A 57,671-nucleotide genomic window follows, 5' to 3' on the forward strand; every position below is an offset into this window, starting at 1 on the left:
TCTTTCGGACTCTCTTCGGCTCAAATAGCCAGTTCACTCTGTCGTTATGTACGCATAACTTCTTCGTTCAATAGCAAGTTGCTCTCGAAGATAGTCTTGAAATAAGACAAAGCTAATTAATAGAACCAACCTTTAATACGCTTTCTTTTTATAACTTTTGTTTTGTGTTCTCGTTTTTTTACTCTAACTTTGCGTTTACTAATAATACTTAGAAAGAATATACAAGAATAGACGATGAAACAGGAAGACGATATCAAGAAAGCCATCGAGGTGATGAGACAAGGTGGTGTTATCCTTTACCCAACCGATACTGTTTGGGGTATAGGTTGTGATGCTACCAATGCGGAGGCAGTGGCAAAGGTTTATGCTTTGAAACGTAGAGACGATTCAAAGGCACTTATCTGCTTGGTCGATTCTGATAATCGCCTTCAACGTTATGTGCGTAACGTGCCTGATGTTGCTTGGCAGCTGATAGAGGCTGTTGAGAAACCTACAACGTTGATTCTTGATGGTGCTGTAAATCTTGCACCAAATCTGATAGCTGAGGATGGCTCTATTGGTATTCGTGTTACGAAGGAGGCATTTTCTCGCGAGTTATGCTATCGATTCCAGAAAGCAATTGTCAGTACATCGGCAAATGTTAGTGGTGAACCTGCTGCACAAAATTACTGTGACATCTCACAAGAGATTCTTGATGGCGTTGATTATGTCTGTCAGTCAAGACGTCAGGAGCACAAACCACACACACCATCCAGTATTATCAAGTTGGCTACTGATGGCGAAGTAACAATCATAAGAAAATAGTTAAGAGGATAGATGAAAGTATCAGATAGTCTGGGACTTATATCTCGGCTTGATAATTGGCGAAAGAATCATGTTTCTAATCGCGAACTGGTCTTAGTATTAGCGTTTGCGATTGGCTTTCTTGCTTCTTTGGCTGCCTATATTCTTCATGTAATTATCAAGGTGATAGAGGAGTTGGTGACCTCTGGGTTTCATGTTACAACCATAAACTGGCTCTATCTTATCTATCCTGTCGTGGGTATTTGGCTAACGAGTTTGTTTGTTAAATATGTTGTACGTGATAATATCTCACATGGTATAACACGTGTCCTCTATGCTATTTCTACGAACCAATCTCGCTTGAAAGCTCATAACACCTGGTCGTCTATCGTTGCTTCTGCCATAACGATTGGCTTTGGTGGTTCGGTAGGAGCAGAGGCACCTATCGTTTTGACAGGTTCGGCAATAGGAAGTAATTTAGGGCGTATATTTAAGTTAGACAATCGCACGCTAATGCTCCTCGTCGGTTGTGGTGCAACGGCAGCTGTATCAGGTATCTTCAAAGCTCCAATAGCTGGTTTGGTCTTCACACTTGAGGTGTTGATGGTAGATTTAACGATGGCTTCTCTTTTGCCTATCTTGATAGCCTCGGTAACAGCAACGTGTTTCTCCTATTTCTTCACAGGAGGTTCGGCAATGTATCATTTTCAGATGGACTACCTCTGGGGACTTGACCGTGTTCCACCAACAATCCTTTTGGGTATTGCTTGCGGATTTGTTTCTCTTTATTTCATGCGATTGATGTCGTGGTGTGAGAATGGTTACGGGAAACTCTCTTCACGACCTTATATGAAACTTCTTGTGGGTGGTTTAGTACTTTCTCCGCTTATCTTTCTCTTTCCTTCTCTCTATGGTGAAGGCTATAATAGTCTGAGATTGTTTATTGAAGGTAAGACAGAAGCTGACTGGATGCAGGTGATGAGCGGTTCAATGTTTGCTGGAGAGACGAAATTCCTTCTGCTGTATGTGGGCTTTGTTACGATGACGAAGGTCTTTGCAACCAGTGCAACGAATGGGGCAGGTGGTTGTGGTGGAACCTTTGCTCCTTCTTTGTTTATTGGTGGCTTTGCTGGTTTCTTCTTTTCCCGATTTTGGAATATGCAGCAGCTTGGTGTATATATTCCTGAGAAGAATTTTACCCTTTATGGTATGGCAGCCGTTATGTCAGCAGTCATGCATGCGCCATTAACAGGTATTTTCCTTATTGCAGAGTTGACAGGTGGCTATCAACTTTTCATTCCGTTAATTATTGTGACGGTTTGTTCTTATCTTACCATTAATATTTTCGAACATCATAGTATTTATGCTGTTCGTTTGGCGAAGCAGGGAAAACTTCTTACGCACCATACAGACAAGTCTATCCTCACTTTGATGAGTATGGATAAGATTATCGACCATGAATTTACATCGGTTGATCCTGATATGGAAATGGGAAAACTTGTTCACGCAATTAGTGCAAGTCGTAATGACTATATTCCTGTACTCAACGAGTCTGGTAAACTCTTGGGTGAGATAGATATTAATAAACTTCGTCATATAATCTTCCGTACAGAGCTTTATCATCGTTTTCATGTTAGTCAGCTTATGACGCCACCAGCTGCAACGCTTGGTGTCAATGATCCAATGGAAGATGTGATGAAGACTTTTGAACGTACGGGTGCACAATACTTACCTGTTGTGAACATTGAAGGACAGCTGGTTGGCTACATATCACGTGCTCACCTTTATAGTATGTATCGTCAGTTTGTAGCAGATTTTAGTGCTGAGTAGGGCTTGTGTCAACTACTCTTCACTTTATAATCTTCCACTTATTAAAACCTCAAAGGCAATGAAAAAAGAAAATATACGCATTGTTTTCATGGGAACCCCAGAGTTTGCTGTGGAATCATTGAAGGCATTAGTTGAGAATGGTTATAATGTTGTAGCTGTTGTTACCCAACCCGATAAACCTGTGGGTCGACATCAAGAGACGCTGCAGCCTTCACCAGTGAAACAGTATGCACTTGCACATAATCTGCCTGTCCTTCAGCCTGTCAAGATGAAGGATGCTGACTTTATAGATGAGTTGCGTTCATATAAAGCTGACTTGCAGGTGGTAGTAGCTTTCCGTATGTTACCTGAGATTGTCTGGGGAATGCCTCGGTTAGGTACATTTAATGTTCATGCAGCCTTACTTCCGCAGTATCGTGGTGCTGCTCCTATCAATTGGGCGGTCATCAATGGTGAGACGGAAACGGGGGTGACAACCTTCTTCCTTGATAAGGATATTGATACCGGTCGTATTATTCTTCAAAAACCGTTTGCCATTCATGATACAGCAGATGTTGAGCATGTCTATGATGGGTTGATGTATTTAGGAGCAAAGATTGCCATGGAAACAATCGACCAGATAGCGTCAAAGTTGCCAGATGATTTGGATAATGTTGATTTCCCTGCTGTTCTTGATAGCATCAGTGCCCCTCAAACCTGTGAGAATGTGGAGCTTCCTACTGCACCAAAGATTTTTAAGGAGACTTGTGAAATCAATTGGAACCAATCTGCTAAGAAGGTTTACAACTTTGTACGTGGTCTCAGTCCTTATCCCGGAACATGGTGTACACTCTGTCCTATTGTCGACAAGGGTGAGAAGCCTTTGGTAATGAAGGTTTACAAGACAGCAAAGTCAGACCTTCCTTCTACCGGAGTGCCTGGTACGCTTGTTATAGAGAAGAACCATCTGTATGTTAACACCTCTGATAATCGCTTAGAACTTCTCGATATTCAGCTTTCTGGTAAAAAACGAATGGATGTCCGCTCGTTTTTGAATGGTTTTAAGGATATAGAGAAGTACCGCTTCCAGACAGAATGACGATAGTTTAGACAGAATGACATAAAGACATATTCTTCAATGACATATTTAATATGGGATTTGTGGGTTGTGGATTAAGATAGCTTATGTATTTCTGTCTGATATATACTCCACATTTTTAAACCAAGCAACAAAATGTGTCACTAAGGAAATATGTCTTTATGTCATTCTGTCTAAACTATCGTCATTCTGTCTTGCTCTATAGCTTCACTGGCATTGTTACTTGTAGTTCTGTGAAGTCTGCCTTCGTTGCATGTGCATTGACGCTAAAACCTAATGTTAGGTTCTTTAGTTTTGGAAAACTATAAAATACACCTACTTGTTCATGATAAGGTTTCTCCAAACCATGATGTGCTTTGTAACCCATGTGTCGATAGAGGTAATAGCCTAAACTGACACGAACAGACATATTTCCGTAGAATACTTCATGGCGAGCTTCAATGCTTGCAGACCATGGGCTATGTTTCTCTCCTGTGTAGCCATTTTCCTTGTCATAGCGTGCCACTCTACTGGCATAATCTCCATAGAATAAGCCAATGCCAACGCCAGATGCCCATCGGCGAGCATAACGATAGAGTAGGTGCGTGTGGAAAGAGTAAGCTCCGTAGAAAGTAAAATGCTCTTTACGATAATTAGGATCTCCCTGTGGAGTGTTAAATTGCGTTTGGTGCCAATCCTCAAGCAATGTTTTACCACCTATTCCAAAGGTAAATTCTGTAAACCAATACTTTTGGAAGGGTTCTTCAAGGTGCGTGTTTCTCTTTGCTACCTTTGTTATTTGTTTCTCTGGTTCATATACAATCCCAAGGAAAGGACCTAAGTAGTTAGCTCCTTTATTAGGGCGCGCCATAGCTCCATTGCTATGATGTGCAAAGTCTAATCCCGCTTTTACACTCCATTCCTTAGCCACTTTATATTGTCCGTACAGTCCTGCTGTAAAGAAAATATTGAAATGAGAACCTATATATTCATTGTCTATATTATTCTTTTTGTTGTATTTAAGTGCCGTATAGCCGATACCCGTACCTAAGTAATAGCCCCATTGCCAGTGACTGCTGCGATAAAGTGGGCGGTTAAAAGTTCCGTAGAGGGTAAGAACGTTACCTAATTTACTGATATAATCTACTGGCTGTGCTTGTCCCCATGGAGTATCTTTATGCATCGTCGTTCCATGGTTAAAGTTATAGCGCAAACCAACAGAAAAGATGGGATAGTTGTAATCACGTGCAAAGGCATTCGCTGTTGGTGTGATGTTTACTTGTGCTGCTATGGCATATGTTTCCTTGGTCTTTGTCCAAATACGTGGCTCTTGGTCTAAACATAAAGTTTGTGCAGATATATAACGCACTTCTACACCTGTCTGTGGTATAGAAAGAGAGTCACACTCTTCTGCAGAAGCAACTGCAGAGAGTATGATGAATAGTGTTAAAATGGTTTTCCTCACTTGATTCAGGCGGAATTAAAGCACCTGTATTCTGTAACCAAGTGTTACTTCAAACATGCTGTTGCGGGCGTTCTTTAATAAATCCTTTGCTTCAGCGTCTCTTGCTAATTTTCTGAAGAACACATTGTAGCGAGCTTCTATCTGCCACTGTTTCCATTCGTAGCTGACGCCAAGTGGGAGAGCTACGTCACCTTTATATATATGATCCTTAAGGTTGAAATCTTCACCATTTTTCTTTTTAGCATGTGCACTAATAACATATCCTGTATGTATTCCTGTGGTGAAACTCCATGGTAAATCAGCCCAAGGGTACCAACGTACTATATAGTTCGTGTTGATATAGTGTAGATTAATATTGTATGGACCATGTTTCTGTGTAATCGGATTGCCATAGTCGTCTGTTGCACTGATATTGCGATAGATGCCCGAAGTACCTTGTTGGCTGTACTGCATTTCCACGTCTAAAGCAAAGTTCTTTGTCAAGAACACTTCAATATAGGCTCCAGCAATAAGTCCAGGTTTTATGTTATTATCAACGCCTAATAGGTTGGATAAGTTAAAACCAACTTTGGGTACAGCATAAATATCCCAGACGGTGTGTTCACCAGACGGTTTGGTATCTTGCACAATAGCCTCCTTAACGTCTTGGTAGCCTTCTTTAACCGCATCTCCAATACGCTTAGCATATTTCTTGTTTATTACCTGAGCTTGTCCATTTGTCAATGCCCCTACAAGGATGGCAGCAATCAATATAATCTTTTTCATTTTTTAGGATAACTGATTCTGATGCAAAGATAGTGATTTTTCTTCAAACCATTGATATCTTGTGGCTTTTTCATACAGATTAAAGATACAGAATACTAAACAGAATGACATAAGGGTATAGATAATGTTAAGCCAGAATGACATAAAGACATATTCTTTAATGACATATTCGATATAGGCTGTGTGGATAAATATGTTAAGCCATAATGACATAAAGACATTTTTTATGATATATTCAATACAAGAAAAGTGGTTGGAGCATTAATTATATCTCTATGTCATTCTGTCTTAGCTTTGTCATCATATGTGTGGGGTATCTCGGTGATTACTCCCCTCCCTTTGGGGGAGGGGTTTGGGGGAGGGGCCAGTTGGTAAGTCTGGCTTTGTTGCTCATTCTTTCTCGTTTTTATATCGTGTGCTTGCAATTATTCTATGAATATTCTTTCTTTTCTCATTTTTTATTTAATTTTGTACCCAAAATAAAAGAAAATAAAAACTATTAACAGAAAGAGTCTGCGAGCGAATCCCAACTACTGAATTGACCAACACAGTTTTTTGTTGTTTAAACTAACGATTGTAACTGTACCAAGTCTAATTGTTTTTGCGTTTCGTTCTAATGTGGAGGAACCGTAATAGTAGCAGTCTGTGAGCTTTTATCATAGCTTGTAGGGAGGAGAGATTGTATGCATACTCGTTCATAGTCTGATGATTATATAATGTTTTTCTTATTTGAATTTTTCTGTAGAATTTTGTTTTCGATGAATTATTTTCAGTAGTATGGATGTAAAACTATATGATTATGTCATTGTTGGCGCAGGTCTTTTCGGTGCCACCTTTGCTCATTTTGCAACTAAGCAAGGAAAGAAGTGTTTGGTGATAGATAGACGGTCACAGCTGGGTGGAAACCTTTATTGTGAGAATGTTGAAGGGGTCAATGTGCACAAATATGGTGCACATATTTTCCATACATCAAGCAAACGCGTGTGGGACTTTGTGAATTCTCTTGTTGAGTTCAATCGTTTTACTAATGCTCCTGTTGCTAATTATAAAGGTAAATTCTATAACCTCCCTTTCAATATGAATACATTCTATCAGATGTGGGGTGTAACTACACCTGAAGAAGCGCAGGCAAAACTTGATGAACAGCGGGCAGAAGCTGTTGCCAGAATGAAGGCAGAAGGTGTTGAGGAACCTCGTAACCTTGAAGAGCAAGCTTTAGCATTAATCGGTAAAGATGTTTATGAAAAGCTAATTAAAGGATATACGGAGAAACAATGGGGGAGAAAATGCACAGAACTTCCATCTTTTATTATAAAACGACTTCCTGTTCGTTTAGTTTATGACAATAACTATTTTAACGATAAATATCAGGGTATTCCTATAGATGGTTATAACAAGCTGATAGAAGCTTTGCTTGATGGAGCAGAAACAATAATGGACATAGACTTTTTTGATTGTCAGCATACTTATGATACAGAGGCTGGTGTTCATAAAGTTCAAAGTTCAAGTTTTAATGTTCAATGTAAAAAAATTGTTTTTACAGGTAAGATTGATGAGTATTTCGGATATTGTTTAGGTAAGTTGGATTATCGTACCGTTCGATTTGAACATGAAGTCCTTAATGTTGCCAACTATCAGGGCAATGCAGTTGTCAATTATACAGAGGCACAAGTGCCTTATACACGTATAATAGAGCACAAACATTTTGAATCATTTGGTCAGGAGGTTTATGCTAACCCAAAGACTGTCATTTCACGTGAATATTCTACGGAATGGCAAGAAGGTATGGAGCCTTATTATCCCGTCAACGATGAAAAGAACAACCTGCTCGCAAAGCGGTATCGTCTCTTGGCAGCAGAGGAATCTGGGGTAATTTTCGGCGGACGACTTGCTGAGTACAAGTATTATGATATGGCACCGATTGTAGAACAAGTAATGAGATTGTTTCCATAAAGTATAAATACCTATTGGGGGAATTAAAATTAAGGTAGTTTCAATAAATAACTTTTGATAGTTTTTTACTAAAGTAGTCATAAAGTGAATGTTGCTGTAGGATTTTTAGGAGTTTCTCAATATCTATATTACAAAGTCAATGAAGTTGTATAGTTGTTTTTTATTAAGTTACTATGAGAATGCTTTAATATAATATACCTATGGATTCAATGAAATCATTGAACTTGGACTTTTTCCCTAAAAGTTATGAAGTCTGCTTTCTTGAAAGTTGTACTGTAAAAGAAAACTGTCTTCACCATTTGTATTTTAAGTTACAACCATCAAGTAATACATGGGGAGAAGCAATTTATCCTTCAGCTCTTATGGCAGAAAATCTTGTGAATGGTTGTTGTAAGAAATTTCAAGAGAAGAAACTTGTCACTTGTCATGCAGGCTTTGCTCATTTCTTCGATGAGGTGCGTCGTAAGGATTTACCAGATCTTCGCAATGAAATCTACAGATATTTTCGTGGACGTAGCAACTTTTATCGTTACAGCAAAGCTGAGAAGGGTTATCTTTTCACTCAGCTGATGGCAGATGATGTAAAAGTTCTATTCAAGAAATATGGATATGACGAGCCCGAATATGAAAGAACTTTTGAATCAGTATCTTTTTAAGAATAAATATTGAGTCAGTTTTACAATAACAGTATTTTAATTCAATCTAATAAACTATCATTTATTGTTGTCCGGCAGTCTCGCACACTCTGTCCGAAGCATTCGTACAATGTGTCCGAAAGCGTCGGAAACATTATTAAGGTTGTTTTAGGAAGGAAGGATAAATGTGTTTTAGATAGCATTTATGTAGTATGACAAAAAAGACAGAAAGAAATTCTAATATAGAATTATATCGTATCATTGTGATGTTATTGATTGTAATGCATCACTATGTTGTAAATTCAGGTTTATTTGATGAAATGTTCAAAACTCCGACAGCACCAGCGAGTATTTTTTATATATGTTTGGAATGTGGGGGAAGACCGGTATAGATTGTTTTGTATTGATTACGGGCTATTTCATGTGTAAATCTAAAATATCGCTGTATAAATTTGTTAAGCTGTTATTGCAAGTTGAATTGTATAATATATTGTTTGGTTGTATATTTTTATATACGGGATACATACCTTTGTCATTCAGTAGTTTACTTCAGATAGTAAATCCAATTTCAAGTGTGGGTACATCTTTCACAAGTTGTTTCCTCCTCTTCTATTTGTTTATACCATTCCTCAATATTCTGTTGAATAATATCTCTAAGAGCCAGCATGTTCTGCTTGTCATTCTTTCTTTAGGGGTTTATACCATATTAGGAACAATTCCATGGATAGGTGTAACGTTTAATTATGTTACTTGGTTTTGTGTATTATATGTTGTTGCATCATATATTAGACTTTATGGAATTTGGCGTAGTGAGGATAAAATGTTCTGGGGGGGGGCATCTCTTGTCTTAATTACAATCTCCGTTTTAAGCGTGCTTGTAATGCTTTTTAGGGGTGTTTATTCGGGGGTGGCTTTGGATTGGAGTTTGTTGATGTTTTTTGTTAGCGATTCTAATAAGTTGTTGGCTTTTTTGGTTAGTGTGTCAACTTTTATGTTCTTCAAGAATATTCATATTCGCCAAAGTAAGCTGATAAATACAATAGCATCATGCACTTTTGGTGTGTTACTGATTCACGCCAATTCTGATGCTATGAGACAATGGCTGTGGAAAGATACTTGTAATAATGTAGGAATGTTTCATAGCGGTATGATATATATACATGCTTTATGTGTTCCTATTATTGTTTTTATAGCATGTACGATTATAGACTTTTGTCGACAACGTTTCTTAGAACGATTATATCTTGATTTAGTCGTTAAGTATATTCAAACCAGTAAATTATATATCACCTGTCATAATAGATTGCATAAATATGAATAAAGATATTATAACAGTAACATCACCATTGTTACCAAATCTTGATGAGTTTACAGAATCCCTTAAAGAAATCTGGGAAAGTAAGTGGATAACAAATAATGGACAGTTTCATCAGAAATTAGAAGCTGCTTTAGCTGAATATCTGAAAGTCCCATACGTTAGCTTGTTCACGAATGGAACTTTACCATTGCTAACTGCTCTCCAGGCATTGCGGATTACAGGTGAGGTAATAACGACACCTTATAGCTTTGTAGCAACAACTCATGCCCTATGGTGGAATGGTATTAAGCCTGTCTTTGTCGATATTGATCCATCTACAGGCAATATAGATCCCCAAAAGATTGAGGCAGCAATAACACCACGTACAACAGCTATCCTCCCTGTTCATGTGTATGGTAAACCATGTGATACAGAAGCGATTCAGGCTATAGCAGATAAATATGGCTTAAAAGTGATATATGACGCAGCACACGCCTTTGGTGTTAAAGTGAATGGGGAAAGTCTGTTGAATGCTGGTGACATGAGTACATTGAGCTTTCATGCCACAAAGGTGTTTAATACAATAGAAGGTGGTGCAATGGTGATGCATGATGAAAAGACCAAGCAACGCATAGATTATTTGAAGAACTTTGGTTTTGCCAATGAAGTGGAGGTCGTTGGTCCTGGTATCAATAGTAAGATGGATGAGATTCGTTCAGCTTACGGTTTATTAAACCTAAAGCAGGTTGATGCTGCCATTGCTGCGAGACAGAAAGTGGCTGTAGCTTATCGTAAAGCCTTACGCAACGTTGATGGTATTTCGTTTTGGGATGATATGTCTGGTGTTCGTCATAACTATAGTTACTTCCCAATTTTTGTTGATGCAGAGAAGTATGGTATGATGCGTGACGAGCTATACATGAAGATAAAAGACCAAGGTGTATGGGGACGTCGTTATTTCTACCCACTCATCAGTGAATTTTCTACTTATCGTGGTTTGGAGAGTTCTCGCCCAGAGAATCTGCCTAATGCACACATGATGGCTGACGCTGTAATATGTTTGCCTATGCATCATGCATTGAACGAAAAAGAGATAAATAGAATTATAGATTGTATAAGACACTAAGATGAAGAAACTCATGCTCCTTGGAGGTATTCGTTATCTCCTACCTGTTATAGAAGCTGCACATCGTCATGGTTACTATGTCATTACGGTGGACTATGTTCCTGAAAATATTGCTCATCAATACTCGGACGAGTTTCATAATGTTAGCATTCTTGACAAAGATGCAGTATTGCAATTAGCACAGGAACTTAATATAGATGGAATATTATCTTTTGGCGTAGACCCTGGTGTAGTAACAGCTGCTTATGTCGCTGAACAGATAGGACTTAGTTTCCAATGTTCTTATGATGTTGCTTGTATCTTACAGGATAAGTCACGATTTCGTCAGTTCTTAAAAGATAATAATTTCAATGTACCCAATGCAAAAGGATATTCCTCAAAAGAAGAAGCTCTTGGGGATACAGAATATTACAACTGGCCTGTTATTGTCAAACCAGTTGATTCTGCAGGAAGCAAGGGGGTTACGCGTGTCGATGAATTATCACAACTCTCCTCAGCTATTGATTATGCTCTGAGTGAAAGTCATAATGGGTATTTCATCATTGAAGATTTCTTAGAGAAAGAAGGTAATTCTTCTGATTGTGATAGTTTCACTGTTGATGGAGAACTTGTTTTCTGTTCGTTTAATGATCAACATTTTGATCCTAAGGCTATCAATCCTTATACCCCAGCAGCTTTTTCGTGGCCTTCAACAATGCCACAATGGGCACAAGAGGAACTAAGAAGTGAATTGCAACGCTTGATGACACTGCTTAATGTTAAAACAGGAGTTTATAATATTGAGACACGTCTATGCAAGAATGGTAAACCATATATAATGGAACTTGCCCCCCGAGGTGGTGGGAACAGACTTTCAGAAATGATGAAATATGTTTCAGGGCAAGACCTCATAGATAACTGCGTTCGTGCAGCCGTTGGAGACCCTATAGACGAGATTCATCAGCCAATTTATGATGGATATTGGGCTGAAATTATCTTACACTCTGAATGTGATGGCATCTTTCAGAGTATAGAGATAGATAAAACGGTAGAAGAGTGTTTTCTTATAGAGAAAGACATCTGGGTAAAAGCAGGCGAAAAGGTGCAGGGCTTTACGGGAGCTAATACAACAATAGGAACGTTGGTTTTAAGATTTAATACTAATGAGGAAATGAGATGTTGCTTGTCTAATCAAGAAACGTGGCTTAAAATTATTGTATTATGAGACAAAAAGCCATTGGGGGATATTTCTCGTTAGAGTTACCATATAATGAAAATGGAGAATATCATCGTGATGCTATAAGATTAAATTCTGGGCGTTATTGTTTGGAGTATGTCTTAAGAGTAAAAAAGTACACGAAAGTATATTTACCATATTATATGTGTGATGCCGTTTTACAACCAATTAAGAAATTAGGTTTAGACTATCAGTTTTATCACATAGATAAATACTTCCACATTTCGGAAGTTCTGCATCCTAAAAAAGATGAAGTTATTTTGTATTGTAACTATTTTGGTTTGATGGATGAATATGTAAAAATAGTTACTGATAAGTATGCTCCTAACATCATAATAGATAATACACAAGCCTTTTTTAGTCGACCACTTCCAGAAATTGATACTTTTTATACTTGTAGAAAATTCTTTGGTGTTGCTGACGGAGCCTATCTTTATACTGATAAAGAGGCTGATTTTGATATTCCACAAGATTATTCGTCTTCAAGAATGTTATTCTTGTTAGATAGATTGGATAAATCTGCAGAAGAAGCTTTTTGTGATTATCATAAAAATGAGGAGTTCTTAGATCATGATACTATAAAAAGAATGTCCAAGGTTACTCAAACGATAATGTATTCTATTGATTATAGCGACGTTGCAAGTCGTCGTCTTTATAACTTTGATTATCTAAATGATAAGTTTGGATTAAGTAATGAATTAGATATACATTTAGAAAAAGGAAGTATACCTATGATATATCCGTATTTTGTAAAAGATGAAAACTTGAGGAAAAAGTTAATAGACCATAAAATCTATATACCTTCTTATTGGCCTAATGTGTCGAGTTGGTGTAATTCTATAGATATAGAAACGTCTTTTTCATATTTGTTACTTCCTTTACCTGTTGATCAAAGATATGGTATAGAAGATATGGATACTATCCATTCCGTAATTACGGAAGTTGTATAGTCTATAGGGGTACAACAAGGGAAGTTCGAGTTTAAGTATACAATGAGAATATTCTTTGTATTTATTTAATTAGATGATTAATCTTATATCAATCTTTTGAGATGTAGCGAATCATATAGGAAACATAGTGTTGAAAGATATTGATTAATTTATATTTTATTTTAACTTATAATCAAGTATAATGATACAAGGAGAGACTATTTACCTAAGGATGCTGGATGCCGATGATTGGGCGAAAACTTATTTGTGGCATAATGATGTAGAAATACAAAAAATGACATGTGGTCCCATAATAATTCCTTCTAAAGAGATTGAAAAACAATGGGCTCTGTCAAAAGCAACTCATAATCGTAATGAAATTTATTTTGCAATATGCTCTTTAGATAATGATGAAATGATAGGCTTTGCATCATTAAATGATATCAATCATCTTTTTAGATCTTGTTATTGGGGTGGAATTGTAATAGGCGACAAAGCCTATCGTAGTGGTACAGAATATTTACAGACAAGTTTGCTAATTTTAGATTATGCTTTTAATCGATTAAATATTAACAGACTTACAGGTTCTTGTTTGGAAGAACATTTACTTACAAGATCACAAATGCCAGCATTATTTTTTACGCAAGAAGGTGTTGGAAGAGAGGCTATTATAAAGAACGGAAAGATATATAATGAATATCATTATTCTCTTCTATCAAAAGAATATAAAGAACATTTAGAATTAGGTGACTATGATCTTGATCAGGTTATGATGCGTATAGTTGCTAATTCAAAGATAATAAGAAAAGAACTAAAAAAGTAAGATTATGGAATTAAAAGATTTTATTGTAGATTTTGCAGATCAGTTTGATGATACTGACATTTCAGAGATTAAGAGTGATACAGTTTTTCACGATCTTGATGAATGGAGTTCACTAATAGCCATGGGTGTTATAGCTATGTTTCGTACACAGTACGGCAAAACTATATCTGGTAAAGATATAAAAGAATGTACAACTGTAGAAGACTTGTATAATCTAATCTCTAAATAAATAATGGCTTTTAATCTGTATTCTCTTGAAAGTAAGACTATATTGGTTACAGGTGCTTCTGCTGGCATAGGACGTGAGATTGCAGTTTTATGTGCAAAGATGGGAGCTCAAGTTATTATTAATGGGCGCAAAAGAGAAAGGTTAAAAGAAACCTTAGAACTCTTAGAAGGAGACGGACACATGGTAGTGGCAGGTGATTTAACTCTGCCAGAAGAGAGAGATGCTTTGGTAGAAGCCTTGCCACTACTTGATGGTGTTGTTCATTGCGCAGGAATAGGGCATCGACTCTTGTGTAAATCAATAGCGGAAAGTGATGTTGATTTAGTGATGGGAATAAATTTTAAAGGTCCTATCATGTTACAATCTTCTCTTTTGAAAAATAAGAGAATTAACAAGTCGGCTTCTATAGTTTTTATAACATCTATGGCAAGCCAATCGCCAAGCTATGGGAATGCTCTATATTCAGCATCAAAAGGTGCTTTAATTTCATATGCGAATTGTCTTGGGTTAGAACTTGCCTCAAGGCAGATTCGCGTTAATTGCATTAGCCCTGCAATGGTAAGAACTGAGCTTATTCTTAGAGATGGAATATCTGAAGAACAGTTGCTCGAAGACGAAAAGAAATATCCTCTAAAGCGTTATGGTCAACCTGAGGATGTTGCAGCACTTGCAATCTATTTGCTTTCAGATGCTTCATCTTGGATGACGGGAAGTGATTTGAAAATAACAGGAGGAGCAAGGTAAAATAAATAAAGAAATAGTAATGGCCTATATAAAAGCATTATCATATTATCTTCCAGAACAATTACTTACTAATGAAGATTTAGTAAAAGAGTTTCCAGATTGGAGTGTCGATAAAATAGCACAGAAAGTAGGAGTTAATACTCGTCATATTGCAGGTGAAAATGAGACAGCTGGTGATATGGGTGAAAAGGTAGCAAGGAAATTATTTGAGGAATATCATATAGATCCACAGACTATTGATTTTCTACTTCTTTGTACGCAGAGTCCTGATTATTTTCTACCCTCAACTGCATGTATTCTTCAAGAACGTTTAGGAATTCCAAAGACAGCTGGTGCTTTTGATTATAATCTTGGTTGTTCTGGTTGTGTTTATGGTATGGCAGTCGCAAAGGGATTGTTGGCTGCTGGTATCGCAAAAAATATTCTTTTGATCACATCTGAAACTTACACAAAATATCTGCATTCATCAGATAAGAGTAATCGTAGTATTTTTGGAGATGGTGCTGCTGCTTGTTTGATTTCGACAGAAGGTTTTGCTGAAATTGGCGATTTTGTGTTGGGAACTGATGGAGGTGGTGCTAATAACCTTATCATAAAGACTGGCATGGCACGTCATAAAGCTATGACGGGAAAGTATACGACTGACGAAGAAGGTCATGTGAATTTTGATGATTATCTTTATATGAATGGTGGTAATGTTTTCAACTTTACCCTTGATATAGTACCCTTTATGATGAATGATGTTCTGGTAAAGAATAATCTTACTCAAGAACAGATAGATTATTATGTATTTCATCAGGCCAATAAGTTTATGTTGAATACAATTCGTAAGGTTTGTCGATTGCCCAAAGATAAATTTTATATTAATCTTGAAGATACAGGTAACACCGTTTCTTCAACCATTTTCATTGGTTTGAAAGATTGCCTTGAAAACTCTCTTATCCAAAAGGGGAGTTCTGTTATGGTTGCAGGATTTGGAGTTGGATTAAGTTGGGGAGGAACAGTCTTGAAGTTTTAATTACATATGGCTTTAATCAAATAAAACTAATTTTTGTTAGGCTAATTGATTTATAATCGATTAAGAAATACAACGAGTTCTTAATTTAGAGTTATCTGTAAAATATAATGGATATAAATGTCTTCTCAAAACAATAAGATACGAAATCTACAATCTAAAAGACAAGAATCAGGTACTCTTAAGCAGAAAGCTATCAACGGAGTTAAGTGGACTTTTTTAGATCAAGCTGGTTCTTTAGGAATTAGTTTTTTGGTTGGAATTGTCTTAGCTCGTTTGTTAGATCCTTCTGAATACGGATTAATAGGTATGGTTACTGTTTTTACAGCTATTGCTACTGTCTTTACAGATAGTGGTTTCGGTCAAGCTATGGTTCGTAAAACGAATTTGACTGAAGAAGATAGACTCACTGCATTTTGGTTTAGTACAGGAGTAGGAGTATTGGTTTATATTATACTTTTTCTCTTTGCGCCTTGGGTTTCTGTTTTTTATAAAGAACCACAACTAACAGATATCCTGCGTGTAACAAGTATTCCTATTTTGTTTAGTGGATTGCTTACAATCCCTAATATGATGTTTACACGTGATATCAACTTTAAAATAATTACTAAAATATCTTTTTCGAGAGCTATTTTAAGTGGTCTTATTGGTATTTATATGGCTATGAAAGGCTATGGAGTCTGGGCACTTATAGCACAAGGATTAGTTTCTTCAGGTGTTGAAATTATTTTGTATAATTTCCATTATAGATGGAAGATAAAATTTATATTCAATAAAAAAAGTTTTGAATATTTATGGGGGTTTGGTAGTAAAATGCTTGCTTCAAATCTTTTAAGTGCTGCATATAATAATCTCTATCAAGTTATTATAGGAAAATTTTATACTTCTGCTGATTTGGGACAATATCAAAGAGGACAAAGTTATTCAGGTCTTTTTTCTAATACATTGACTCAAGTTGTTCAGAAGGTAAGTTTTCCAACATTAAGTAAAATACAAGAGGATATTGTTCGTTTAAGAAATGGTTATCGGAAAATCATTAGGACAACAACGTTCATTTCTTGTTCTGGATGTATAGCTTTGGCAGCAATGGCTAAACCACTAATAATTATTCTAATAGGAGAAAAATGGCTTCCTGCTGCTGAATATTTACAAATTATATGTTTAGGCGCCTTGCTTTATCCCGTGCATGCTATAAACCTTAACATTTTAACAGTTATGGGTAGATCTGACTTGTTTCTCAAGTTAGAAATAATAAAAAAATTATAGGTGTAGTTCCTATTATTATAGGTGTCTTTATAGGCATTAAAATGATGCTTTGGGCAGGAGTTGCTAGTAGTTTTTTAAGCTTTGCAATAAACGCATACTATTCTGAACGATTAATTAATTATTCGTTTGGGAAGCAGTTTAAAGATATTTTACCTTTTATAATAGTCTCATTATGTTTAGGTGCACTCACTTGGAGTATAACATTTCTTTCTGTACAAGTGGTATTTCAGTTGTTAATCCAATTGGTTGTGTTTGTAACTTTAACAATTATATATTATGAGTGGAAAAAAAATGAAGAATATTTTGAAATAAAGAAGATTATATTCAGTTTATTTAAAAAAAAATCTTAGAAAGTGATTTTGTTTTGTAATGTTAAATGTAATGACTAATATTATTTTGAGATAATGTTGAAGATATTGAATATTTTGATAGACGATAAGTTTATAGATTATTTAATTGAAGTATTAGAGTTTACTAAGGGAAAGCATAAACATGATTATATTATCATTAGAGATGATGTGTCAAAAAAATATCAATATATCACTAAAACAGAATATATTAAACAGATAAACAAAAATGACTGTTTGAATTTTATAAATAATAATGGATATGATTTAGTCATTTTACATAGTTTATCCTGTATTCCATGGTTTTTTATTAATAAAATAGATCGTAATATTAAAGTTTTATGGAAGGCATGGGGATTTGATTTGTATCGTACTCCAAGCGAAATTCAACCATTTGTTAAATTAAGAAGACTCCATCCTATTACAAATAGATATTGGTGGAAGCATTGTAAAGATAAAATTTATATTAATTTAAAATCTTGGCTTTATTCTCAAATTCATAGAAAAGAGATTAAGTGTGCAATCAATAGAATAGACTATTTTTCTGGTTGTTTACCAATAGAATATGATTTCATAAAAAAATATAAGTCTTTTAGAGCTCAACATATGGAACTCCCTTATTTTGCTTTGAAATCTAAATATACAAAGAAAGAAAGCCTTGAATTCCCTGAACTGGGACGTAACATACTTATTGGAAACTCTGGGGCTATTGCTAATAATCACTTCGATATTTTTAATCGTTTTTCAACAATAAAGATAGAAGACAGAAAGGTTATTGTTCCTTTAAGTTATGGCGGTGATGATTTTTATATAAAAGATATTGTTAATTATGGAAAAAAGATTTTTGGAAAAAACTTTTGTCCTGTTCGAAATTTTATGTCTTTAACAGATTATTTTTCTTTACTATCAACTTGTAGTCATGCTATTTTAGGATACGAACAGCAGGCTTCTTTAGGCAATGCTTTTGAGTTGTTGTGGGCAGGAGTTAAATTGTATCTGCCACAGTCATCTGTTAATTATAAGTATTTTAAAGAAAAAGGCTGTCATGTTTTTACCATAGAAAATGATCTGATTGATTTGCATCTGTTTACTCCATTAACTATAGAAGAAAAAAAACTGAATAGAGAGATTTTACTTAGATTGAATTCAAAAGAGGTTAATCTATTAAAGATAAAAAATATATATCAAACTATTGAAAAAAAATAATATGGATCTTAGAAATATTCTTTTACATCCTTTTGAAACTATAAGGAATAAATTTTATGCGGAATTGTTTCGATCCAATTACTATAAAAAAATGGTTCGTGATAATCCTCAAAAGGCTTTAAGTCTACAATACAAATCCGCCCACCATAAGAATATAAATTGGGATAATCCACAAACTTTGGATGAGAAGATAATGTGGTTAGAGGCCATGACTGACACATCGAAATGGTCACAATTAACAGATAAGTATGAAGTAAGAAAGTTTATTGAAGAAAAAGGCCACAAAGAAATCTTAGTTGATTGTTATGGTGTGTGGAATAGTATTAGTGAAATTAATTTAGACTCATTACCAAATAAATTTGTTTTAAAGTGTACACATGATAGTGGCTCTACGCATATAATAAAAGATAAGTCTAAAGCAGATTTAGTTGATATTTGTAAGGATTTGCAAGCAAAGCTACATCCGATTGGGTATACGACTTGTGAGCCTCATTATCTAAGTATTCAACCTCGAATTATAGCAGAGGAACTTCTGGAAGAAAAGGAGTTAAGGGATTTATCGACTTCAATGATAGATTATAAGGTTTGGTGTTTTAATGGTGTACCTAATGTTATTTTTTTGTGTTACAATAGGCATAAAGATTTGAATGGACATTTGACGGCAAGCTATGATATGTATGATGCAAAAACATGGGCTAAAAAGCGTGAGTATTTAGATGTAGCTTATAGACCAGATGATAATACGTGTTTCCCAGCACCAGATAATCTTGAAAAAATGTTAGAATATGCTGCAAATATTTCGAAAGATTTCCCTATTGCTAGAGTTGATTTCTATAACATTAATGGGAAAATTTATTTTGGAGAAATAACTTTTACTTCTGCAGGAGCAAATTGTTATTATTTCTCAGAGTTAGGCCAGAGAGTAATGGGGGACGCTATTGATTTAACTCATGTAAAGAGGATAAGATAGGGTGAAATGAGGTTTTAAATATTTTCTAGAATCTAGAAAGCATTTATTTTCTTCTGTATATGATATGTTTTAAAAGCTTAATTTGTTTTTTTATAAATAGGCAAAAAAATGATGGAAAATATTAAAATAGCTGTTATTGGCTTAGGGTATGTTGGCTTGCCTTTGGCAAGATTATTCTCAACAAAGTTTAAGACCGTTGGTTTTGATATGAATCAAAAACGTGTTGATGCATTAATGGCTGGTCATGATGCTACATTAGAAGTGTCAGATGAGTTATTACAGTCTGCTTTAAAAAATGGATTTGTATGTACAACTAATCTTGAGGATATTAAAGACTGTAATTTTTATGTTGTTGCCGTACCAACGCCAGTTGATGTAAATAATCGTCCTGACTTGAAGCCTCTTTGGGGTGCAAGTGAGACGGTTGGTAAAGTTATTTCTAAGGGAGATATTGTTGTTTATGAGTCAACAGTGTATCCTGGTGTAACGGAAGAAGAATGTTTGCCTGTAGTAGAGAAAGTTTCTGGCTTAACATTCAACAAAGACTTTTTTGCAGGTTATTCTCCTGAGCGTATAAACCCAGGCGATAAGGAGCATACTGTAGAGAAAATTAAAAAGGTAACATCGGGTTCTACTCCTGAAATTGCAGATTTGGTAGATAATGTGTATAATGCAGTTCTTATTAATGGAACACATAAAGCACCTTCTATAAAAGTAGCTGAAGCTTCAAAGATTATTGAGAACTCTCAACGTGACGTTAACATTGCCTTTATGAATGAGTTGGCTAAGATTTTCAATGCAATGGGTATTGATACAAGAGATGTGATAGATGCCGCAGCCTCTAAGTGGAATTTTATTAAGTTGAATCCTGGTTTAGTTGGCGGTCATTGTATCAGTGTAGATCCTTATTATCTTATTCAAAAGGCACAGGTCTATGGAGTTTTGCCACGTATAATGTCTGCAGCACGAAGATTGAATGATGGTATGGGAGATTACGTTGCAAATCAGACTATCAAGATGATGAATAAGAAGGGTGCACTCGTCAAAGATTCTAATATCTTAATACTTGGAATCACCTTTAAGGAGAATTGTCCTGATGTACGTAATACTAAGGTTGTTGATATTTATTCTACATTGTCAGAGTACACTTCAAACATTACGGTCTTTGACCCATGGGCTAATGTGGATAGGGTGAAGAAAGAATATGGAATTGATGCTGTTGAAACTTTGCCTAAAGATAAGAAATACGATGCGATTATTCTTGCTGTTTCTCACAAGCAGTTTGCTGATACAGACTGGAGAGAAAAATTGAATGAGAATGGTGTTATCTATGATGTCAAAGGCTTTTTAAATAGAGATGTTGTTGATGGACGACTATAAATATAAACTTAGCATAATCATTCCAATGTATAATGCAGAGAAGTACATTGGGGCTTGCTTAGACTCCATTCTTGACTCTGATTTACTAAAAGAGGAGTATGAAATTGTTATAGTTAATGATGGATCAAAGGATAATTCTCCAGAGATTGCCCAAAACTATGCTTCAAAGTATTCAAATATAACATACTTAAGTCAAGAAAACCAAGGACAAAGCACGGCAAGAAATTATGGAATAAAAACTTGTCAAGGTGAGTATGTCTGGTGTGTTGATGCTGATGATAAACTTATAAGTGAACAGTTGTCAAAGATTATTGAGGCTATAGATAAGTATAATAACTTGGATATTTTAGCTGTTCAACTTCAGAATGTAACAGAAGGAGGAGAGAATTTAGATATTGAATGTTGCCAGCCTACTCTTGAACACAATAAGGTTTTATCAGGCGTAGAGGCTGTTCTTTCTGGTTATAATCCTTCTTCTATCTGTGCTTTAATTACAAAAAAACAGTTATTTATTGATAATGATATATTCTTCGTGAAAGGTATTACACATCAGGATGTAGAACTAACATATAGACTAATGCCATGTGCGCAACGTGTTGTGTTTAGTGATATAATTCCTTATCTGTATATCTATCATCCAAATTCCACCAGCAAATCAATGGTGCTGGAAAAGAAGATAAAGTATATTAAGGATGATATCTATATAATTAAGTCCTTCCGTAGATTAGCACTTTCTTTTAAAGTTACAAATCCACAGTTAAGTAGTGTGATATTTAATCGAAGCCAGAATGTTTTATTTGGCTTGGTATACTCTCTATATCGAAACAAGAAGAGTTGGCGTATATTGGGGATAAATTCTGCTATTATTGCTGAACTTAAGAAAGAAAACTTATATCCTATGCATGGAAAGTTTGACTCAGTAAAAAAAATGTTATTTGTTAGGTTTATCCTAAACATCTCTTTTTTAATAGAGTGAATTTATGTAAAACTTTTTAACTTAACTATATACTGCTATGAGAATTATTATGATATCTATGATGATGCCTGCTGCAGAAAACATTCGTGGTACGAGTGCATTGCCTTTTCATTTATTAGCAGGTAGAGAAAAGAATATAGAAGTTATTTTGTATTCGTATAATTTAAATGGGTTGTCAAAGGAACAGATCGATTCCGTTGCAAAAGAACTTGATATAAAGATCCACATGTTACCAGTACCATGGTGGTATAATTTTATACTTAAGTTTCTTTCACCTTTTAGGTTTTTTATGAAGTTCCCTATTGGTAATTATTTCCGTTTAAGTGCTTCACAATTAGATTTTATTGTCAAAGAGAATGCTGATGGTATATGGATTTATGGTGAGGAGCTTTCTTGTGTCAGCAAGCAGTTAAAGGATTTTAAACGAGTACATACGTTGCCTGATTGTGAGTCTCTTTATTACTATAGAATGCTTGGTAAGCGTTTTACGATGATGAGCACACAAGGATATTTGAGGATTGCATCTATGTATCCGAAGTATTTAGGAATGGAAAGGAACTTTGATACTTCTTCATCAGTATATTATCATTTAGTAGGTGAAGCAGATGTTGCTTTTTTGAAAGAAATAAATCCAGAGATTCAAGCACGTTTTTTAAGGCATCCTCATTATCATGTTGCTATTCCTGCAAAGTCTATCTCTTTTTCATCACCTAAAATAAAGATTTTAATAGCTGGGCAGTATAATATATATATGCGTCAGGATTCAGATGAATTGATAGAAAGTTTGGTAAATACCAAATCTTTATCAGAGTTAAAAAATCATTATATTATTACTTTCTTGGGAAAGGGCTGGGAAAGTCATGTTAAAACTCTCGGTGATGTGGGATATGAAGTTTGTCATATAAAGTTTGCTCCTGAGTATATAGATGAGATCTGCAAGCATGATATACAGATTACGCCTATTAGTATTGGTACTGGCACTAAGGGAAAAGTTCTTGACGCAATTGCTAATGGTTTATTAGTTATAGGATCATGGTATGCATTAGAGAATATAGCCGTAGAAGATAAAGTCTCCTGTTTGCAATATAATAAAGTTAATGACGTTGTTACAATGTTGCAGCAAATATGTTCAAGTCCTTCTCAATATGAAAATATTGCCAAGAAGGGGCGACAAGCAGTACTTAGCTTTCATGCTGGAAGTAGTATTGCGCAGCAGCTTTATTCTTTATTTTATAATAAGACTCATTAGTATCTAATAAGAAGTAGATGAGCTAAAAAATAAATATATCGTCTGCTTGTAATGCGAGAACACAAGAAGGATTATTCACACGATTCGTTATAGAAATGTTTTTATTATTGTCTAAAATAATATGATATGTTTTTTGTTTTTTTATACATAGTTGTTTCTGCCATTTGTTTTTCCTTGTTTAGAAGTCGACGTGACCTCACTATTGAATGGCTTATAGGTATTTTGTTAATATTGGCATTAGTTGTAGGTTTAGGTGATATGCTGGGCGGTTATGACCGTTATATTTATTGTGATCTTTTTGATTCAAATGCTGATAGAATTCGTGCAGGTGGTCCTTTCCTAAATCCAGAAAGTCCTCTTATGGGATATAGTAAAGAAATGTCGTATGTAATATGGAATTGCTTAGTAGCTTATATAACTCCTAATCGATATATATTTATTCTTATTACAACACTCTTCGTCTATTCACTTTTGTTTTTTTCTCTCCGTGATATCTTCATGAAGTATCCTATTTCTATCTTAATTTTTATGGGACTATGGTTCTTCTTTACATTTACTTATTTGCGACAAGTAATGGCGGCAAGTTGTGCTTGGCTGTCTTATCAATATGTAATAAAAAAGAAATTTGTTCCTTTTTTAATACTTTGGTTTATTGCTTACAAGTTCCATAATTCTGCTATTATATTTTTTGTGTTCTATTTTTTACCAGAAAGGAAATGGAAGAAATCAACTATTGTTACAGTTTTAATACTGTCATTTCTTATAGGTGCTTCAGGATTGCCGATGTCCGTATATCATCTTTATGACGATGCTTTGGATATTCAAAGAGCTTCCAGTTATGCTGATGATTATCCTGGTATCCGAGTTGATTATGTGCTTGAGGTTCTGGTTATGATATACTTAATTTTTTCTCGTTATGATGAAATACCTAAAGATAGAAAAAATCTTATATATTTGAACGCATCTCTGATGTTTTGTATTATCCTCCTAATCTTTCTCCACTCTTCTAATGCAGGTCGACAAAGTTGGTATTATATGTTAGGTATTATATATACACTCTCTTTCTTGTCCTCAAAAAGGAGAAAGTTAGATAATTATATGAAGATGGTATATATGCTTGTAACTGTACTCTATCTGCGTATAGTATTTGGTTGGGGGATACTTTTAACTCCTTATAAGTCTTTCCTCACAAATGGTCATCGGACTAATGATCCTATTTATTATAAGTACGAGTATGACAATGGATATGATGCTGATAAGTTTTATAGGCCAGCCATTGATATATATATACCATAATGATTATTTATAGTATAGGCTTATTGCTACTGATTAATAAATTCTATTTTTATGCAGAATTCTAAATTCAAATATTCTGTTGCAATCCGAACAGTTGGAAAAGCTGGGGATAAGTACATTCAAGAGTTGCAGTCACTTCACAATCAAACAGTGAAGCCTGAACATATTTATGTGCATCTTGCTCATGGGTTTGAACGTCCGAAAGAGCAAGTGGGTATGGAGGAGTATATAGATACTCCAAAGGGGTTAGTGCATCAACGAGCTGCCGCTAATATGGTAGAAGAAGAGTATGTGCTAATTATTGATGATGATGTTTATTTCCCTGAAGATGCTGTTGAAAAGATGTATAATGCTTTACGAAAGTATAATGCTGATGGTATTGCACCAGATACTTTTCCTTCTCAAAGTATGAGCTTTTTTTCAAAGGTGGGAGCATATCTGACTAATACGGTTAAAGGACGAAAAAACGATGGATGGGCTATACGTATTCAACGTTCTGGAGCATTCTCCTTTAATAGTAATCCCGAGAAAGGAGCAATCTATCCTACAGAAAGTGCTGCTGGAACTGCAGTCTTTATGAAGACAAAAGTATGGAAAGCTATTCATTATGAACATGAGGTATGGATTGACAAGTATCCTGCTGGTACGTTTGGTGAAGACCAGTTGATGTATCAGAAGATAATAGAGAATGGATTTAAACTATTAATGTGGTATGACTCTGGAGTTCTTCATTTAGATGCAAATACTAATAAAGCCAGTCAGAAATCATACGATAAGATTTATTATCGTGCCATGTCACAGTACTTGACTTGGTATCGTTGTGTTTATGACTTGCCAAGAAACACATCAGCAGATAAATTAAAGAATCAATTGGCTTATGCTTATAGATTTCTATTGAGTTGTAGTGTTAGATTGGTTTATTCTATCCTTCAATTTTCTCCAAGATTTTTGACTGCACATATCAAAGGTAATCTTGATGCTAGAAAATTCGTGAAAAGTGAGGAATATATCAGTTTACCTCATTTTGTTCTTTCACCAAAAGAATAAATTTGTATAAGAAGTTTCTTTAGCTATGGATAAACCAAAGTTTAGTATCGTTGTTCCTGTTTATAATGCAGAGGGATATCTGCGTAAATGCCTTGATTCACTTCTTCGCCAAGGTTTGGATAGTTATGAGATTCTATTAGTTAATGATGGGAGTACTGATAGTTCTCTGTCTATATGTCAGGAGTATGCAGAAAATAATCATAGGATAAAAGTATTGAGCCAAAACAATCAAGGTGTTTGTGCTGCACGGAACAATGGTCTAGAACATTCGACAGGGGAATGGATAGTATTGGTAGATTCGGATGATTATCTTTTAGATAATGGATTGTATACAGCTTTTTCTGCTGTTAAATGTCAAGAAGAGTATGATGTCATTCAGTATAAGAGCAGCTATGATTTTTGGCCAAAGAAAGCCCTTACATCTGATGTGATTTTTATGGGGAGTGGACATGATTTGATTAGACAGTCGGGCTTTGTTTCTTTCTGTTGGTTATGTTTTTATAGGAGAGAGTTCTTGATTCGCAACCATATTCACTTTAATAATAAGTATATTGTAGGAGAAGACCAATTGTTTGTTGCTAATGTGTTTCTTCATAACCCACGAACAGCTGTGGTTTCAACAGACATTTATCGTTATGTTGTACATGAAGATAGTGCAACAACCAAGCGTGATGTAAAACATACAAGACGATGTGTTGAGGATTATCTGTCGTCTTTCTATGATATATTAAGTATAGCTAAGAGTGTAAAAGGTGATGAAAAGGAAGGTGTTGTGTTAGCTTGCTATAATGCACTGAATGCAAAGAAAATGTTTGGGTTCAGTAGAATGTTGTCTTCTCAATATGATTATAGAAATTTTAAGCGAATCAGGTCTCGAGCACGAGAAGTAGAATTTTATCCAATCTTTCCGAATGGGGCAGGAATGAAACCTCTGTGTATGGCTTGGATGATTAATTTGATACTTAAGCATTATTTTTTCTATAAACCTGCTTCTTGGCTTTTTAATAGTCTTGTTGTAAAATATATTCTCCCACGATTAAGAGTAAATCTGAAGAATGAAAAATAAAATCATAACAATTGTTACACCTACTTATAATAGGGCTGATAAACTACCTCTATTATTTGAAAGTCTTTGTCAGCAGAGTTGCAAAGATTTTGAATGGTTATGTATAGATGATGGTAGTTCTGATAATACAGAGGAACTTGTCGGACAATTTATTCAGAAAATGTCATCATCATCAGAAGGCTTTCCTATAAAATATATTTATAAGAAGAATGGAGGAAAACATTCTGCATTGAATATTGCATTCAAAGAGGTACAGACAGAGTTGTTGTTTATAGTTGATTCCGATGATATACTCGTAGAGGAATCTATAGCTACCATTATAGAAGATTGGCATAAACTTGACCATAAAGAAAATATTTGTGGGATGGGTTACCTCAAGGGATTTATAAATAATAGCTTAATTGGAGATGCTTATTCTAAAGATAAATTTATTGGTAATTTTATAGATGAACGCTACAACAGAGGAGTTGATGGAGATAAAGCAGAAATTTGGGCAACAGATAAAATTAGAGGTTTTCAATATCCAGAGATTGAAGGTGAGAAGTTCATCTCTGAATCTGTTGCTTGGATTTGGCTGGCTAAGCAATATAACATGCTATTTGTTAATAAAATTATCTACCTTGTTGAGTATCAGTCTGGAGGCTTATCTGATTCTGGTAGATTGTTAAGATTTAGATGTCCTAAACAGATGGTGTATGGTTCACTGATGACGATGTCAAAAGAGTTCTCTATTAAAATACGTGTTAAAGAAACTCTACTTTATATTGTATATTCTCTTTTTGGTAAGAGAAGTCTTAAAGAACTTTTTCATTGTGAGTATAAACTACTTGTATTTATTAATCTTGTTCCAGGATATTTGCTTTACAAGTATTGGAAATGGAAGTATATGTAGTGCAAATGACTAAAGATTGAATTTTGATGAGAATACTGCAAGTCATTACATCTTTGGAAATGGGCGGTGCTGAAACTTTGGTAGTTAATTTGATACCAAGGTTGCAGGCATTAGGGCATACTGTAGATTTGTGCGTTTTTAATGGTACAGAAACGCCATTGACTAATAGACTGAAGAAAGAGAGCCCACAAACGAAGATATATGCGCTGGGACATGGGGCTTACAATCCACTCTATATATTGAAGCTGACAAAGATAATGAGGAACTATGATATTATTCACACACATAATTCCTCACCACAGCTTTTTGTAGCTATTGCGAGATCGTTCTGCCCAGTGAAACTTGTGTCTACAGAACATACAACTTCTAATCGCAAACGTGAATGGAAGTGGTATGCACCGATTGAGAGCTGGATGTATGGACAGTATAACCATGTGATTTGTATAAGTCAGATTGCAGAGGAAAAGTTGCGAGTGTATATGGGAGGTTTTTGGATGGAAAAGTCTAATCCCAAGTATGAGCAAATCTCAACAATCAACAATGGTGTAGATGTAAAGGCAATCAGTAATGCAGCTCCCGATAATGAGTTGTTATCGTTGAAAGGACAGAGAAAGGCTATTTTGATGGTAGCGGGATTCCGAGATGCAAAAGATCAGGATACCGTTGTCAGGAGCTTGAGTTTGCTGAATAACGATAAGTTTGAAATTTGGTTTGCAGGTGTCGGTGTTCGTCAGGATACTGTCAAGCAGTTAGCAGACTCACTCGGTGTTGGTGAACGGGTGAGGTTCCTTGGCTTACGTACGGATATACCGAATGTACTGCGGTCTGCAGATGTTATCGTGATGTCTTCTCATTGGGAAGGGTTGAGCCTTAGCAATGTGGAAGGGATGAGTGCTCATAAGCCTTTTATAGCATCTAATGTAAATGGGTTGAAAGAGGTAACAAAAGGATATGGTATTCTTTTCCCGCATGAAGATGCAAAGGTCTTGGCAGATGAGATTAATCATTTAACAAGTGATGAGGCTTATTATAATGAGATAGCTGAACGTTGTTATAATAGAGCTTTGGAGTTTGATATTTCAAAAACGGTCAATGGATATAATAATGTTTATAAAGATGTAAATTCTAATGGGTAAAGATAGAATAGCATATTTAGATTTTGTAAAGTTCATAGCAATACTTCTTGTATGTATTGGTCATTGCTATTTAATGAGTCCAAACTTAGAAAGCAGTATTCGACCTATTATCTATTCTTTTCACATGCCGCTGTTTATGTTGGTGTGTGGTTATTTTTCCATTCGTAGCTTAGAAATACCTATCAAATCTCTTTTGGAAAAGAAGAGTAAACAATTGTTGATTCCTGTTATATCGTGTACCATTTTAATTATTTGTCTATTCGGGGGGGGGATTCGTCTAGAAATTATAGGTTGTGTTTGGTTTCTTAAGAATCTGTTTGTATGCTATCTTATAGCAAGATTTGTCAAATGCGTTAAAATACCAGTAGAGATTACGTTTCCGCTTTCATGGGTAATACTTTTAATTATTCCTTATAGTGGAACATTGATGATTAATTTTCTCTATTTCTATTTTTGTGTTGGCTATTTAATCCATAAATATCAAGATTATATTCAAAGTTATAGAGTCTCCCTATTTGTATTTTCTCTTGTCTTTTTTATAGCAGCAGTTTGTATGCATTGGACAAATCCTTCTGAAAAAGTTGATATAAATTTACTTATGTTTAGTCCTTTCAAGTTTGTTGTACAAGTTTTTGTCGGACTTTCTGGCTCTATAGTTGTAATAGGTATTTGTGAGCTTATATATAAGTTGTTTGGAAAGCGACAGAGGGCAGGGAAGGTTCTATCATATTTTAGTACTATTGGTAGATATACTTTGGGAATATATATTGTACAAACTTTTATAATAGAGCGGTTAATAACTGTATATATAAAGTTAAATGAGGCAGTCATTTCACCAGCTTTTACAGATTTTATTTTTATCCCATTGATTGGTAGTGCCTTATGTTGTGTTTGCTATTATGTTGTTCGTTTAACACAACCAATTAAAATAATAAATATTCTTTTTTATGGGGTACAGAAATAGGAAGTATAATTTCTTATCTATTGAGGCTAAATCTTACAATAATGGATGAGAAAGTTATTGATTTACAGAGCAGTTGTTTGAATATCTTCTCGGTTTCCTGAATATACTATAGCTATTAGACGTATAATGTGAATATTAATTTATGATAGGAAGAAATAATTTAGTTAAACTTATAGATTGCTGTTATCGTGAACCTCTGATGAAGTTCAGGATTATGAAGGAGAAAGGGTTCTCTTTGTATACAACGGGAAATAGTTATCCGTTTGTATTTATGGTTGATGGTAGAATTCCTCATGGTGGAATGTTTGACAGACTGAAAGGTCTGATTACTATTTATGCTATATCTAAAACTTTGGAAAAGCCATTTAAATTGAATTGGACTTATCCGTTTGTATTAAGTAAGTATCTTGAGCCAAATGAGTATGATTGGCTAATTGATGAGAGCCAAATGAATTTTGGTCTTCTTTCATATAATAATGTTATAGCCTACGGAGAGATAATAGACCCTTCTCGTTTATATAAGAAACGTTCGTCTGAAACACATTTCTATTATGGTTATAACTCATTAGATAAGGTGAATGCTCATTTTGGGACGAGTTACCAGTGGGGTGAGTTGTATAGAGAACTATTTCGCCCAACAAATTACCTCCAACGTTATTTGGATCAATATCAGTCAGAGATAGGAGCGAACTATATAGCAATTCATACACGTTTTATGAATCTCTTGGGTGACAAGACGGAAACTAATATCAATCCTGAATTAAGTTCTGAAAATCAAAAGAGTGCATTGGTTGAGGCTGCTATCAATTCTGTAAAGAAGACATCTGAACAGCATCCTAACACAAGGATTCTTATTGCTTCCGATTCGATGGTTTTCATTGAGGAGATAAAGAAAGCAAAGCTTGATGTGTATATTGTGCCTGGAACTGTAAAGCACATTGATACTGCTGGTGAAACAGATGATTCTGAGAATATAAAGATGTTTACAGACTATTACTTAATCAGTGGTGCGCAAAAAGTTTATAGCTTATGGCATGAAGGAATGTGGAAGAGTGCATTCCCAGAGTATGCTGCAAGAATTGGAAATGTGAATTTTGAACGTGTCGAGTTCTAAATCATGAAGAAGAAATTAATTCGCGTTACAACTGCGGACATATCTTTAAATAGTTTGCTAAAAGGGCAGCTGAAATTTTTGAACCAATACTTTGAGGTTATTGGTGTTGCAAAGGATACAGGGGTACTGAAGGAAGTTCAGGAACGAGAGGGAATCCGCGTTGTAGATGCCCCATTGGAGCGCCCTATCAGTTTGTTGAAAGATCTTAAAGGGTTATGGTTTTTGTATCGCTTGTTCCGTAAAGAGAAGCCATGGTGTGTTCATGCTAATACGCCTAAGGGAAGTCTGTTGGCGATGATAGCTGCTGGGTTTGCTGGTATACCTCATAGAGTCTATACCGTTACAGGACTTCGTTACCAAGGAGCACATGGAATTCTTAGAATTATTCTTAAAACTATGGAACGCCTTTCATGCCTTTTTGCTACGAATGTTATTCCAGAAGGGCAGGGGGTGTTACATGCCTTGCACAAAGATAGTATTACTAATAAGCCATTACGTGTAATTTGGAATGGAAACATTAATGGTGTTGATACAGAATTCTTTTTGCCAGCAGAGGATAAAATCGAGAAGTCTGATATCTTTACTTTTGTCTTTATTGGAAGAATTGTTAAAGATAAGGGAATGCATGAACTCACTGAATGTATGCGACAGTTGAATTGTCGATTAATCTTGGTTGGATCATTCGAACAGGAAGATGCTGTGTCTGAAGCCGACAAGGAGTTTTTGACAACTTCTGATAAAGTGAAATTTGTCGGCTGGCAAAGTGATGTTCGTCCTTTCTTAGCTCAAGCAGATGCACTTGTTTTTCCAAGTTATCGTGAAGGATTTCCAAATGTTCCAATGCAAGCGGGTGCTATGGGGTTGTCTTGTATTGTAACGAATATTAATGGTTGCAATGAAATCATTAAAGATGGACTGAATGGTAAAATTATTGCTGCTCCTCTTAAAGAAGGATCAGAGGTTATGCAGCAGGCTTTGTTTAATACTATGAAATGGTTTATTGAGCACCCAGAGGAGGCGAAGCGCATGGGGCGTAACGCTCGTCCTATGATTTGTGAAAGATTTGAACAGAAGGATATTTGGAAGGCTTTAAAAGAGTTTTACGATGCTTTATAAAATAGCACATATCCTACGTGACAAGTTCCCTTGGATTTGGGATGTAATAGGCATCATAAATTCTTTCCTTTTTGGATTAAGGTATGATGGTAAAATGATACAAGTTCAGAAGATTCTTATTCATTTTACTAAGACAATAGAAGAGGATGACAATGCGCTTTTCTATAAGATAGAGGTCCTTTGTAAGGATAATCTTTCTTTGTTGGTAAAGATGTTTGCAGAACAGCCTGCGTCAGCTTTTGACTTCTTTAAGCCTCATGGTTTCGATGAACTGTCATTAAACAAGTTAGCAAAAGATAAAAGTTTTCTTGCTTATATTGTTGTTGCAGAAGGAAATGCTCAGCAAAAAGTATGTGTTGGATATTTTTTTCAGCGTAGTTTCTTTTGGGGGAAATCCTTTCGTGGATATATGACAGATTATCGTTGGCAACGTCGAGGAATCAATAAAATGATGAATCTATGTGCGACAGAGATATCTTCATTGTTAGGTCTCCGAGTGTTTGGTACAATAGCACCAGATAATATTGCTTCTATGAAATCTGCTCAGACTGCTAATGATATTCATATTGTTGAAACATTACCTAATGGAGATTACTATGTAGAGTACAGACCTAAAAAGGATTAATCTGTAAGGTTATTCTTTTTGGATTCTGAAAAATTATTCTTAAATATTGTAGTATAATTATGTTTTTAAAATGGTTATTTGATAAACTTGCATCTTTGTTTGGGTTGCTATTCCTTAGTCCAGTATTATTGGTTGTAGCAATTCTGATTAAGGTGAAGATGCCTGGTCCTATATTGTTCTGTCAGAAGCGAGTGGGGCAGTATGGGAAACTATTTACCGTTTATAAGTTCAGATCCATGACTGTTAAGGCTGAGGCAGCAGTGGCAAGTCGGGATTCAGAAGCAACTTCTATTGCTTCAACTGAACAGTGCCGTATCACACCACTTGGCGAGAAACTCAGACGTTATAAGTTAGACGAGTTACCTGAACTTTGGAATGTCCTCAAGGGTGATATGAGTTTTGTCGGTCCACGCCCAGACGTTCCTGGTTATGCTGATCAGTTGCAAGGCGAAGAAAGAGATATACTGAAGTTAAAGCCAGGAATAACAGGTCCAGCCAGTTTGAAGTATAGAAATGAGGAAGAACTCTTAGCTTCTGTAGAGAATCCTGCACAATATAATGATGAGGTGATTTTCCCAGACAAAGTAAAGTTAAACCTCTATTATCTCAAACACTATTCATTTATAAAAGATATTCAAATGATTATCTGTACGGTTCTCGGTAAAAAGATGGACTATGCAGGTGAAAAAATATAATTAGTAAAAATGGAAAGAAACCGTGTTTTACTTTGTCTCGCTCACATGAGTGGTAACGAGATGAGATACATCCAAGAGGCGTTTGATACCAATTGGGTGGTGCCATTGGGTCCAAATGTCAATGGTTTTGAAGATGATTTGAGACGTTTTTCAGTCTCTGTAAGTCCTTCAGGTGAAAGAAGAAGCTTCCTTGAAAAAGAGGAATATCCACAGACAATTATGGCGCATGAGGATAATCCTGATAACTTGTGGAAGGAGTCTTTGCCAGGATTGGAGGATAAGCGTATTGTAGCACTCTGTTCTGGTACTTCTGCTGTACATCTCTCTTTGGTTGCATTGGGCGTAAAGGCAGGTGATGAGGTTATCTGTCAGAGTTTCACTTTCTGTGCCAGTTCACATCCAGTAACTTACCTTGGTGCAACTCCAGTGTTTGTTGACTCAGAAAAGGAAACATGGAATCTTGACCCTGTGTTGTTAGAGGAAGCAATTAAAGATAGAATTGCTAAGACGGGAAAGAAGCCAAAAGCAATTATTGTCGTTTATCTCTATGGTATGCCTGCAAAGATAAAGGAGATACTTGCTGTTGCAGATAAGTATGATATACCAGTTGTTGAGGATGCTGCAGAGGGATTAGGGTCACGATATGAGGGACAGGTATGTGGTACCTTTGGTGAGTATGGTGTTCTGTCATTTAATGGAAACAAGATGATTACCACATCAGGTGGTGGTGCACTTGTTTGTCCTAATGAAGAAGCTCGTAATAATGTGATGTTCTATGCAACACAGGCTCGTGAGGGTTATCCATACTATCAGCACGAGAAGATTGGATATAACTATCGTATGAGTAATGTCTGTGCAGGTATCGGCCGTGGTCAGATGACAGTTCTTGATGAGCATATTGCCCATCACCGTCATATTGCTCATTTGTATGAAGAGGCTTTCAGTAAGATAGATGGTATTACCTTCCACGCAAACCCTTCACCAGAGTTCGATTCAAACTTCTGGTTGAACACAATGGTTCTTGATCCTTCTGTTAAGGTTAAAGGTCAGGAGAATGCATATAAGACAACGGTACAGGGAGCGGTTGGTGGTGCAGCTGGTGTTATACATTCAGTAGATAATGCACATACTGATTGCGAACCTAATGCTAATGTTGAGGCTATGCGTGTTTTCCTTGATAAAGCTAATATCGAGAGTCGCCCTCTTTGGAAGCCAATGCACAAGCAGCCTTGTTATAAAGATTGTCCAGCATATGTAAATGGTGTGAGCGAAAATCTTTTCAAAGTAGGTATGTGTTTACCAAGTGGACCATTAGTAACAGATGATGATGTAAAGTATATTGTTGAGAAAATAAAAGAAGCTATGGTTTAAGTCTCATGTTTTTTTCTCCCATATTAAGGGCTGACGTCGTAGATCTTAATGTCTTCGGTGCCAGCCCTTGCTGTGTTTCTTCATATATTAGATTATAGTAATATCTTATTAACTCCGCTTTCTTATCCTCTACATAAAAGCCGTTGGATTATTAAATGAATAAATAAAAATCCCAATTTTTATTAGGTTTGTATGTTAAGTGGATAAAATGTAAGAGTTTTTGCCGTTTTTGATATGTACGTGTCGCAAAAGTACGAAAAAAAACTCAACGAACGAAGAAAAGAATAGAAATTTAGTACTTATTTTCAAGTTTTATTTTCTCTTTTTTTGATAATATCTTTTACATTATCTGGCGTTGTAGATGGTAATAACATCGTAGAAATCAACGATTTGATAATTGTCGATATGTTTTTTAATTGCGTCGTTTCATTGTCTTTGTTGGTCGTTTTTTTAGATGTATTTAATAAGGAATCTTTAGGCAATGTAGCCTTATAATTCGCCCAACACGCAGCAGCCATACGTTTTATCTGTGCAAGTCGTCCCTGCACATCTTCTTCCTGCTTATATTGAGTATAAATCTTTTCAGCATTCATATATTGATCGTATGCTGGTTTCCATGATTGTAGAAACATATTGCATAGGCCTAACCGATAATAGACATCGCCTTTCTCACGTTCATAACATACGGTTAATGTTTTCTCATAGTAGGGGATGGCTTCCTTATACTTCTTTAGATAAAAGTTGCTTTCAGCCGTAGTATAATAGTAGACTGAGCGTTCATGGGGAGCGAACAATTCCAATTTGGGCATGACACTTTCCAAATATTTAGCTGCTGCTTCATAATCCCAATCGTGGTAATAGCATAAGCCAATATAAGCCTTGAAACGTTCGTTAAGCTTATATTCTTTATCTAATCGCTGAAAGATAAGCAGAGCTTCATGATACTTTGCTGAAGTAAAGTATTCCAGTGCTTTTCCCAATTCTTCAGCATCCTTACTCTTCTGTGCAGATGCAGGGATAGAAGTCGTTAGGAATAGCAGAAGCGTTATGATTAATTTTCCTGTTATTCTTACAGCCATATTATCTCCTTTACAATCTCCTCGCCATATTGTGCAAGGTCAATATCAATCAGAACCTTTCCTTTTTGGTGATTTTCGTGTGAGTCACCCATAGTCTTTTCAATCTCTTTCAGGCATTGTTTTACTTGATTGAGTGTCCATTCAGTTTCAAAAGTTCCTATACAATTCAAGAATTTGTCAGACTCTATTCCAATTGCTTCAGTCCATTGGGGCTTAGAGAATTTGACACCCTCGAAACATTGTTTTAAGAGTGTCTGTGCTTTGGAAATATTCTCTTCTTGATTAATATTTGAACCAAGTGCGATAATTATCTTCATAAATACAAAGTTACGTATAAGTTTTGAAATCTTTGTGAGATTTAAGATAATTCACTTTGTATTATATAATAAAACATGTAATTTTGCCGTTATATAATCTAAAAGAACTTTTTATGAAGCGATATATCTTCCTTATTCTCTCATTCCTCTCTATATTACCTGGCGTTGTAGCTGGACAAGCAAGGTGGAATCAAGTTTATCAAGCTTATATTGATCAGTATAAAGACATGGCTATTGAGGGTATGCTGAAGTATGGTGTACCAGCAAGTATCACGCTTGCACAAGGTCTGCTTGAGAGTGGAGCTGGGCGTGGTAGACTTGTACTCCTTGGTAATAACCACTTTGGCATTAAATGTCATGGTTGGCTGGGTCGTACGATTTCGCATGATGATGATGCAAAAGGAGAATGTTTCCGTGCGTATGATAGTGCGTTAGAAAGTTTCGAAGATCATTGTAAGTTCCTCCGTGATCGTCCACGTTATAGAAGTTTGTTTAGTTTGGATAGAACAGATTATCGTGGTTGGGCATACGGATTGAAGCGAGCTGGCTATGCTACGAATCCTGTTTATGCACAGAGTCTGATAAATATCATAGAGCTTTATAAGCTTTACGAATATGATAATGCGAATCATTATGATCGCTTCATGGCTCATCACAGTGGTGAAAATACTACCATACGAGGTGTTGAAAATGAACGTTCAAACCCTGTTCAGGTTTTAGGACCTCATTCTATAAATAAATATAATGAAAATTACTATATCATTGTAAGACAGGGAGATTCGTTTAAGTCTTTAAGTAAAGAATTAGAGATTGGTGTGGGTAAATTGGCAAAGTACAATGAGCGTGATAAGCATGACCGTCTTATTCCGGGTGAGTATATCTGGTTGAAGAAGAAACAGAAGAAAGCACCGAAGGAGTTTAAGAAACGCCCATATTACGTAGGCAAGTCTGAGAGCTTATACGATATTGCACAACGATATGGTATCCGTTTGAAGAGTCTCGTAAAAAAGAATAAAACGATTGCTGAGCGTGGCTTGAGAATTGGGGATCAAGTGACATTATATTAAATGCAGAATGTGTTTCTGATGGTCTATTAGGCTTAAAACAATTTTTAAAACACTTACAAAACGCCCTTGCGTATCTATTCTTAGATAAGCAAGGGCGCTTTTTTTGTTGCGAATTATCTTTACATTATCTTTAATTTTCTTTGCCTAAGAAAGAAGGAAATATGCGTTTCTAACGATGCTTGTAACTTGTTGCTTATAAGGTGGTTACAACGCTGTATGATAAAAGGTGCTTAGTTAGCCTTCAAAAGGGCGTTAGTTAGCCTTCAAAAGGGCATCTTTTAGAAGCTAACTGGGCGTCTTTTTGAAGCCAATTAAGCGTGAAATGATTTTCGTTGTTTGAATATTCTTTACAAAGCGTCGTCACCATTACTTGCTTTTTCAGAGGTAGGTACCTTCGTGACATCTAAGCTTTGTACACTCCGCAATCATCATGTTGTCTGTATCATAGTCAATAAAATTGTCTGCCTTTCTAACTCGGTGTAGCCTACTACACTTTTGTTACAAAGACAGACAATTAACTTGATAAGTAAAATATGTTCAATCTCAAATAATAGATTGATACGTATAAACTAATTAGAAATCAGTCAGACAAGTATCCAAAGCTTTGGTGATAGCCTCTTTATCAAGGTCTTGACCAATGAATACTAATTTCTGCATTCTGTCACCGTATGGCTCCTCCCAATCCTTCTTAAGTTTAGGATTATTCTCAAGGAACTCACGTAATTGGAATTGTGGCATAGTTGCATACCACTGACCAGCATTGCGAAGGCTTACTTGCTTACCAGCCTGTTCAAAGACATAACAGATATCCTTCTCGTTAGCGAAGTAGCATAGTCCCTTACAACGGATAATCTGCTTTGGCCACTGACGTGCAACGAAGTCATCAAAGAAGTTAATGTCGAATGGACGACGTGCATAGTAGACAAAGGTTTGGATGTTGTATTCCAAAGCCTCACCGCTCTCTTCGTTCTCCAAGCCATGATGATGGTGGTGGTGATGGTGGTGATGCTCATGATGGTCGTCGTCGTGGTCGTCATGGTCGTGATGATGGTCATGTTCATCATGTTCATCATGTTCATGTTCTTCCTCTTCATCCTCGTGACCTTCAATTTCGGCAATCCATGAAGCGGAGGTCGCAACCTTGTCGAAATTGAAGTCGCCAGTGTTGATAATCTTGTCTAAATCAACATCGCCATAATTACATTCGATAATCTCAGCCTTTGGTTGAAGTGAACGGATAATCTCCTTCACCAATCCTAACTCTTCCTTGTTGACATCATCAACCTTGTTTAGAAGGATTATATTGCAGAACTCAATTTGCTGGATAAGCAAGTTCTCAATGTCATCTTCTTGCAAATCCTTCTTCAGAAGGTCGTTACCAGCTGAGAATTCGTCACACATACGACGTGCATCAACAACAGTTACGATAGCGTCGAGTACAGCCTTACCATTCTTTGCAAAGTCTGGATACATCTGTGGATAAGCACAGATAGTTTGTGCGATTGGAGCTGGCTCGCAGATGCCGCTCGCCTCTATGACGATATAGTCAAAATTCTTCTGTGAGACGATTTCATTCAGTTGCTGCACTAAGTCCATCTTTAACGTGCAGCAGATACAACCATTCTGAAGAGCAACGAGCGAATCGTCCTTTTGATCAACAACACCGCCTGCCTCAATGAGGTCGGCATCAATGTTTACTTCGCCAATATCGTTGACGATAACGGCAAACTTAATACCTTTTTTGTTGGCAAGAATCTTGTTTACTAAAGTAGTCTTACCACTGCCTAAATAACCCGTAAGCAGGAGGACAGGAGTCTCTTTTATTTCCATTTTATATTTCTTTTGTTTTATATTTCTAAGACTACAAAGTTACAAAAAAAAATGCCAAGTGTACTGTTTCCGAAAGTGAAATGTTTTCTAAATAACATTTCTCGTCTCTTTCATACTAAAAGAATGTTTATGACTTCCTATCATAGTCGCTCTTAAGGAAATGAGGTTTTTGCATGTTAATAAAAGGATGGAGCATTGCTTTATCCAATAGCAATGAGTTCAATCTCAAAAATCAATGTGGAAAAAGCAGGAATGTCACCATCACGCTTTGTGCCATAGCCCTCTTGATACGGAATATATACACGCCAATAATCGCCTTTATGCATTGCACAGAGTGCTGTTTGAAATCCCGGAATCAATTCGTTCACACGGAAAGCTTCAGGGATACCCCGTTGCCAACTATCGTCGAACACCTTACCCGTTATAAGGCTACCACAATAATGGCAAGTGACAATGGAGCGTGCTGTCACCTTACCTTCACCGCTTCCTTCCTTGATGATCTCGTAAAGCACACCATTTGGAAGTGACTTCACTCCTTCTTTTTGGCTCAGTTCTATGAGGTATTCCTTGTTCTTTAATTTATATTCTTGTTTCTTTCCCATATGGTTTAATTATCTACTTGTACACGTTGTACACGCAAAAGTAGTGAATATCTTTTGATTTTACGATTATTTCAATTACTTTTGTTTCGGCATAGTATTTGTTCTATAGCTTATAAACGTAAGATATGAATTTTGATAAAATAGAGAATGATGCACGTCGGGCAGAACTGATCCGCGTGTTGGGGCATTCAATAGAGCGATTGTCATTGGCTGAGTTAGAGGCATTGTATTACGACCTTGTAGCTAAGGATTACATCCGAGAGTAGTAAGATGCAGTTGATGGATAACTGGAACAAGGAGATTCTTCGCCTTGCCATCCCTTCTATTATAAGTAATGTGACGGTTCCACTGTTGGGTCTTGTCGACTTAGCAGTAGTGGGTCATATCGGTAATGAAACCTATATCAGTGCGATAGCAGTTGGTTCAATGATATTTAACGTCATCTACTGGCTGTTAGGATTCCTACGTATGGGCACGAGTGGTATGACTTCACAGGCGTATGGTAGACAAGATGCGCAGGAGTGTTTGAATATTCTTATACGCACGCTGATGATAGGGGTGGGTGTGGGAATTGTCTTTGTTATAGCACAGCGTGGGATAGAGTGGAGGATGCTCCGCTTAATGAATACACCGAAAGTCTCCTGGCATTATGTAGCCATCTATTTTAGGATTGTTATTTGGGGTGCTCCTGCTATGTTAGGACTCTATGGGTTGACGGGATGGTTTATTGGGATGCAGGATACGCGTACACCGATGATGGTGGCAGTACTACAAAATGTCGTTAATATCGTTGCCTCCCTGTTCTTCGTATTCGTCCTTGGTTGGCAGATTAGTGGTGTTGCTGCAGGTACAGTTATAGCTCAGTGGGCAGGGTTTGTAGTATCTTTATATGCTGCAAACAAGCGAATAAAATCTGGAAAAGAAGAAGGGTTGAATTCAGATATAAGTAATAGTGAGTTCCTACGGTCAACTTTTCGTCGTGTCTTGGCAATGCAAGGGGAGTGGAGTGAGTTCTTTCGTGTGAATAAAGACATCTTCCTGCGAACACTTTGTTTGGTGGCAGTAAACTTCTTCTTTACTTCAGCTGGTGGGAAGCAAGGTGCAATGATGTTGGCAGTCAATACATTACTGATGACATTGTTTACGCTATTCTCATATATGATGGATGGCTTTGCATACGCAGGCGAGGCTTTAAGTGGCAAATATTATGGTGCTGGGGATAAGATAGGACTACATATAACGGTTCATCGGTTGTTTGGCTTTGGCTTCGTAATGGTGCTAATGTTTACGACTGTTTATGTTTTTGGGGGTGTTGATTTTCTGCGTCTTCTCACAAGCGATACAGCTGTTGTGGCAGCAGCACAACCTTATCTCCTCTGGGCATACCTTATTCCACTGGCAGGAATGGCAGCTTTTGTGTTAGATGGGGTCTTTATTGGACTGACAGAAACCAAAGGAATGTTATTTTCAACAGCGATGGCAATGGTAACATTCTTTGCGGTTTATTATCTGTTCTGTGGTGATTATGGCAATAACGCCTTATGGATAGCGTTCTTATCGTTTCTCGGTATGAGAGGTGTTGCGTCTATTCTGTGGGCACGTCGCTATTTAGTAATTTTTTAATGAAAACGATTGTAAGATGGGATTTGTTTGGATAATAGTCTTCATTCTCGTCCTTTTAACAGGCTGCGGATATGTTAGTTGGCATGTATGGCAGATTTTGCCCCTTGCCGTGGCTGGTAAATGGATTTTCGTGGGAGCATTGTTGCTTTGCATCGTTTGCTTCTTTACCAATTTCTTTTGGGTCTGGATAACAAGCCGATGCCTGTTGCGGTAATGCTGTATGAGCTTGGTAACTCTTCAGTATTCATCGGTCTGTATTTGTTACTATTTTTCCTTGTGCTTGATTTAGGAAGATTGGTACATCTTGTTCCTCGCTCGTTTCTTTATAACAGTTGGGTCGGCACGGTGTCAGTCGTGGTTATTATGACAGGACTCTTTGTTTATGGATATTTTAATTATATGCAAAAAGAGCGTGTCGCTTTGACATTGCAGTCGACTAAGTCTATGCAACGGCAGCATCGTTTAGTGATGTTAACCGACCTACATTTGGGTTATCATAATCGTGTGGATGAGTTTAGAAAGTGGGTTGACAAGGTAAACGCTGAGCAGCCAGAGGTTATACTCATTGCAGGAGATATTATTGATGGTAGCATTCGTGCATTGATAGATCAGGATATGACCGCAGAATTTCGTCGGTTGAAAGCTCCTGTTTATGCTTGTTTGGGTAATCATGAGTATATAAGTGGTGAGCCACGTGCAAAAAAGTTTTATCAAGATGCGGGTATTCATCTACTGATTGATAATCATAGTTTGGTCCCATTGGCAGGTGGAGACACGATTCTTGTTGTCGGGCGTGATGACAGGACGAATAAGAAACGTGCCGGTCTAAAGCGTTTGATGAAGTCTGCACCAAAGGGATATTATACGATTCTTATGGATCATCAGCCTTATCATCTGGAAGAGGCACAGCAAGTAGGTATAGACTTTCAGCTCTCTGGACATACTCATTATGGACAGGTTTGGCCTGTTAGCTGGATAGAAGATCTTATCTATGAGGATGCTTTTGGTCCTTTACAGAAAGGAAATACGCAATATTATGTATCTTCAGGAATGGGTATTTGGGGCGGTAAGTTCCGTATTGGTACAAGGTCAGAGTATGTGGTGGCTGATATCAAATAAGAATAAATTGTTTTGACTGTTCTGAATGATAGCTTTGTATTCTTCCATGTATATAAGATGTTTGTTATTAATGGTTTAATTATGTATCATTAAATGATATGTATAAGCAGTCTTGTCTGTTATCTGTTATGGTGATAGTGCTCCGCACATGTGGTGCTGATGGTTAACACCATTGGTGCGGGGTATGAACACCAATGGTGTTGATGGTTTAGAGTCTTGTAAAATCTCTTTTGGAAGATGTCTATTTCTTGTTAGAAAAGAATCACGTGACTATATGTGAATAGGATGGTTGGTAACAACATGATTCGCAAGATAATGAGTTCTTTTTGTTTTTCGGCAGGGGATGGTTTTTAGGGAGAATTATTCGTAATAAGCTTCAATGTAATCCTAATATGATAAGACATCCGTTATTTTGTGTTGAGGAATCTAAAAAGAAAAACAGATATTCGTTTGCGGGTATCAGAAAATAGTTGTATTTTTGCAAAGAATATATTTCGATCGATGAAATAGGAAAAGATATTCCAATGTTTTTCGTTCGTTTTTGTTTTGCTAAAATTAATGTTGATAGTTGACTACACGTTATTTGTTTAAATGAAAAAGATTATTTTCTCCCTCATAGTTACGGCTATGATTATGACTATGACAGGATGTGGCTCAAGTAAGGGCTTTACTTACTTAGAGAATGCTGATTCTATTAGCCTTGCTGCCTCACGTGGTTTGTATGATGCACGCATTATGCCAAAAGACGAATTGACAATTACAGTAAATACTACTGACCCAGATGCTGCGGCTCCTTTCAATTTACAGGTACGTAACCAGTTGGGGGGTGGCAAGCAGGTTGCTTCAGGTGGTGGTTCTTTGCAGGGCTACTTGGTTGACAACTCCGGTTTCATCAATTTCCCAGTGATTGGTAAGATTCATGTTAGTGGTTTGACAAAACCAGAGTGTGAAGACCTTATCAAGAGTAAGATTCAGCCTTATTTGGCTCGCACAGAGAATCCTATTGTTACTGTTCGTATGAGCAGCTATCATATAACTGTTCTTGGCGAAGTAGGTAATCCAGGTGTTATTCCTGTTGCAACGGAGAAGATGAGCGTGCTGGAGGCAATTGCTCAGGCTGGTGACCTTGGTGTTTATGGTAAACGTAATAACATTATGTTGATTCGTGAAGATGCAACAGGTCAGAAGCATGTCGTACGCTTGAATCTCAATGATGCAAACCTGCTTAACTCACCTTACTATTATCTTCAGCAGAATGATGTCCTCTATGTTCAGCCAAACAGTGTAAAGGCTAAGAACTCTGGAATAGGTAGTTCTACTACTCTCTGGTTCTCTTTCATCGGTATTGTGACATCAGTTGCATCGCTGCTCGTAAACGTATTGAGAAAGTAAAATACTGTTCTTAGCGAGGCTATGTTTATAGTCTTTCTTTGGATAAAATATAATATAATAGGAATGAGAATATCTTTGACATCCACGTCTTGGGTAAACCTTTGGGTACTACTAAAAGAAAGGGTGTGAGAGGTATTCTCTTTTTTTATTTTGGGTAACTGATTGTATAAGGATTATGTGTGGAATTGTAGGATACATTGGAACAAAGCGTGAAGCTTATCCTATTTTAATAAAAGGCTTACAGCGCCTTGAATATAGGGGATATGACAGTGCAGGTGTTGCATTGATAAGTAAAGGTAGGGAGCTGAATGTTTATAAGACAAAAGGAAAGGTTGCCGACTTGGAAGAGTTTTGTTCAGATAAGGACATAACAGGTTGTGTTGGTATTGCTCATACACGTTGGGCAACACATGGTGAACCTTCTTCATTAAATGCTCATCCGCATTATTCACAGTCGAAGAATCTTGCTATTATTCATAATGGCATTATTGAGAACTATGCTGAAATTAAGCATAATCTCATGGAAAAAGGAATGACATTTCAGTCAGAAACTGATACGGAAGTATTAGTGCAATTGATTGATTATATACAAACAAAGAAAAATCTTAGTTTGCTGGAAGCTGTTCAGTTAGCACTTCATCAGGTAATTGGTGCATATGCCATAGCTATACTTGACAAGCGCAATCCTGATACTATTATTTCGGCACGTAAGCAGAGCCCATTAGTAGTGGGCATTGGTGATGGAGAGTTCTTTCTTGGCTCGGATGCCAGTCCTATTGTAGAGTATACGGATAAGGTTGTATACTTAGACGATGGCAATATTGCCGTTATGAAGTTAGGAGAAGAACTGAAGGTTGTTAATATTCTAAATGAAGAACTGTCACCAGAAGTGCGTACAGTAGATATTAATCTTGGAGAGATAGAGAAAGGAGGCTTTCCTCACTTTATGCTCAAAGAGATTTTTGCACAGCCAGAGTGTTTGAAGAATTGTATGCGAGGACGTGTACATCCAGAACATACTCAGGTGACACTGAGAGCCTTGATAGATCATCGTGATAAGTTGTTGAATGCGAAGCGTATAATTATTGTCGCTTGTGGTACAAGTTGGCATGCAGGACTAATTGGTAAACAGCTGATTGAGGAGTATTGTCGTATTCCTGTTCAGGTCGAATATGCAAGTGAATTCCGTTATGGGAATCCTGTGGTTGGTGATGGTGATGTTGTGATAGCCATCTCACAGAGTGGTGAAACAGCAGATACACTTGCTGCAGTAGAACTTGCAAAATCAAAGGGTGCGTTTATTTATGGTATTTGTAATGCCATTGGTTCAAGTATTCCACGTGCAACAGACACAGGAACCTACATTCATGTAGGACCTGAGATTGGCGTAGCATCAACGAAGGCTTTTACAGGACAGGTTACAGTGTTGACAATGTTTGCGCTTGTACTTGCCAATGCAAAGGGAACTATCAGCGAAGAAGATTACAAGAAAGTGATAAAAGAGTTGGCTGAAATGCCTTCTATTATAGAAGAGGCGTTAAAGTCAAATGAGCAGATAGCAGACTTAGCACGTACGTTTACTTACGCCCGTAACTTCCTCTATCTTGGTCGAGGATATAGTTATCCGGTAGCTCTTGAAGGCGCATTGAAGTTGAAGGAGATATCCTATATACATGCTGAAGGCTATCCAGCAGCAGAGATGAAACATGGACCAATAGCTTTGATAGATTCAGATATGCCTGTCGTAGCTATTGCAACACATAATGGCATGTATGAGAAGGTTCGTTGTAATATCCAAGAAATAAAGGCACGACAAGGACGCGTGATAGCTTTAGTTTCAAAGGGTGATACAACCATCTCTAAAATAGCAGATGCTGTTATAGAACTCCCAGACATGATGGAATGTCTTGAGCCATTAGTGGCAACGGTTCCATTGCAGCTATTGGCTTATCATATTGCTGTATGTAAAGGCAAGGATGTTGATCAGCCAAGAAATCTGGCTAAGTCTGTAACAGTAGAGTAGGGAGAGGTGAGTGGTTGATACCAGGCATTATAAGGCATAGTCTGTGTATTTATTCTTAATGAATATAACGAATGCACAGGCTGTGTTACTCCTAATAAAGTGAAGTTTATATTCATCTTCCTTTTATTAAGGGAGATATGAAGATAGATATACGATTTTAAAAGTAAAAGAAAGACAGAAAACCTTATCAATGGAAAAGAACATTCATGAAGACTGCGGTGTGGCAATGATTCGATTGCTGAAACCGCTTGAGTATTATCAGGAGAAGTATGGCACCTGGATGTATGCACTTAATAAACTCTATCTGATGATGGAGAAACAGCATAACCGCGGTCAAGAGGGAGCTGGTATGGCTTCTGTTAAGTTAGACTCTGAGCCAGGTAATGAATATATGTTCCGTGAGCGTGCAGAGGGTAAGAATGCTGTCGCTGAGATTTTTGCCAATGTTCATGAGCGTTATAAGGATTTCTCGCAGGAGCAGTTGTCTGACGTTTCTTTTGCTAAAACAAATCTTCCCTTTGCGGGAGACCTTTATATGGGCCACCTTCGGTACTCAACTACCGGCAAGAGTGGCCTTTCTTATGTTCATCCTTTCTTACGTCGTAATAACTGGAAAGCAAAGAATCTCTGTATGTGTGGTAACTTTAATATGACTAATATTGGAGATGTCTTTGAGATTCTGACCGAACAGGGACAGTGTCCACGTATCTATAGTGATACGAATATTCTTTTGGAATTGATGGGACACAGACTTGATCGTGAGGTTGAACGTAACTTCGTGGATGCACAGAAGTTAGGTTTAGAAAAACGTGCTATCACACATTATATTGAAGAGAATGTGCAGATGAGCAATGTTCTCAAGACAACAATGCAGCACTTTGATGGTGGATATGTTATCTGTGGACTGACTGGTTCTGGAGAGATGTTCTCTATCCGTGACCCATGGTCAATTCGTCCAGCTTTCTATTATAAGAATGACGAGATTGTAGTCTTGGCAAGTGAGCGTCCAGTTTTGCAGACTACATTCGACCTTGAGTGTGATGATATCCAGGAATTGAAACCTGGTCAGGCATTGATCGTTAATAAGCGTGGTGAATGTTCATTGCAGCAGATTCTTGACCCTAAGAGTAACTCAGCTTGTTCTTTTGAGCGAATTTATTTCTCACGTGGTTCAGACCGTGATATCTATAAGGAGCGTGAAACATTAGGACGACAGTTAACAGAGCCTGTTCTAAAGGCTGTTGACTATGATACAGAGCATACGGTGCTCTCGTATATTCCTAATACAGCAGAAGTAGCATTCTATGGTCTTGTTCATGGTTTTAAGGAGCAGATTGATAAGAAGAAGATAGAGCAAATAGCATCTTTAGGCTCTAATGCTTCACCAGAAGAAGTCTATCGGATTATTCATCAGGATGTACGATCAGAGAAAGTAGCATGGAAAGATATTAAGTTGCGTACCTTTATTACGGAAGGCAATTCGCGTAACGACCTTGCCTCTCACGTCTATGACGTTACTTACGAGTGTATTAAACCCTACGAGGATAACCTTGTTATTATTGACGACTCTATCGTACGTGGTACAACATTGAAGGAGAGTATTCTCCGTATCCTTGACCGTTTGCATCCAAAGAAGATTGTGGTTGTGTCCAGTGCGCCACAGATTCGCTTCCCTGATTACTACGGAATTGATATGTCGCATCCAGAAGAGTTCTGTGTTTTTCGTGCAGTAATCGAGTTGATTCGTGAACGTGGTCTGGAAGATCTACTTCGTGAAGTTTACGAGAATTGTAAGAAAGAGTTAGCAAAGCCTAAGGGAGAGCCAATCTTCAATGCTGTTCGTGCCGTTTATAAGCCTTTCACAGTAGAGGAAATTAATAGCAAAATCGTTGAAATGTTGCGACCAGAAGGTATGACAACACCTGTAGAACTCGTGTTCCAGAGTGTGGAGGGATTACATAATGCAATACCTAATCACCCAGGTGATTGGTATTTTACTGGAAACTATCCAACTCCAGGTGGTATGCGATTGGTCAATGAGGCCTTCGTAAGCTATTATGAGCGTGAACATCTAAATACAGTAAAAGCGTAATAACCGCTTGTCTGTAAATTATCATCATGAAAAAAAAGAATTATTTTCATGAAAGGAAAGATTTCTTTTCACGATAAAAAATATTTCTTTTCATGAAAAGAATTTTCAATCCAACAATACTATAAGCAATGAGGAACGTAACTTTAGTCTTAAGTGACGGAACAAAATTCCATGGAAAGTCGTTTGGATACGATGCCCCAGTAGCTGGTGAGGTGGTTTTCAACACTGCGATGATGGGCTATCCAGAGAGCTTGACTGACCCTTCATATGCGGGTCAGCTACTAACAATGACCTTCCCATTGGTAGGTAACTATGGTGTACCACCTTTTACTATTGAGGAAAGTGGTATTCCAACCTTCATGGAGAGTGATAAAATCTATGTCTCAGCCTTGATAGTGTCTGACTATACAGAGGAGCATTCACACTGGAATGCTGTGGAGAGTCTGGCTGACTGGCTGAAGCGTGAACATGTACCAGGTATTACTGGTATTGATACACGTGAGCTGACTAAGGTTCTACGTGAGCACGGTGTGATGATGGGTAAGATTCTCTTTGATGATGAACCTAATAATATCCCAGAGGCTAATTACGAGGGAGTAAACTTTGTTGATCGCGTTTCAACAAAAGAGATTATCCGCTACAACGAGGGCGCTGGTAAGAAGGTTGTCCTTGTTGACTGCGGTGTGAAAGCCAATATTATCCGTTCATTGATTACCAGAGGGGTTGAGGTTATCCGTGTACCTTGGAACTATGATTACACTGGTATGGATTATGATGGCCTTTTCCTCGGTAATGGTCCTGGTGACCCTGATATGTGTAATGATGCTGTTGAGGTTATTCGTAAGCAGATGAGTATGAGTAAGAAACCTATCTGTGGAATCTGTATGGGTAATCAGTTGCTTTCAAAGGCTGCAGGAGCAAAGATTTATAAGTTGAAATACGGTCATCGTGGACATAATCAACCTGTTCGCATGGTAGGTACTGATAAGTGTTATATCACCTCGCAGAATCACGGTTATGCGGTTGATGCTTCAACATTAGACAAGGATTGGCAGGAACTCTTTGTTAACATGAATGACGGTAGTAATGAGGGTATTCGTCATAAGGAGAACCCTTGGTTTACCTCACAGTTCCACCCAGAGGCTTGCTCTGGTCCGGTTGATACTTACTTTATGTTTGATAAATTTGTAGAAACACTGAAATAATGAAAGACGAGTCAATAAAGAAAGTCCTGATTCTTGGTTCAGGCGCATTGAAGATTGGTGAAGCAGGAGAGTTTGATTACTCTGGTTCACAGGCGTTGAAGGCATTACGCGAGGAGGGTGTTTCTACTGTTTTGATTAACCCAAACATCGCAACAGTACAGACATCTGAGGGGGTAGCAGACCAGATTTATTTCCTTCCAGTTCAACCTTACTTTGTTGAGCGTGTTATAGAGAAGGAACGTCCTGATGGAATCCTCCTGTCTTTTGGTGGTCAGACAGCACTAAACTGTGGTGTTGAGTTGGATAAGACAGGTGTTCTGAAGAAGTATAATGTAAAGGTTTTAGGTACCCCTGTTAAGGCAATTATGGATACTGAAGACCGTGAACTCTTCGTTGAACGACTCGATGAGATTGATGTAAAGACAATCAAGAGTGAGGCATGTGAGGATATTCAGCAGGCACGTGTGGCTGCAAAGAACCTCGGTTATCCTGTTATTGTTCGTGCTGCATACGCATTAGGTGGTCTTGGTAGTGGATTTGCCGATAATGAGGAAGAATTGAATACACTCTGTGAGAAGGCCTTTTCTTTCTCTCCTCAGGTGTTGGTTGAGAAGAGTTTGAAGGGTTGGAAAGAGATAGAGTACGAGGTTGTTCGTGACCGTTACGACAACTGTATCACAGTTTGTAACATGGAGAACTTCGACCCACTGGGTATTCACACAGGTGAGTCTATCGTTATTGCACCATCTCAGACCCTTTCTAACAGCGAGTATCATAAGCTTCGTGCACTGTCTATAAAGATAGTACGTCATATTGGTATTGTTGGTGAATGTAATGTTCAGTATGCTTTTGACCCAGAGAGTGAAGACTATCGAGTTATTGAGGTAAATGCTCGTTTGTCACGTTCTTCAGCTCTTGCCAGCAAGGCAACTGGTTATCCTCTTGCTTTCGTTGCTGCTAAGTTGGGTATGGGCTACGGACTCTTTGAGTTGAAGAACTCTGTTACAAAGACTACATCAGCTTTCTTTGAACCAGCACTTGACTATGTAGTCTGCAAGATTCCACGTTGGGACCTTAGTAAGTTCCGTGGTGTGGATAGGGAGTTAGGCTCAAGTATGAAGTCTGTCGGTGAGGTAATGGCTATTGGTCGTAACTTTGAGGAAGCCATTCAGAAGGGACTTCGTATGATAGGACAGGGCATGCATGGCTTTGTTGAGAACAAAGAATTGCAGATTGACGACCTCGATGCTGCTTTGCGTGAACCTACCGACAAGCGTGTGTTCCTTATTTCTAAGGCGATGCACAAGGGCTATACGGTTGACCAAATTCACGAACTAACCAAGATAGACCGTTGGTTCCTTAATAAACTCAAGCATATCATAGATATTGATGAGGAACTGAAGACTAAGAATATCAACACACTTGATAAGGAACTTCTGCGTACAGCAAAGGTTTATGGCTTTACAGACTTCCAAATCGCACGTGCTGTTGGTTTGGAAGAAGAGTGCAAGAAGATGCACGAAGCTATGAGAATCGTTCGTCGTTTACGTAAGAGCTTTGGTATTCTTCCTGTTGTTAAGCAGATTGATACGTTGGCTGCGGAATATCCAGCACAGACCAATTACCTGTACGTTACATACGCAGGTGTGGCTTCTGACATTACATTCTCTAATGATCGTAACTCAGTTATCGTACTTGGTTCAGGTGCTTACCGCATTGGTAGTTCTGTAGAGTTCGACTGGTGTGGTGTTCAGGCATTGAATACCATCCGTCGTCAGGGCTATCGTTCTATCATGATTAACTATAACCCAGAGACTGTTTCAACAGATTACGATATGTGTGACCGTCTCTACTTCGATGAGTTAACATTCGAACGTGTTATGGATATCATTGATGCAGAGAACCCACATGGCGTGATTGTGTCTACTGGTGGTCAGATTCCAAATAACCTTGCTATGTATCTTGATGAGGAGAATGTGCCAATTCTCGGTACTTCTGCAAAGGATATTGATAACGCTGAGGACCGTGCTAAGTTCTCGTCTATGCTCACAGAGAATGGTATCAACCAGCCTGAGTGGAGTGCATTGACAAGTATGGACGATATTGATAAGTTCGTTGACCGTGTTGGTTTCCCAGTACTTGTACGTCCATCTTACGTACTTTCTGGTGCAGCAATGAATATCTGTTCTAATAGAGATGAGCTCACTCGCTTCCTTCAGTTGGCTGCCAACGTCAGCGAAGACCACCCTGTTGTGGTAAGTAAGTTCATTGAACATGCAAAGGAGATTGAGATGGATGCCGTTGCACAGGATGGTGAGATATTGGCATACGCTATCTCTGAGCATATTGAGTTTGCTGGTGTTCACTCTGGTGATGCTACAATTCAGTTCCCACCTCAGAAACTTTATGTTGAAACTATGCGCCGTATTAAGCGTATCAGTCGTCAGATTGCGAAGAAGTTGCACATCAACGGACCATTCAACATCCAGTTTATGGCACGTGATAACGATATCCTCGTTATTGAGTGTAATCTCCGTGCGAGCCGTTCATTCCCATTCGTTAGTAAGGTGTTGAAGCTCAACTTCATCGACTTGGCTACTAAGATTATGCTCGGTGCGCCTGTTGAGAAGCCTAATAAGAACCTCTTCGACCTTGATTACGTAGGTATTAAAGCATCTCAGTTCTCTTTCAACCGCTTACAGAAGGCCGACCCAGTATTGGGTGTTGATATGAGTTCTACAGGTGAGGTTGGTTGTTTAGGTGATGATACCTCTACAGCTTTGTTAAAGTCTATGCTGTCTGTAGGTCTTAGAATACCAAAGAAGACAGTCTTGTTGTCAACAGGTGGAGCAAAGCAGAAGGCTGAAATGCTTGATGCTGCAAAGATGTTGAAGCAGCATGGTTATGAACTTTATGCAACAGCAGGTACGTCTAAGTATCTCACGGAGAATGGTGTTGATAATACTTGTGTCTATATGCCTTCAGATGAAGGAAAGCATCCACAAGCACTCGACCTTCTACATGAGAAGAAGATAGACATGGTCGTGAATATGCCAAAGGACCTTACTCCACGCGAGTTGACTAATGGTTATAAGATTCGACGTGCAGCTATCGACCTCAATGTTCCATTGATTACGAATAGCCGTTTGGCAAGTGCGTTTATCTCAGCTTTTTGCAATGTCAATATGGATGATATTGATATTAAGGCATGGGGAGAATATTAATATTTTTATGGGGCTAAAGGAGGTTAAAGGAGTAGGAAGTGTTATCTTAACTACTTCTAACTCCTTTAATCCCTTTTTCTTTTTAAGATGATACAACACTCTATGAAGTTACTGATTTTAGTCTTTGTTACTATCTCAGCAGTAGCTTTCATGTCTTGCTCTGGCTGTTCTTCACGTGGAGTAGGGCATTATGATACGACACAGGTCGACACGATGATAGCTGTCGACCTTGACCATGATACGTCTGGTGATGGGACGTATGTCTCTTCATGGACTTATCTTAATGATTCTGCGGTAGCTAATATGCAGAGCGCACCTAACAAAAAGTCGCAGATAACTGCTTCTAATCGCATGAACATTCGTGTACGTTATCTTGGTCGTGTAGGCGTAGAAGCATGTATGATTCTTGGTGATGGAGAACAGTTTGCTGGTAACAGTTATGATACAACCAACTTCGTTCGTGTCTATGCGTATGGAGATGAGGTGGGGCGTTTCAAGTATAAGCCAGGTATCAGTAAGCAAACAGACTCTGCTTTTATCCAGAACCCAGAAACTTTTGTTGATTGTCTTCGTAAATATCGTTCTTTCAAGATTGAGACGACCACCTTTACCAGCGGAACACTTGTTTATAGTTTTGATGGTATTGCTGCATTGGCGAGAAGAAAATAGAAGTAAAGTGTTACCTTCATGATAATCTTTGTTTTAGTACGATAGTTTTGTTGATGCCTCTAAATATCAGAATGGATAATTTAAAAAAAAGTGGTATTTAAAGGATAAGGCATTATGAGAAAAGGACTTGTATTAGAAGGATGAGCTATGCGTAGATTGTTTTCTGCTGGCGTAATGGATGTTCTGCTGGCGTATAATATTTGTATGTATCAATAGCGGTAATATTATACATTCCACCTTTCACTATTTAAGAGATATTTGATACCTTTGTAGCATTGGAACATTGAAATATAGATATTGAGACAAAGATGTAAACTGTAATGTAAACCAATAATAAACATATATGGATAACTTCTTGAATAACAGTAATAAAATGAAGATACTTTTTATTTGCTTAGGTAATATTTGTCGTTCTCCGGCTGCTCATGCTGTGATGCAACACCTTGTTGAAGAACGAGGACGTGCAGACCGATATATGATAGATTCAGCTGGAATTGGTAATTGGCATGTTGGACAGTTACCTGATAAACGTATGCGTGAACATGGTAGACAGCGTGGATATAGGGTTGATCATTATGCTCGCCAGTTTAATGCACATAGGGATTTTGAGTTATTTGATAAGATTGTCGTTATGGATGAGGATAATTATCGTAATATTACGTCTCAAGCACCTAATGAAGAAGCAAGGAAGAAGGTTGTGAGAATGGCTGATTTCTTTACACAACACCCATCGGCTACTTGTGTCCCTGATCCATATTATGGTGATGCAGAAGATTTTAATTTAGCTCTCGACTTAATAGAAGACGGCTGCGAAGGGATTTTCAATACAATCTGATGTTTTTTACATAAGGTAAAAGATTACTTGGAAGAGCAATGCAAGGAACAACAATTGAACGTTAGCGAGGAAAATTTTAGAATATGCCATAAATCGGTCATTGTGTATTAACCATTAATACGCAATGACCGATTTGCTATTAAGACGAAGATCTTCTAATGGATAAAGGTGATTTTGTAAATATTTTTCTAATCTTCGATTCGTAGTGAGGCTTAATTGCATTCGAAGTAAGGCTTAATTGGCTTGCAAAAGATGCCCTTTTGAGGTCTTACTAACGCCCTTTTAAAGGCTAATTAAGCACCTTTTCTTTTGCCACTTTGTAACTCGCTTATAACAAGGGAGTTATAAATGTGATCATAAATGTTTTTTTTAGCCTTTTAAAAAGTTTGTTTTAAGAAATAATGTAAAGTAAATTCATATAAAGGCAGTGCGATTTTCAAATTATGATAGTAAGAATAAAGAGGAAGATAGTTCATATTTAGTTTTGTTATTATTGTATGTATTCATACGTTGTAATTTCCTCCTATTTATCTATTCAATACATTTTGCTGCACAATGTTTTTGTTAGTGTGCAGATTTTTGATTACCTTTGCACGTAAATCATACTATTGTGCAATGGATTCTATTAAAAGTTTCAACGCGTGTATAGAAAAGACTATTAAGGATAATTGGGATAAAGATGCTCTGACGGATTATCTTGGTGCTACACTTCAATACCATGATGTAGCACGCAAAATAGAGAAGCTACATATTCTCTTTGAGAATAGTGGTTTGAAGAAAGGTGATAAGGTCGCTCTTTGTGGCAGGAACTCTTCTTCATGGGCTGTTGCTTTCTTTGCAACACTCACTTATGGTGCCGTGGCAGTACCAGTACAGCACGAGTTCAAGGCAGAGCAGATTTACAATATTGTTAATCACTCAGAATCCAAACTCCTCTTTGTGGGCGATGTTGTTGCAACAACTATCGATGGCGAACAGATGCCAGGGCTGGAAGGTATTATCTATCTTCCAGACTTTTCGTTGATTCTTTCTCGTTCAGAATCATTGATACATGCACGTGAAAACTTGAATGCTCTCTTTGGAAAGAAGTATCCAAAGTTCTACCGTGCAGAGGATGTAAACTTTTTTAAGGATGAGGCAGACGACCTTGCATTGATTAATTATACCAGCGGAACGACTGGTTTCTCAAAGGGAGTCATGCTCAGTTATCGCTCTGTGCGTAGTAATCTTGCATGGGCAATGGCTGATATTAAGCCACATATCAAGCCAGATAGTAAGGTTCTTTGTATGCTGCCAATGGCACACATGTATGGTATGATTTGTGAGTTTATCTGCCAGTTTTGTTTTGGTAGTCATCTTTACTTCCTGACACGTCTGCCGAGCCCTTCTTTGATTGCTCAGGCTTGTAGTGACATTCATCCTGCCATTATTATGGCAGTGCCAATGGTTGTTGAAAAGATTATCCGTAAGAACGTTTTTCCAAAGGTACAGAGTACATCAACTCGTATGTTGCTAAAGATGCCTGTTGTAAGCAAGAAAGTAAAGGAAAGAATTAGGGCGATAGTTATGGACACATTTGGAGGGAATGCGTATGAGGTTGTTACGGGTGGAGCTGCTCTTAATAAGGGGATAGAAGACTTCTTGGTAAGTATTAATTTCCCGATAACAAGTGTTTACGGAGCTACTGAATGTGGACCACTGGTGACTTTCAGTGACTATAAGGATTTTGTTCCAGGTTCTTGTGGTACACCTGTTTTGAATATGGAAGTGAAGATTGTTAGTCCTGATCCTGCCAATGTACCAGGTGAGGTGATTACCAGAGGTGAGAACGTCATGCTTGGTTATTATAAGAATGAAGAGGCTACGAAAGAAGTTCTTGATAAGGAAGGATGGTATCATACAGGTGACCTTGGGACGATGAGTGCTGATGGACATTTGTTCATTCGTGGACGGATTAAGAATATGCTTTTAGGCTCTAACGGACAGAATGTATATCCTGAGGAGATAGAAGATAAGCTAAATTCTATGTCAATGGTTAGTGAGTGTATCATTATTCAGCGTGGTGATAAGCTGACTGCCTTGGTTTATCCTGATTTCGATGAGGCAAAGGAAATGGGGTTCACACAATCTGATATGCAAGAAATCATGGAGCAAAACCGTATTGAACTAAATAGTATGTTGCCATCTTTCTGCCATCTTTCTGCGATAGAGTTGCACGATGAAGAGTTTGCAAAGACTCCGAAGAAGAGTATTAAGCGTTATCTTTATCAAGAGAAGTAAAAGATACAGATGACATTTGTACGTTTTATAAGTCTTCGAGAAATTGTACAGATGCTGTCATATAATAATCGGGTAGGAGGTAGATGTTACTCATAATGCGCATTTACATCTATCCGATTTCTTAGTTTGGAATAACACCAGCTCTATAATGGAGAGTGATGCTGCTTTCCAACAATGAATTAATTTCTATTTGGCATCATGTTGTACCTTATTTAGCCTCTGTTAATACGATAGGTCGTTGTCAACAGTACATCATGTGATGAGCAAAAATACAAGGCTATATGCGTGTTATAGACGAATTATATTCTCGTCATGTGGTAACCCATTCGCTTTAATTGCATCGCTACGCCCATAAAGTACATTTGATGAAGAGCTGCCACATAGGCATGAAAGGCATCTCTGCTGCCAGGGGCTATAGGAAGATGACGGAGCAGACTATTGGTACGAGCAGCGCATTTAGCAACAATATTAGCGACTTCTTTATGCTCGTCAGCCGTAAGGAGAAGTACTTTCTCACAGATATAATCATCCATGTGGTCGTAGTCAATACGATCGCGAAGATAAGTATAGAGGTTTCCTACCTTATTATATAGCTCCCAATCTTTGTCCCAGTATTTTGCAATTGCCATACCGATGTACATCATCCAACCAAGAGACACTATGGGGTAGGCTGCAAATTCTCGCATACCATCAGGTAAGTAGGCTTCGGCAATACCTAACCATTTCCCTTCCATGTCAGTTGTGTCTGGCAAGATCTCGTCTACAAGTTCCTTCTCTTGTAGATAAGTCGCCAAGTCTTCTTTGAATTTCTCTTCAAATGGATATCTTAGTTGTTCGTCTTGCATTATGATGAATCTTTGATTATGAAATTATGCTTATCTCCCTTTGTAAGGACTATTCTGACAACTTTTTCTTTACTTCTGCAAGTGCAGCAATCCAGTTGGTGTCAAGTGAGAACTGAGTAAGATAGTCCTCACTGTTGAAATATACCAATACAAGGTTCTTGTCTGGATCATTATAGAAAGGGTGGTTGATACTCGCATCACGGAATATTTTGAGGATTTGCTTTTTCCTCTTTTGTTTGTTAGCACGTGCATATTCCTTTGTAAAGAGATTAACATACTCATGCATGTAATAAGCCATGGAATCAAGTTGAGCATTGAGATGGGCAATTTCTCTGTTAGATAGCTGCTTTGTTGTATCAACGATAGCTGATAATGTACGAGTATTAAGGTAGGTGATTGCATCAACTTTGAAAGAAGCTACCTTACGAACGTTTACATCCTCTTTGCTGTCAGTAGCAATCTTGTAAGCACTTGTATATAGTTGTTTCGATACACGCTCCTGCTGAGCATTTGCCGTAAGCACGGATACGAGAAAGAATGAAAGGGCTATAATTTTATTTTCATACGTTTAAATTTTAATCCTCGTGTTGTTTTAGTTTTATTTTTGACGTTATTGAAGTCTTTTGGTTTAATTCTTACAGTCATATATTGAAGTATATATTGCAGCATTAGACTTTCGTTTATCTTACTCTGTCCGTATTCTTACGTGCAAAGTCTTTCCAAGAACCATAATGCTTAGCATCCGTTGCAGGACGATCCATCTGTAGGAAGTGACAATAAGCAGCTGCAACGGCATCAGTCGCATCCATAAAATGAGGCATTTGGTCATCACGTAGATGAAGAAGTTTTTGTAGCATACCTGCCACTTGCTCTTTAGAGGCAGAGC

At 37.3% G+C, this 57,671-nt stretch carries 50 protein-coding genes and 1 pseudogene (1 of these 51 running past the window's edge); 42 read left to right on the forward strand and 9 right to left on the reverse strand.

The annotated features are described in order from the left end of the window. Window positions 1-234 precede the first annotated feature (234 nt). From J5A56_RS10115 to fmt, 3 genes are read left to right on the forward strand one after another with little or no spacing between them, the layout of a single operon-like run. On the forward strand, window positions 235-804 hold the full coding sequence (locus J5A56_RS10115) for an L-threonylcarbamoyladenylate synthase (protein WP_021672975.1): 570 nt from the start codon (window positions 235-237) through the stop codon (window positions 802-804). Between the two features lie 12 nt (window positions 805-816). Further along, a complete protein-coding gene (locus J5A56_RS10120; protein ID WP_021672976.1) occupies window positions 817-2,613 on the forward strand; it encodes a chloride channel protein in 1,797 nt (598 codons plus the stop codon). 58 nt (window positions 2,614-2,671) lie between these two features. Continuing rightward, a complete protein-coding gene (gene fmt / locus J5A56_RS10125) occupies window positions 2,672-3,691 on the forward strand; it encodes a methionyl-tRNA formyltransferase (RefSeq protein WP_021672977.1) in 1,020 nt (339 codons plus the stop codon). 199 nt (window positions 3,692-3,890) lie between these two features. On the opposite strand, the gene J5A56_RS10130 is transcribed toward fmt, so the two are convergent. Next, complete coding sequence (locus J5A56_RS10130) at window positions 3,891-5,135, reverse strand: acyloxyacyl hydrolase (RefSeq protein ID WP_021672978.1); 1,245 nt, start codon at window positions 5,133-5,135, stop codon at window positions 3,891-3,893. A 15-nt stretch (window positions 5,136-5,150) separates the two neighbouring features. Beyond that, window positions 5,151-5,900, reverse strand: coding sequence for an outer membrane beta-barrel protein (locus J5A56_RS10135; protein ID WP_021672979.1), 750 nt, complete (start codon window positions 5,898-5,900; stop codon window positions 5,151-5,153). A gap of 777 nt (window positions 5,901-6,677) precedes the next feature. Here J5A56_RS10135 and glf point away from each other — a divergent pair. The 27 genes from glf (at window position 6,678) to J5A56_RS10270 (ending at window position 34,583) form a co-directional block, all read left to right on the forward strand. Continuing rightward, window positions 6,678-7,853, forward strand: coding sequence for a UDP-galactopyranose mutase (gene glf / locus J5A56_RS10140; RefSeq protein WP_021672981.1), 1,176 nt, complete (start codon window positions 6,678-6,680; stop codon window positions 7,851-7,853). 209 nt (window positions 7,854-8,062) lie between these two features. Next, on the forward strand, window positions 8,063-8,509 hold the full coding sequence (locus J5A56_RS10145) for a DUF6078 family protein (RefSeq protein WP_231370836.1): 447 nt from the start codon (window positions 8,063-8,065) through the stop codon (window positions 8,507-8,509). A gap of 349 nt (window positions 8,510-8,858) precedes the next feature. Next, window positions 8,859-9,809, forward strand: a complete 951-nt coding sequence (locus J5A56_RS13570; RefSeq protein ID WP_349251581.1) for an acyltransferase family protein — start codon at window positions 8,859-8,861, stop codon at window positions 9,807-9,809. Beyond that, complete coding sequence (locus J5A56_RS10155; protein WP_021672984.1) at window positions 9,802-10,911, forward strand: DegT/DnrJ/EryC1/StrS family aminotransferase; 1,110 nt, start codon at window positions 9,802-9,804, stop codon at window positions 10,909-10,911. Before J5A56_RS13570 ends, J5A56_RS10155 begins: the two co-directional genes overlap by 8 nt. Window position 10,912: 1 nt before the next feature. Next, a complete protein-coding gene (locus J5A56_RS10160; protein WP_021672985.1) occupies window positions 10,913-12,115 on the forward strand; it encodes an ATP-grasp domain-containing protein in 1,203 nt (400 codons plus the stop codon). Next, complete coding sequence (locus J5A56_RS10165; RefSeq protein WP_021672986.1) at window positions 12,112-13,077, forward strand: hypothetical protein; 966 nt, start codon at window positions 12,112-12,114, stop codon at window positions 13,075-13,077. The genes J5A56_RS10160 and J5A56_RS10165 overlap by 4 nt, the downstream gene beginning before the upstream one ends. Window positions 13,078-13,258: 181 nt before the next feature. Beyond that, on the forward strand, window positions 13,259-13,879 hold the full coding sequence (locus J5A56_RS10170; RefSeq protein WP_021672987.1) for a GNAT family N-acetyltransferase: 621 nt from the start codon (window positions 13,259-13,261) through the stop codon (window positions 13,877-13,879). Between the two features lie 4 nt (window positions 13,880-13,883). After that, window positions 13,884-14,108 carry an acyl carrier protein gene (locus J5A56_RS10175; RefSeq protein ID WP_021672988.1) on the forward strand — a complete coding sequence of 75 codons (225 nt, stop codon included), beginning with the start codon at window positions 13,884-13,886 and terminating at the stop codon, window positions 14,106-14,108. A gap of 3 nt (window positions 14,109-14,111) precedes the next feature. Further along, window positions 14,112-14,852, forward strand: coding sequence for an SDR family NAD(P)-dependent oxidoreductase (locus tag J5A56_RS10180; protein WP_021672989.1), 741 nt, complete (start codon window positions 14,112-14,114; stop codon window positions 14,850-14,852). A 19-nt stretch (window positions 14,853-14,871) separates the two neighbouring features. Further along, entirely contained in the window at window positions 14,872-15,870 is a 999-nt protein-coding gene (locus J5A56_RS10185) for a 3-oxoacyl-ACP synthase III family protein (RefSeq protein WP_021672990.1), read from the forward strand. A 117-nt stretch (window positions 15,871-15,987) separates the two neighbouring features. Beyond that, a complete protein-coding gene (locus J5A56_RS10190; protein WP_211815509.1) occupies window positions 15,988-17,133 on the forward strand; it encodes a lipopolysaccharide biosynthesis protein in 1,146 nt (381 codons plus the stop codon). Between the two features lie 404 nt (window positions 17,134-17,537). Beyond that, a complete protein-coding gene (locus J5A56_RS10195; RefSeq protein ID WP_021672992.1) occupies window positions 17,538-18,686 on the forward strand; it encodes a TDP-N-acetylfucosamine:lipid II N-acetylfucosaminyltransferase in 1,149 nt (382 codons plus the stop codon). Beyond that, window positions 18,673-19,656 carry an ATP-grasp fold amidoligase family protein gene (locus J5A56_RS10200; protein WP_021672993.1) on the forward strand — a complete coding sequence of 328 codons (984 nt, stop codon included), beginning with the start codon at window positions 18,673-18,675 and terminating at the stop codon, window positions 19,654-19,656. The genes J5A56_RS10195 and J5A56_RS10200 overlap by 14 nt, the downstream gene beginning before the upstream one ends. A gap of 111 nt (window positions 19,657-19,767) precedes the next feature. Next, the gene (locus tag J5A56_RS10205) at window positions 19,768-21,036 is read left to right on the forward strand and encodes a nucleotide sugar dehydrogenase (RefSeq protein ID WP_036920415.1); all 1,269 of its coding nucleotides are present in this window, start codon (window positions 19,768-19,770) and stop codon (window positions 21,034-21,036) included. Next, window positions 21,023-22,012, forward strand: a complete 990-nt coding sequence (locus tag J5A56_RS10210) for a glycosyltransferase (protein ID WP_021672995.1) — start codon at window positions 21,023-21,025, stop codon at window positions 22,010-22,012. Before J5A56_RS10205 ends, J5A56_RS10210 begins: the two co-directional genes overlap by 14 nt. 37 nt (window positions 22,013-22,049) lie before the next feature. After that, window positions 22,050-23,261, forward strand: a complete 1,212-nt coding sequence (locus tag J5A56_RS10215) for a glycosyltransferase (RefSeq protein WP_021672996.1) — start codon at window positions 22,050-22,052, stop codon at window positions 23,259-23,261. 126 nt (window positions 23,262-23,387) lie between these two features. Then, complete coding sequence (locus J5A56_RS10220; protein ID WP_021672997.1) at window positions 23,388-24,557, forward strand: EpsG family protein; 1,170 nt, start codon at window positions 23,388-23,390, stop codon at window positions 24,555-24,557. 51 nt (window positions 24,558-24,608) lie between these two features. Further along, complete coding sequence (locus tag J5A56_RS10225; protein WP_021672998.1) at window positions 24,609-25,604, forward strand: glycosyltransferase family A protein; 996 nt, start codon at window positions 24,609-24,611, stop codon at window positions 25,602-25,604. 25 nt (window positions 25,605-25,629) lie between these two features. Continuing rightward, complete coding sequence (locus J5A56_RS10230) at window positions 25,630-26,670, forward strand: glycosyltransferase (RefSeq protein ID WP_021672999.1); 1,041 nt, start codon at window positions 25,630-25,632, stop codon at window positions 26,668-26,670. Continuing rightward, entirely contained in the window at window positions 26,660-27,562 is a 903-nt protein-coding gene (locus J5A56_RS10235; RefSeq protein ID WP_021673000.1) for a glycosyltransferase family 2 protein, read from the forward strand. Before J5A56_RS10230 ends, J5A56_RS10235 begins: the two co-directional genes overlap by 11 nt. 26 nt (window positions 27,563-27,588) lie before the next feature. Further along, window positions 27,589-28,698: a glycosyltransferase family 4 protein gene (locus J5A56_RS10240; protein WP_021673001.1), complete on the forward strand. Its 1,110-nt coding sequence runs from the start codon at window positions 27,589-27,591 to the stop codon at window positions 28,696-28,698. Further along, the gene (locus J5A56_RS10245; RefSeq protein WP_021673002.1) at window positions 28,691-29,662 is read left to right on the forward strand and encodes an acyltransferase family protein; all 972 of its coding nucleotides are present in this window, start codon (window positions 28,691-28,693) and stop codon (window positions 29,660-29,662) included. Before J5A56_RS10240 ends, J5A56_RS10245 begins: the two co-directional genes overlap by 8 nt. A 199-nt stretch (window positions 29,663-29,861) precedes the next feature. Next, entirely contained in the window at window positions 29,862-30,776 is a 915-nt protein-coding gene (locus tag J5A56_RS10250) for a hypothetical protein (RefSeq protein ID WP_036920398.1), read from the forward strand. Between the two features lie 3 nt (window positions 30,777-30,779). Further along, a complete protein-coding gene (locus J5A56_RS10255) occupies window positions 30,780-31,892 on the forward strand; it encodes a glycosyltransferase family 4 protein (protein ID WP_021673004.1) in 1,113 nt (370 codons plus the stop codon). Further along, a complete protein-coding gene (locus tag J5A56_RS10260; protein WP_021673005.1) occupies window positions 31,882-32,517 on the forward strand; it encodes a hypothetical protein in 636 nt (211 codons plus the stop codon). Before J5A56_RS10255 ends, J5A56_RS10260 begins: the two co-directional genes overlap by 11 nt. A 59-nt stretch (window positions 32,518-32,576) precedes the next feature. Further along, the gene (locus J5A56_RS10265) at window positions 32,577-33,212 is read left to right on the forward strand and encodes a sugar transferase (protein WP_021673006.1); all 636 of its coding nucleotides are present in this window, start codon (window positions 32,577-32,579) and stop codon (window positions 33,210-33,212) included. Between the two features lie 9 nt (window positions 33,213-33,221). Then, the gene (locus J5A56_RS10270; protein ID WP_021673007.1) at window positions 33,222-34,583 is read left to right on the forward strand and encodes an aminotransferase class I/II-fold pyridoxal phosphate-dependent enzyme; all 1,362 of its coding nucleotides are present in this window, start codon (window positions 33,222-33,224) and stop codon (window positions 34,581-34,583) included. A 305-nt stretch (window positions 34,584-34,888) separates the two neighbouring features. Here J5A56_RS10270 and J5A56_RS10275 read toward each other — a convergent pair whose 3' ends face one another. Continuing rightward, a complete protein-coding gene (locus J5A56_RS10275) occupies window positions 34,889-35,662 on the reverse strand; it encodes a tetratricopeptide repeat protein (RefSeq protein WP_211815510.1) in 774 nt (257 codons plus the stop codon). Then, window positions 35,653-35,979, reverse strand: coding sequence for a 2-amino-4-hydroxy-6-hydroxymethyldihydropteridine diphosphokinase (locus J5A56_RS10280; protein WP_021673009.1), 327 nt, complete (start codon window positions 35,977-35,979; stop codon window positions 35,653-35,655). The genes J5A56_RS10275 and J5A56_RS10280 overlap by 10 nt, the downstream gene beginning before the upstream one ends. Before the next feature lie 113 nt (window positions 35,980-36,092). Between J5A56_RS10280 and J5A56_RS10285 the strand changes: the two genes are divergently transcribed. Further along, window positions 36,093-37,046 (forward strand): glucosaminidase domain-containing protein, encoded by a 954-nt coding sequence (locus J5A56_RS10285; RefSeq protein ID WP_021673010.1) that lies wholly within the window; start codon window positions 36,093-36,095, stop codon window positions 37,044-37,046. Window positions 37,047-37,619: 573 nt separating this feature from the next. Here J5A56_RS10285 and J5A56_RS10290 read toward each other — a convergent pair. Both J5A56_RS10290 and J5A56_RS10295 read right to left on the reverse strand, forming a co-directional pair. Then, a complete protein-coding gene (locus J5A56_RS10290; protein WP_021673011.1) occupies window positions 37,620-38,876 on the reverse strand; it encodes a GTP-binding protein in 1,257 nt (418 codons plus the stop codon). Between the two features lie 200 nt (window positions 38,877-39,076). Then, window positions 39,077-39,478, reverse strand: coding sequence for an FKBP-type peptidyl-prolyl cis-trans isomerase (locus J5A56_RS10295; RefSeq protein WP_021673012.1), 402 nt, complete (start codon window positions 39,476-39,478; stop codon window positions 39,077-39,079). A gap of 125 nt (window positions 39,479-39,603) precedes the next feature. Here J5A56_RS10295 and J5A56_RS10300 point away from each other — a divergent pair, with 125 nt between their 5' ends. The 11 genes and pseudogenes from J5A56_RS10300 to J5A56_RS10350 all read left to right on the forward strand — a co-directional run bounded on the left by J5A56_RS10300 (window position 39,604) and on the right by J5A56_RS10350 (window position 55,940). Beyond that, window positions 39,604-39,744 carry a hypothetical protein gene (locus tag J5A56_RS10300; RefSeq protein ID WP_021673013.1) on the forward strand — a complete coding sequence of 47 codons (141 nt, stop codon included), beginning with the start codon at window positions 39,604-39,606 and terminating at the stop codon, window positions 39,742-39,744. Window positions 39,745-39,757: 13 nt separating this feature from the next. Then, window positions 39,758-41,101 carry an MATE family efflux transporter gene (locus tag J5A56_RS10305; RefSeq protein ID WP_036920419.1) on the forward strand — a complete coding sequence of 448 codons (1,344 nt, stop codon included), beginning with the start codon at window positions 39,758-39,760 and terminating at the stop codon, window positions 41,099-41,101. Window positions 41,102-41,117: 16 nt separating this feature from the next. Beyond that, window positions 41,118-42,220, forward strand: a pseudogene (locus J5A56_RS10310) (metallophosphoesterase). 591 nt (window positions 42,221-42,811) lie between these two features. Further along, the gene (locus J5A56_RS10315) at window positions 42,812-43,612 is read left to right on the forward strand and encodes a polysaccharide biosynthesis/export family protein (protein WP_021673017.1); all 801 of its coding nucleotides are present in this window, start codon (window positions 42,812-42,814) and stop codon (window positions 43,610-43,612) included. A 175-nt stretch (window positions 43,613-43,787) separates the two neighbouring features. Then, window positions 43,788-45,635 carry a glutamine--fructose-6-phosphate transaminase (isomerizing) gene (gene glmS, locus J5A56_RS10320; RefSeq protein ID WP_021673018.1) on the forward strand — a complete coding sequence of 616 codons (1,848 nt, stop codon included), beginning with the start codon at window positions 43,788-43,790 and terminating at the stop codon, window positions 45,633-45,635. A gap of 190 nt (window positions 45,636-45,825) precedes the next feature. Beyond that, window positions 45,826-47,727 carry a glutamine amidotransferase gene (locus J5A56_RS10325; RefSeq protein WP_021673019.1) on the forward strand — a complete coding sequence of 634 codons (1,902 nt, stop codon included), beginning with the start codon at window positions 45,826-45,828 and terminating at the stop codon, window positions 47,725-47,727. A 128-nt stretch (window positions 47,728-47,855) separates the two neighbouring features. Beyond that, entirely contained in the window at window positions 47,856-48,932 is a 1,077-nt protein-coding gene (gene carA / locus J5A56_RS10330) for a glutamine-hydrolyzing carbamoyl-phosphate synthase small subunit (RefSeq protein WP_021673020.1), read from the forward strand. Continuing rightward, a complete protein-coding gene (gene carB / locus J5A56_RS10335; RefSeq protein ID WP_021673021.1) occupies window positions 48,932-52,156 on the forward strand; it encodes a carbamoyl-phosphate synthase (glutamine-hydrolyzing) large subunit in 3,225 nt (1,074 codons plus the stop codon). The genes carA and carB overlap by 1 nt, the downstream gene beginning before the upstream one ends. An 87-nt stretch (window positions 52,157-52,243) precedes the next feature. Further along, entirely contained in the window at window positions 52,244-52,825 is a 582-nt protein-coding gene (locus J5A56_RS10340) for a hypothetical protein (RefSeq protein WP_021673022.1), read from the forward strand. A 373-nt stretch (window positions 52,826-53,198) separates the two neighbouring features. Beyond that, the gene (locus J5A56_RS10345) at window positions 53,199-53,660 is read left to right on the forward strand and encodes a low molecular weight protein-tyrosine-phosphatase (protein WP_231370835.1); all 462 of its coding nucleotides are present in this window, start codon (window positions 53,199-53,201) and stop codon (window positions 53,658-53,660) included. Window positions 53,661-54,275: 615 nt separating this feature from the next. Continuing rightward, on the forward strand, window positions 54,276-55,940 hold the full coding sequence (locus J5A56_RS10350) for an AMP-binding protein (protein ID WP_021673024.1): 1,665 nt from the start codon (window positions 54,276-54,278) through the stop codon (window positions 55,938-55,940). A gap of 299 nt (window positions 55,941-56,239) precedes the next feature. Here the strand turns inward: J5A56_RS10350 and J5A56_RS10355 are convergent, their stop codons facing one another. From J5A56_RS10355 to ruvC, 3 genes are all read right to left on the reverse strand, one after another. Then, on the reverse strand, window positions 56,240-56,785 hold the full coding sequence (locus J5A56_RS10355; protein ID WP_021673025.1) for a hypothetical protein: 546 nt from the start codon (window positions 56,783-56,785) through the stop codon (window positions 56,240-56,242). 49 nt (window positions 56,786-56,834) lie between these two features. Next, a complete protein-coding gene (locus J5A56_RS10360; protein ID WP_036920420.1) occupies window positions 56,835-57,338 on the reverse strand; it encodes a hypothetical protein in 504 nt (167 codons plus the stop codon). A 127-nt stretch (window positions 57,339-57,465) separates the two neighbouring features. Continuing rightward, window positions 57,466-57,671, reverse strand: the end of a protein-coding gene (gene ruvC, locus J5A56_RS10365) for a crossover junction endodeoxyribonuclease RuvC (protein ID WP_021673027.1). It continues 370 nt past the right edge of the window; only the last 206 of its 576 coding nucleotides appear in the window; its start codon lies off the right edge, out of view; it ends in the stop codon at window positions 57,466-57,468.

It is taken from the genome of Prevotella melaninogenica (assembly GCF_018128065.1).
Classification (GTDB): domain Bacteria; phylum Bacteroidota; class Bacteroidia; order Bacteroidales; family Bacteroidaceae; genus Prevotella.

Bases quoted from the DNA above. Each gene is read 5' to 3' on its own strand.
- J5A56_RS10340 (WP_021673022.1), top strand. From the start codon at position 52,244: ATGATACAACACTCTATGAAGTTACTGATTTTAGTCTTTGTTACTATC.
- J5A56_RS10300 (WP_021673013.1), top strand. From the start codon at position 39,604: ATGAATTTTGATAAAATAGAGAATGATGCACGTCGGGCAGAACTGATC.
- J5A56_RS10225 (WP_021672998.1), top strand. From the start codon at position 24,609: ATGCAGAATTCTAAATTCAAATATTCTGTTGCAATCCGAACAGTTGGA.
- J5A56_RS10190 (WP_211815509.1), top strand. From the start codon at position 15,988: ATGTCTTCTCAAAACAATAAGATACGAAATCTACAATCTAAAAGACAA.
- fmt (WP_021672977.1), top strand. From the start codon at position 2,672: ATGAAAAAAGAAAATATACGCATTGTTTTCATGGGAACCCCAGAGTTT.
- J5A56_RS10175 (WP_021672988.1), top strand. From the start codon at position 13,884: ATGGAATTAAAAGATTTTATTGTAGATTTTGCAGATCAGTTTGATGAT.
- J5A56_RS13570 (WP_349251581.1), top strand. From the start codon at position 8,859: ATGTGGGGGAAGACCGGTATAGATTGTTTTGTATTGATTACGGGCTAT.
- J5A56_RS10230 (WP_021672999.1), top strand. From the start codon at position 25,630: ATGGATAAACCAAAGTTTAGTATCGTTGTTCCTGTTTATAATGCAGAG.
- J5A56_RS10285 (WP_021673010.1), top strand. From the start codon at position 36,093: ATGAAGCGATATATCTTCCTTATTCTCTCATTCCTCTCTATATTACCT.
- J5A56_RS10350 (WP_021673024.1), top strand. From the start codon at position 54,276: ATGGATTCTATTAAAAGTTTCAACGCGTGTATAGAAAAGACTATTAAG.
- J5A56_RS10255 (WP_021673004.1), top strand. From the start codon at position 30,780: ATGAAGAAGAAATTAATTCGCGTTACAACTGCGGACATATCTTTAAAT.
- J5A56_RS10155 (WP_021672984.1), top strand. From the start codon at position 9,802: ATGAATAAAGATATTATAACAGTAACATCACCATTGTTACCAAATCTT.
- J5A56_RS10160 (WP_021672985.1), top strand. From the start codon at position 10,913: ATGAAGAAACTCATGCTCCTTGGAGGTATTCGTTATCTCCTACCTGTT.
- J5A56_RS10210 (WP_021672995.1), top strand. From the start codon at position 21,023: ATGGACGACTATAAATATAAACTTAGCATAATCATTCCAATGTATAAT.
- J5A56_RS10325 (WP_021673019.1), top strand. From the start codon at position 45,826: ATGGAAAAGAACATTCATGAAGACTGCGGTGTGGCAATGATTCGATTG.
- J5A56_RS10290 (WP_021673011.1), bottom strand. From the start codon at position 38,876: ATGGAAATAAAAGAGACTCCTGTCCTCCTGCTTACGGGTTATTTAGGC.
- J5A56_RS10270 (WP_021673007.1), top strand. From the start codon at position 33,222: ATGGAAAGAAACCGTGTTTTACTTTGTCTCGCTCACATGAGTGGTAAC.
- J5A56_RS10145 (WP_231370836.1), top strand. From the start codon at position 8,063: ATGAAATCATTGAACTTGGACTTTTTCCCTAAAAGTTATGAAGTCTGC.
- J5A56_RS10295 (WP_021673012.1), bottom strand. From the start codon at position 39,478: ATGGGAAAGAAACAAGAATATAAATTAAAGAACAAGGAATACCTCATA.
- J5A56_RS10235 (WP_021673000.1), top strand. From the start codon at position 26,660: ATGAAAAATAAAATCATAACAATTGTTACACCTACTTATAATAGGGCT.
- J5A56_RS10305 (WP_036920419.1), top strand. From the start codon at position 39,758: ATGGATAACTGGAACAAGGAGATTCTTCGCCTTGCCATCCCTTCTATT.
- J5A56_RS10135 (WP_021672979.1), bottom strand. From the start codon at position 5,900: ATGAAAAAGATTATATTGATTGCTGCCATCCTTGTAGGGGCATTGACA.
- J5A56_RS10345 (WP_231370835.1), top strand. From the start codon at position 53,199: ATGAAGATACTTTTTATTTGCTTAGGTAATATTTGTCGTTCTCCGGCT.
- glf (WP_021672981.1), top strand. From the start codon at position 6,678: ATGGATGTAAAACTATATGATTATGTCATTGTTGGCGCAGGTCTTTTC.
- J5A56_RS10275 (WP_211815510.1), bottom strand. From the start codon at position 35,662: ATGGCTGTAAGAATAACAGGAAAATTAATCATAACGCTTCTGCTATTC.
- J5A56_RS10355 (WP_021673025.1), bottom strand. From the start codon at position 56,785: ATGCAAGACGAACAACTAAGATATCCATTTGAAGAGAAATTCAAAGAA.
- J5A56_RS10315 (WP_021673017.1), top strand. From the start codon at position 42,812: ATGAAAAAGATTATTTTCTCCCTCATAGTTACGGCTATGATTATGACT.
- J5A56_RS10115 (WP_021672975.1), top strand. From the start codon at position 235: ATGAAACAGGAAGACGATATCAAGAAAGCCATCGAGGTGATGAGACAA.
- J5A56_RS10195 (WP_021672992.1), top strand. From the start codon at position 17,538: ATGTTGAAGATATTGAATATTTTGATAGACGATAAGTTTATAGATTAT.
- carB (WP_021673021.1), top strand. From the start codon at position 48,932: ATGAAAGACGAGTCAATAAAGAAAGTCCTGATTCTTGGTTCAGGCGCA.
- glmS (WP_021673018.1), top strand. From the start codon at position 43,788: ATGTGTGGAATTGTAGGATACATTGGAACAAAGCGTGAAGCTTATCCT.
- J5A56_RS10205 (WP_036920415.1), top strand. From the start codon at position 19,768: ATGGAAAATATTAAAATAGCTGTTATTGGCTTAGGGTATGTTGGCTTG.
- J5A56_RS10215 (WP_021672996.1), top strand. From the start codon at position 22,050: ATGAGAATTATTATGATATCTATGATGATGCCTGCTGCAGAAAACATT.
- J5A56_RS10120 (WP_021672976.1), top strand. From the start codon at position 817: ATGAAAGTATCAGATAGTCTGGGACTTATATCTCGGCTTGATAATTGG.
- J5A56_RS10165 (WP_021672986.1), top strand. From the start codon at position 12,112: ATGAGACAAAAAGCCATTGGGGGATATTTCTCGTTAGAGTTACCATAT.
- J5A56_RS10240 (WP_021673001.1), top strand. From the start codon at position 27,589: ATGAGAATACTGCAAGTCATTACATCTTTGGAAATGGGCGGTGCTGAA.
- J5A56_RS10185 (WP_021672990.1), top strand. From the start codon at position 14,872: ATGGCCTATATAAAAGCATTATCATATTATCTTCCAGAACAATTACTT.
- J5A56_RS10220 (WP_021672997.1), top strand. From the start codon at position 23,388: ATGTTTTTTGTTTTTTTATACATAGTTGTTTCTGCCATTTGTTTTTCC.
- J5A56_RS10170 (WP_021672987.1), top strand. From the start codon at position 13,259: ATGATACAAGGAGAGACTATTTACCTAAGGATGCTGGATGCCGATGAT.
- J5A56_RS10180 (WP_021672989.1), top strand. From the start codon at position 14,112: ATGGCTTTTAATCTGTATTCTCTTGAAAGTAAGACTATATTGGTTACA.
- J5A56_RS10265 (WP_021673006.1), top strand. From the start codon at position 32,577: ATGTTTTTAAAATGGTTATTTGATAAACTTGCATCTTTGTTTGGGTTG.
- carA (WP_021673020.1), top strand. From the start codon at position 47,856: ATGAGGAACGTAACTTTAGTCTTAAGTGACGGAACAAAATTCCATGGA.
- J5A56_RS10245 (WP_021673002.1), top strand. From the start codon at position 28,691: ATGGGTAAAGATAGAATAGCATATTTAGATTTTGTAAAGTTCATAGCA.
- J5A56_RS10250 (WP_036920398.1), top strand. From the start codon at position 29,862: ATGAAGTTCAGGATTATGAAGGAGAAAGGGTTCTCTTTGTATACAACG.
- J5A56_RS10280 (WP_021673009.1), bottom strand. From the start codon at position 35,979: ATGAAGATAATTATCGCACTTGGTTCAAATATTAATCAAGAAGAGAAT.
- J5A56_RS10260 (WP_021673005.1), top strand. From the start codon at position 31,882: ATGCTTTATAAAATAGCACATATCCTACGTGACAAGTTCCCTTGGATT.